The 54,901-nt window shown below is 63.7% G+C and carries 57 protein-coding genes and 1 pseudogene (1 of these 58 cut by a window edge); 33 read left to right on the top strand and 25 right to left on the bottom strand.

The window, feature by feature from the left end; genetic code table 11:
* The 3 genes from AC3CCE_RS26850 to AC3CCE_RS26860 form a co-directional block, all read right to left on the bottom strand.
* Positions 1-29, bottom strand: the beginning of a protein-coding gene (locus AC3CCE_RS26850; RefSeq protein ID WP_352511577.1) for an ABC transporter permease. Its footprint begins 1,000 nt before the window's first position; only the first 29 of its 1,029 coding nucleotides appear in the window; it begins with the start codon at positions 27-29; the stop codon falls past the left edge of the window.
* A complete protein-coding gene (locus AC3CCE_RS26855; protein ID WP_352511578.1) occupies positions 26-1,570 on the bottom strand; it encodes a sugar ABC transporter ATP-binding protein in 1,545 nt (514 codons plus the stop codon). Before AC3CCE_RS26855 ends, AC3CCE_RS26850 begins: the two co-directional genes overlap by 4 nt.
* Positions 1,571-1,708: 138 nt before the next feature.
* Positions 1,709-2,866 carry a fumarylacetoacetate hydrolase family protein gene (locus tag AC3CCE_RS26860; protein ID WP_352444416.1) on the bottom strand — a complete coding sequence of 386 codons (1,158 nt, stop codon included), beginning with the start codon at positions 2,864-2,866 and terminating at the stop codon, positions 1,709-1,711.
* 176 nt (positions 2,867-3,042) lie between these two features.
* On the opposite strand from AC3CCE_RS26860, the gene AC3CCE_RS26865 reads away from it, so the two are divergent.
* From AC3CCE_RS26865 to AC3CCE_RS26890, 6 genes are all read left to right on the top strand, one after another.
* On the top strand, positions 3,043-4,320 hold the full coding sequence (locus AC3CCE_RS26865; RefSeq protein ID WP_023747935.1) for an NAD(P)/FAD-dependent oxidoreductase: 1,278 nt from the start codon (positions 3,043-3,045) through the stop codon (positions 4,318-4,320).
* A gap of 96 nt (positions 4,321-4,416) precedes the next feature.
* Complete coding sequence (locus tag AC3CCE_RS26870; protein WP_023747934.1) at positions 4,417-5,298, top strand: ABC transporter permease; 882 nt, start codon at positions 4,417-4,419, stop codon at positions 5,296-5,298.
* Positions 5,295-6,122, top strand: a complete 828-nt coding sequence (locus tag AC3CCE_RS26875) for an ABC transporter permease (protein ID WP_023709184.1) — start codon at positions 5,295-5,297, stop codon at positions 6,120-6,122. The genes AC3CCE_RS26870 and AC3CCE_RS26875 overlap by 4 nt, the downstream gene beginning before the upstream one ends.
* A gap of 25 nt (positions 6,123-6,147) precedes the next feature.
* Positions 6,148-7,254, top strand: coding sequence for an ABC transporter substrate-binding protein (locus tag AC3CCE_RS26880; RefSeq protein WP_023668506.1), 1,107 nt, complete (start codon positions 6,148-6,150; stop codon positions 7,252-7,254).
* 281 nt (positions 7,255-7,535) lie between these two features.
* Entirely contained in the window at positions 7,536-8,135 is a 600-nt protein-coding gene (locus AC3CCE_RS26885; protein ID WP_023684396.1) for a helix-turn-helix domain-containing protein, read from the top strand.
* Positions 8,125-9,210 (top strand): ABC transporter ATP-binding protein, encoded by a 1,086-nt coding sequence (locus AC3CCE_RS26890; RefSeq protein ID WP_023687090.1) that lies wholly within the window; start codon positions 8,125-8,127, stop codon positions 9,208-9,210. The genes AC3CCE_RS26885 and AC3CCE_RS26890 overlap by 11 nt, the downstream gene beginning before the upstream one ends.
* Before the next feature lie 439 nt (positions 9,211-9,649).
* Here AC3CCE_RS26890 and AC3CCE_RS26895 read toward each other — a convergent pair whose 3' ends face one another.
* On the bottom strand, positions 9,650-10,354 hold the full coding sequence (locus AC3CCE_RS26895; RefSeq protein ID WP_023684394.1) for an SOS response-associated peptidase: 705 nt from the start codon (positions 10,352-10,354) through the stop codon (positions 9,650-9,652).
* 186 nt (positions 10,355-10,540) lie between these two features.
* On the opposite strand from AC3CCE_RS26895, the gene AC3CCE_RS26900 reads away from it, so the two are divergent.
* On the top strand, positions 10,541-10,894 hold the full coding sequence (locus AC3CCE_RS26900) for a nuclear transport factor 2 family protein (RefSeq protein WP_023668502.1): 354 nt from the start codon (positions 10,541-10,543) through the stop codon (positions 10,892-10,894).
* Positions 10,895-10,983: 89 nt separating this feature from the next.
* Here AC3CCE_RS26900 and AC3CCE_RS26905 read toward each other — a convergent pair whose 3' ends face one another.
* Positions 10,984-11,463 carry an SRPBCC family protein gene (locus AC3CCE_RS26905; protein ID WP_023726386.1) on the bottom strand — a complete coding sequence of 160 codons (480 nt, stop codon included), beginning with the start codon at positions 11,461-11,463 and terminating at the stop codon, positions 10,984-10,986.
* The gene (locus AC3CCE_RS26910) at positions 11,460-11,816 is read right to left on the bottom strand and encodes an ArsR/SmtB family transcription factor (RefSeq protein WP_352511581.1); all 357 of its coding nucleotides are present in this window, start codon (positions 11,814-11,816) and stop codon (positions 11,460-11,462) included. The genes AC3CCE_RS26905 and AC3CCE_RS26910 overlap by 4 nt, the downstream gene beginning before the upstream one ends.
* A 165-nt stretch (positions 11,817-11,981) precedes the next feature.
* Between AC3CCE_RS26910 and AC3CCE_RS26915 the strand changes: the two genes are divergently transcribed.
* A complete protein-coding gene (locus AC3CCE_RS26915) occupies positions 11,982-12,329 on the top strand; it encodes an ArsC family reductase (protein WP_023687095.1) in 348 nt (115 codons plus the stop codon).
* A 138-nt stretch (positions 12,330-12,467) separates the two neighbouring features.
* Here AC3CCE_RS26915 and AC3CCE_RS26920 read toward each other — a convergent pair whose 3' ends face one another.
* The 3 genes from AC3CCE_RS26920 to AC3CCE_RS26930 form a co-directional block, all read right to left on the bottom strand.
* Complete coding sequence (locus tag AC3CCE_RS26920; protein WP_352511582.1) at positions 12,468-12,824, bottom strand: DUF488 domain-containing protein; 357 nt, start codon at positions 12,822-12,824, stop codon at positions 12,468-12,470.
* A 15-nt stretch (positions 12,825-12,839) separates the two neighbouring features.
* Complete coding sequence (locus AC3CCE_RS26925; protein WP_023684389.1) at positions 12,840-14,096, bottom strand: aminopeptidase; 1,257 nt, start codon at positions 14,094-14,096, stop codon at positions 12,840-12,842.
* A gap of 86 nt (positions 14,097-14,182) precedes the next feature.
* On the bottom strand, positions 14,183-15,097 hold the full coding sequence (locus AC3CCE_RS26930; RefSeq protein ID WP_352511584.1) for a LysR substrate-binding domain-containing protein: 915 nt from the start codon (positions 15,095-15,097) through the stop codon (positions 14,183-14,185).
* 97 nt (positions 15,098-15,194) lie between these two features.
* On the opposite strand from AC3CCE_RS26930, the gene AC3CCE_RS26935 reads away from it, so the two are divergent.
* A complete protein-coding gene (locus AC3CCE_RS26935; protein ID WP_352511586.1) occupies positions 15,195-15,395 on the top strand; it encodes a hypothetical protein in 201 nt (66 codons plus the stop codon).
* A 221-nt stretch (positions 15,396-15,616) separates the two neighbouring features.
* Here the strand turns inward: AC3CCE_RS26935 and AC3CCE_RS26940 are convergent, their stop codons facing one another.
* Positions 15,617-16,807 carry an integrase core domain-containing protein gene (locus tag AC3CCE_RS26940; protein WP_023826017.1) on the bottom strand — a complete coding sequence of 397 codons (1,191 nt, stop codon included), beginning with the start codon at positions 16,805-16,807 and terminating at the stop codon, positions 15,617-15,619.
* A gap of 291 nt (positions 16,808-17,098) precedes the next feature.
* Between AC3CCE_RS26940 and AC3CCE_RS26945 the strand changes: the two genes are divergently transcribed.
* Positions 17,099-18,214, top strand: coding sequence for a YbfB/YjiJ family MFS transporter (locus AC3CCE_RS26945; protein WP_352626054.1), 1,116 nt, complete (start codon positions 17,099-17,101; stop codon positions 18,212-18,214).
* 115 nt (positions 18,215-18,329) lie between these two features.
* A complete protein-coding gene (gene sbmA / locus AC3CCE_RS26950) occupies positions 18,330-19,598 on the top strand; it encodes a peptide antibiotic transporter SbmA (protein WP_023687099.1) in 1,269 nt (422 codons plus the stop codon).
* 26 nt (positions 19,599-19,624) lie between these two features.
* On the opposite strand, the gene AC3CCE_RS26955 is transcribed toward sbmA, so the two are convergent.
* Complete coding sequence (locus AC3CCE_RS26955; RefSeq protein ID WP_352626055.1) at positions 19,625-20,629, bottom strand: polysaccharide deacetylase family protein; 1,005 nt, start codon at positions 20,627-20,629, stop codon at positions 19,625-19,627.
* Positions 20,630-20,822: 193 nt separating this feature from the next.
* Here AC3CCE_RS26955 and AC3CCE_RS26960 point away from each other — a divergent pair, with 193 nt between their 5' ends.
* Both AC3CCE_RS26960 and der read left to right on the top strand, forming a co-directional pair.
* A complete protein-coding gene (locus tag AC3CCE_RS26960; protein ID WP_023729304.1) occupies positions 20,823-21,485 on the top strand; it encodes a tetratricopeptide repeat protein in 663 nt (220 codons plus the stop codon).
* Between the two features lie 59 nt (positions 21,486-21,544).
* Positions 21,545-22,975 (top strand): ribosome biogenesis GTPase Der, encoded by a 1,431-nt coding sequence (gene der / locus AC3CCE_RS26965; RefSeq protein ID WP_352626056.1) that lies wholly within the window; start codon positions 21,545-21,547, stop codon positions 22,973-22,975.
* A gap of 233 nt (positions 22,976-23,208) precedes the next feature.
* Here the strand turns inward: der and AC3CCE_RS26970 are convergent, their stop codons facing one another.
* Positions 23,209-24,117: a LysR substrate-binding domain-containing protein gene (locus tag AC3CCE_RS26970; RefSeq protein WP_023692115.1), complete on the bottom strand. Its 909-nt coding sequence runs from the start codon at positions 24,115-24,117 to the stop codon at positions 23,209-23,211.
* A 117-nt stretch (positions 24,118-24,234) separates the two neighbouring features.
* On the opposite strand from AC3CCE_RS26970, the gene AC3CCE_RS26975 reads away from it, so the two are divergent.
* The 7 genes from AC3CCE_RS26975 to AC3CCE_RS27005 all read left to right on the top strand — a co-directional run bounded on the left by AC3CCE_RS26975 (position 24,235) and on the right by AC3CCE_RS27005 (position 29,818).
* Complete coding sequence (locus tag AC3CCE_RS26975; protein ID WP_352626057.1) at positions 24,235-25,530, top strand: MFS transporter; 1,296 nt, start codon at positions 24,235-24,237, stop codon at positions 25,528-25,530.
* A gap of 137 nt (positions 25,531-25,667) precedes the next feature.
* Complete coding sequence (locus tag AC3CCE_RS26980) at positions 25,668-26,852, top strand: cell wall hydrolase (RefSeq protein ID WP_352597340.1); 1,185 nt, start codon at positions 25,668-25,670, stop codon at positions 26,850-26,852.
* A gap of 264 nt (positions 26,853-27,116) precedes the next feature.
* Positions 27,117-27,509, top strand: a complete 393-nt coding sequence (locus AC3CCE_RS26985; protein WP_023668486.1) for an AtpZ/AtpI family protein — start codon at positions 27,117-27,119, stop codon at positions 27,507-27,509.
* 65 nt (positions 27,510-27,574) lie between these two features.
* The gene (locus AC3CCE_RS26990; protein WP_023668485.1) at positions 27,575-28,333 is read left to right on the top strand and encodes a F0F1 ATP synthase subunit A; all 759 of its coding nucleotides are present in this window, start codon (positions 27,575-27,577) and stop codon (positions 28,331-28,333) included.
* Positions 28,334-28,399: 66 nt separating this feature from the next.
* Complete coding sequence (locus tag AC3CCE_RS26995; protein ID WP_006206606.1) at positions 28,400-28,624, top strand: F0F1 ATP synthase subunit C; 225 nt, start codon at positions 28,400-28,402, stop codon at positions 28,622-28,624.
* Between the two features lie 92 nt (positions 28,625-28,716).
* Complete coding sequence (locus tag AC3CCE_RS27000; protein WP_023684380.1) at positions 28,717-29,316, top strand: F0F1 ATP synthase subunit B; 600 nt, start codon at positions 28,717-28,719, stop codon at positions 29,314-29,316.
* Between the two features lie 10 nt (positions 29,317-29,326).
* Positions 29,327-29,818, top strand: a complete 492-nt coding sequence (locus AC3CCE_RS27005; protein ID WP_023668483.1) for a F0F1 ATP synthase subunit B — start codon at positions 29,327-29,329, stop codon at positions 29,816-29,818.
* A 217-nt stretch (positions 29,819-30,035) separates the two neighbouring features.
* On the opposite strand, the gene AC3CCE_RS27010 is transcribed toward AC3CCE_RS27005, so the two are convergent.
* From AC3CCE_RS27010 to AC3CCE_RS27020, 3 genes are all read right to left on the bottom strand, one after another.
* A complete protein-coding gene (locus tag AC3CCE_RS27010) occupies positions 30,036-31,010 on the bottom strand; it encodes an IS5 family transposase (protein WP_023743626.1) in 975 nt (324 codons plus the stop codon).
* A gap of 202 nt (positions 31,011-31,212) precedes the next feature.
* A complete protein-coding gene (rnhB, locus tag AC3CCE_RS27015) occupies positions 31,213-31,911 on the bottom strand; it encodes a ribonuclease HII (protein ID WP_023726390.1) in 699 nt (232 codons plus the stop codon).
* Between the two features lie 154 nt (positions 31,912-32,065).
* Complete coding sequence (locus tag AC3CCE_RS27020; RefSeq protein WP_023684378.1) at positions 32,066-33,220, bottom strand: PA0069 family radical SAM protein; 1,155 nt, start codon at positions 33,218-33,220, stop codon at positions 32,066-32,068.
* A gap of 150 nt (positions 33,221-33,370) precedes the next feature.
* Between AC3CCE_RS27020 and AC3CCE_RS27025 the strand changes: the two genes are divergently transcribed.
* Both AC3CCE_RS27025 and AC3CCE_RS27030 read left to right on the top strand, forming a co-directional pair.
* Positions 33,371-33,874: a glycosyltransferase gene (locus tag AC3CCE_RS27025; protein WP_023684377.1), complete on the top strand. Its 504-nt coding sequence runs from the start codon at positions 33,371-33,373 to the stop codon at positions 33,872-33,874.
* Between the two features lie 252 nt (positions 33,875-34,126).
* On the top strand, positions 34,127-35,101 hold the full coding sequence (locus AC3CCE_RS27030) for a hypothetical protein (RefSeq protein ID WP_023709899.1): 975 nt from the start codon (positions 34,127-34,129) through the stop codon (positions 35,099-35,101).
* Here AC3CCE_RS27030 and AC3CCE_RS27035 read toward each other — a convergent pair.
* The 7 genes from AC3CCE_RS27035 to AC3CCE_RS27065 all read right to left on the bottom strand — a co-directional run bounded on the left by AC3CCE_RS27035 (position 35,091) and on the right by AC3CCE_RS27065 (position 39,362).
* The gene (locus tag AC3CCE_RS27035; protein ID WP_023709898.1) at positions 35,091-35,522 is read right to left on the bottom strand and encodes a GFA family protein; all 432 of its coding nucleotides are present in this window, start codon (positions 35,520-35,522) and stop codon (positions 35,091-35,093) included. The two genes, AC3CCE_RS27030 and AC3CCE_RS27035, sit on opposite strands and share 11 nt — an antisense overlap.
* 124 nt (positions 35,523-35,646) lie before the next feature.
* Positions 35,647-36,201, bottom strand: a complete 555-nt coding sequence (moaB, locus tag AC3CCE_RS27040) for a molybdenum cofactor biosynthesis protein B (protein ID WP_023732120.1) — start codon at positions 36,199-36,201, stop codon at positions 35,647-35,649.
* Positions 36,188-37,081, bottom strand: coding sequence for a 4-(cytidine 5'-diphospho)-2-C-methyl-D-erythritol kinase (locus AC3CCE_RS27045; protein ID WP_023747562.1), 894 nt, complete (start codon positions 37,079-37,081; stop codon positions 36,188-36,190). Before AC3CCE_RS27045 ends, moaB begins: the two co-directional genes overlap by 14 nt.
* A 26-nt stretch (positions 37,082-37,107) precedes the next feature.
* A complete protein-coding gene (locus AC3CCE_RS27050) occupies positions 37,108-37,293 on the bottom strand; it encodes a membrane protein (protein ID WP_023668475.1) in 186 nt (61 codons plus the stop codon).
* A gap of 72 nt (positions 37,294-37,365) precedes the next feature.
* Positions 37,366-38,223, bottom strand: coding sequence for a S49 family peptidase (locus AC3CCE_RS27055; RefSeq protein WP_023687110.1), 858 nt, complete (start codon positions 38,221-38,223; stop codon positions 37,366-37,368).
* A 120-nt stretch (positions 38,224-38,343) separates the two neighbouring features.
* Positions 38,344-39,138, bottom strand: a complete 795-nt coding sequence (locus AC3CCE_RS27060) for a tRNA1(Val) (adenine(37)-N6)-methyltransferase (RefSeq protein WP_023806760.1) — start codon at positions 39,136-39,138, stop codon at positions 38,344-38,346.
* Positions 39,138-39,362 carry a putative signal transducing protein gene (locus tag AC3CCE_RS27065; protein WP_023692106.1) on the bottom strand — a complete coding sequence of 75 codons (225 nt, stop codon included), beginning with the start codon at positions 39,360-39,362 and terminating at the stop codon, positions 39,138-39,140. The genes AC3CCE_RS27060 and AC3CCE_RS27065 overlap by 1 nt, the downstream gene beginning before the upstream one ends.
* Positions 39,363-39,583: 221 nt before the next feature.
* Between AC3CCE_RS27065 and AC3CCE_RS27070 the strand changes: the two genes are divergently transcribed.
* From AC3CCE_RS27070 to AC3CCE_RS27090, 5 genes are all read left to right on the top strand, one after another.
* On the top strand, positions 39,584-40,600 hold the full coding sequence (locus AC3CCE_RS27070; RefSeq protein ID WP_023668471.1) for a polyprenyl synthetase family protein: 1,017 nt from the start codon (positions 39,584-39,586) through the stop codon (positions 40,598-40,600).
* A gap of 87 nt (positions 40,601-40,687) precedes the next feature.
* A complete protein-coding gene (locus tag AC3CCE_RS27075; RefSeq protein WP_023732118.1) occupies positions 40,688-41,356 on the top strand; it encodes a GntR family transcriptional regulator in 669 nt (222 codons plus the stop codon).
* 351 nt (positions 41,357-41,707) lie between these two features.
* On the top strand, positions 41,708-42,298 hold the full coding sequence (locus AC3CCE_RS27080) for a biotin transporter BioY (RefSeq protein ID WP_023702054.1): 591 nt from the start codon (positions 41,708-41,710) through the stop codon (positions 42,296-42,298).
* A gap of 109 nt (positions 42,299-42,407) precedes the next feature.
* Entirely contained in the window at positions 42,408-42,824 is a 417-nt protein-coding gene (locus tag AC3CCE_RS27085) for a DUF1284 domain-containing protein (RefSeq protein ID WP_352512924.1), read from the top strand.
* Positions 42,825-43,014: 190 nt separating this feature from the next.
* A complete protein-coding gene (locus AC3CCE_RS27090; protein ID WP_352512931.1) occupies positions 43,015-44,790 on the top strand; it encodes a tetratricopeptide repeat protein in 1,776 nt (591 codons plus the stop codon).
* A 209-nt stretch (positions 44,791-44,999) separates the two neighbouring features.
* Here AC3CCE_RS27090 and AC3CCE_RS27095 read toward each other — a convergent pair.
* A pseudogene (locus tag AC3CCE_RS27095) lies at positions 45,000-45,439 on the bottom strand (GNAT family N-acetyltransferase).
* A 176-nt stretch (positions 45,440-45,615) separates the two neighbouring features.
* Between AC3CCE_RS27095 and AC3CCE_RS27100 the strand changes: the two are divergent.
* From AC3CCE_RS27100 to glyS, 3 genes are all read left to right on the top strand, one after another.
* Entirely contained in the window at positions 45,616-46,560 is a 945-nt protein-coding gene (locus tag AC3CCE_RS27100) for a glycine--tRNA ligase subunit alpha (protein ID WP_352512923.1), read from the top strand.
* Positions 46,561-46,959: 399 nt separating this feature from the next.
* Positions 46,960-47,361 carry an endonuclease domain-containing protein gene (locus AC3CCE_RS27105; RefSeq protein WP_352626058.1) on the top strand — a complete coding sequence of 134 codons (402 nt, stop codon included), beginning with the start codon at positions 46,960-46,962 and terminating at the stop codon, positions 47,359-47,361.
* A gap of 306 nt (positions 47,362-47,667) precedes the next feature.
* On the top strand, positions 47,668-50,019 hold the full coding sequence (gene glyS / locus AC3CCE_RS27110) for a glycine--tRNA ligase subunit beta (protein ID WP_352626060.1): 2,352 nt from the start codon (positions 47,668-47,670) through the stop codon (positions 50,017-50,019).
* A 75-nt stretch (positions 50,020-50,094) separates the two neighbouring features.
* Here glyS and AC3CCE_RS27115 read toward each other — a convergent pair whose 3' ends face one another.
* A complete protein-coding gene (locus AC3CCE_RS27115; RefSeq protein WP_488377229.1) occupies positions 50,095-50,484 on the bottom strand; it encodes a hypothetical protein in 390 nt (129 codons plus the stop codon).
* A gap of 159 nt (positions 50,485-50,643) precedes the next feature.
* On the bottom strand, positions 50,644-51,096 hold the full coding sequence (locus AC3CCE_RS27120) for a hypothetical protein (RefSeq protein WP_352512919.1): 453 nt from the start codon (positions 51,094-51,096) through the stop codon (positions 50,644-50,646).
* Positions 51,097-51,468: 372 nt separating this feature from the next.
* Between AC3CCE_RS27120 and AC3CCE_RS27125 the strand changes: the two genes are divergently transcribed.
* The 3 genes from AC3CCE_RS27125 to AC3CCE_RS27135 all read left to right on the top strand — a co-directional run bounded on the left by AC3CCE_RS27125 (position 51,469) and on the right by AC3CCE_RS27135 (position 54,634).
* On the top strand, positions 51,469-52,434 hold the full coding sequence (locus tag AC3CCE_RS27125; protein ID WP_352626061.1) for an L-threonylcarbamoyladenylate synthase: 966 nt from the start codon (positions 51,469-51,471) through the stop codon (positions 52,432-52,434).
* Between the two features lie 18 nt (positions 52,435-52,452).
* Entirely contained in the window at positions 52,453-53,883 is a 1,431-nt protein-coding gene (locus AC3CCE_RS27130; RefSeq protein ID WP_352626062.1) for an FAD-binding oxidoreductase, read from the top strand.
* A 184-nt stretch (positions 53,884-54,067) separates the two neighbouring features.
* Complete coding sequence (locus AC3CCE_RS27135) at positions 54,068-54,634, top strand: DUF6101 family protein (protein WP_023668457.1); 567 nt, start codon at positions 54,068-54,070, stop codon at positions 54,632-54,634.
* Positions 54,635-54,901: the final 267 nt, after the last annotated feature.

Consider the following 54,901-nt stretch of genomic DNA (forward strand, 5'->3'; position numbering starts at 1 on the left):
AGCCGTAGCATGGGATCCAATCGTGTCATGCAATGGCTCCCACGAGTTTCTTTTTCGACCGCTCCGCCTCCGGCATCTCGCCGGTGGTGGTCAGTTGCAGCATTGTCCTTCGCTTCATCTCGGCGCCGGACAGCTCGCCGGCGACCCGGCCGCGGTGGAAGACAAGGACGCGGTTGCTGAGGTTGGTCAGTTCGGACGGCTCGACCGAACGCAGCAAAACGATACAGCCATTGGCCGCCATCTGCCGGATCAGCGCATAGATCTTGCGCTTGGCAGCCGCCTCGATACCGCCAGCCGGATTGTCGAGGAGCAGCACTTGCGGCGCCGTCTCCAGCCATTTGGCGATTACGATCTTCTGCTGATCGCCGGCCAGCAGCGAATTCACCGGCGCGTCCGGCAGGCCCTTGATGCGCAGCGCATCGATCTGCCTTGCGGCGGCGGCGATCGCGGCCTTGGGCGAGTAGCGGCGCGACCCCCAGTTGCGGGCGCCGGTGGCGATGTTGCCTATGTTGAAGGCCAGCGACCGGTCGGGCATCAGGCCGTTGCACAGGCGGTTGGCCGGCACCAGGCCGATGCCGCGCCGCGCCGCTTCGGTCGGATTTCCAGGCAAGCCGTAGCCGTCGGGGAGCCGCACCCTGCCGCTTTGCGCCTCGCGCAGGCCAAACAGCATCTCGAACAGGTCTTCAACGCCCGACCCCTCAAGCCCGGCCAAGCCGAGGATCTCGCCGGAGCGGGCGGTGAAGCTGACGCCGGAAATCCGGCCGCCGCTCAGACCCTCCACCGTGATCCGCGGCCTTATCGTGCTGGCATTGGCCGGCAGTGCAGGCGGGAACAGGCTGTCGCGCTGCTGGCCGATCATGGCGTCGATCACATCGGCTTCGCTCAACGCCGAGCGCTCACTTGTCAGCACGTCACGGCCGTTGCGCATCACGGTGACCTGGTCTGCAATCGCAAACACGTCCTCCAGCCGGCGCGAGACATAGAGCACGCTCGTGCCCTTGGCCTTGAGGTCACTTAGTACGGTGAACAGGTGCTCGGTCTGGCGCCGGTCGAGCGCAGAATTCGGTTCATCGAGGATCAGCAGCCTCGGGCCTTCCAGAATTGCGCGGCCGAGTTCGACATATTGCCGTTCGCCCATGCCGAGTTGTCCCACAGGAGCGTGGACATCGACGTCGAGCTTGAGTTGCCGAAGCAAGGTGCGGCTGCGTGCCTCCATCTCGCGCCTGGAGACGAAGCCATTGCGCAACGGCTCGCGATTGACGAAAAGATTGGCCAGCACCGAGCGGTCGGCAAACAGGCCGAGCCCCTGGTGGACGACGCCGAAGCTGTGCTTGCGTGCAGCGATCGGGCTGTCGACGGTGACGATCTGGTCGCCGACGCGGATGGTGCCGCTGTCGGGCCGGAGCACGCCGGCAAGCACCTTCACCAGCGTCGACTTGCCGGCGCCGCTTTCACCGACGACAGCATGGATCGTCCCCTGTCCGACAGACAGGTTCATATCCCTGAGCGCGACAACGCCGCCATAACGCATGGCGAGATTGCGCACCGATATCATCGGCAAACCGAGCATGCGATTCGGCCCCCACAGACCGCGCCCCGATCCTGGAGCGAATTTCCGATACAGTCACCCGGATTCCGCTAACAAACGGCTTACAGGGACCGGATACGAACGTTTATCGGCTATCCGTTCGTCCCGGCTGCTCCGAAATCAGATCAGCTCGGCCTTGGCGAGGTCCCGCATGAGATGGCTGGCGCCGTAGGTCCAGTGCGGGCAATCGGGCGACAGAAGCACGCGGTTGACCAGCGCGCCGAATTTCTCCGACGAGATGGTGACGATGTCGCCGATCTTGTGGGTGAATCCCTTGCCCTTCTCGCCGCGATCCTTCGACGGCACGAACATGGTGCCGAGATAAAGCGCCAAGCCGTCGGGATACTGGTGGTGCGGCCCCATGGCGGCCGCGACCAGCTCTTCGGGCGAACGGCTGATCTCGGCCATCGAGCTCGCGCCCTCCAGCGAAAACCCGTCCTCGCCCTCGACCTTCAGCCGCACCGTGGCGCGCTTGACATCGTCGATGGAAAAGCTTGCGTCGAACAACCGGATGAAGGGCCCAAGCGAGGCCGAGGCATTGTTGTCCTTGGCCTTGCCGAGCAGCAGCGCCGAGCGTCCCTCGACGTCGCGAAGATTGACGTCGTTGCCGATGGTGGCGCCGACGATCCTGCCGGTGCTGGCGGCGATCATGGCGATCTCCGGCTCGGGGTTGTTCCAGGTGGAGACAGGATGCAGCCCGACATCGGCGCCGAAGCCGACGGACGCCATCGGCTGGCATTTGGTGAAGATCTCGGCATCGGGGCCGATGCCGACTTCCAGATATTGCGACCAGGCGCCGCGCTGGATGAGCTTGGCCTTGATCTCCACCGCTTCGGGTGAGCCGGGCTTCAGCTTCGACAGATCGTGGCCGATCAGCCGGGCAATGTCGGCGCGGATGGCGTCGGCCTTTTCCGCCGAGCCGCGCGCCTGCTCCTCGATGACGCGTTCGAGCAGGCTGACGACGAAGGTGACGCCCGAAGCCTTCACCGCCTGCAGGTCGATGGGCGAGACCAGATAGGGCTTTGCCGGGTCGCGGGTAGCCTGAAAACTGTTGGCGGCGATCGCATCGAGCGAGCCGATCGGTTTGCCCTTGGCAGAGCGCACGTGTCCGGCCGGATCGGCCATCTCGCAAATGTCGCGCACGGTGGGTGCGGTGGTCGAGGTGATGTCGAAAACGATGCCGTCGCGCACGGTGACCACCAGAGGATGCGAGGCTTCGCCTGCCCTGGCACGGCCGATGAAGAGCCCGTCGGCGGGAAGCTGCGTTGGGTTCGTCATGGCTTACGGTCCTTTGATGATCGAGATGGCAGCTGGGCCGCTGCACTTTCACCGGATTCACGCCAAAGGTCTATCCCGTGGCGCAGGCAATTGTCGGTTCTGACATGAGGCCCGCTCTTTCAAAAAAATGAAACTGGCACTAGAATTTTCATTTTCCGCATACTCCAGGTGAAGCCTTGCCCGCACCGTTTTCCGTTCCGATCTGGCAGAAGCCGCAGACCGCATCCGCCTTCCAGTTGCTCGTCACTGCGCCGGTCGACGTTGCCATCGTCGGCGGCGGCTTCATGGGCCTGTCGACCGCCTTGCACGCAGCCCGGCTCGGTCTCGGTGTACAGGTGCTGGAGGCTGGCGAGATCGGCCAGGGCGCCTCGGGCCTCAATGGCGGCCAGGTCATTCCCGGCCTGAAATATGATCCCGAATGGCTGCTCGAGCATTTCGGCCCCGAGCGTGGCCAAGCGCTGGTCGATTTCGCCGCCTCGGCGGCGGATACGGTGTTCGATCTCATCCGCGACGAAAAGCTGGCGGTGCCGCTCACCCGCAAGGGCTGGATCCAGGCCGCGCATACCGAAACCGCATTGAAAGCGGCGGCGAACAGGGATGGTCAATGGCGGGCGCGTGGCGCCGATGTCCGGCTTCTGAATGAAAGCGAGATCGCCGATATGACCGGCGCGCAAGGCTATCTCGGCGGCTGGCTCGACCGCCGCGCCGGCATCATCGATCCGCTCGCCTATACAGTGGAACTGGCGCGCATCGCCGCCGCCGCCGGCGCCAGCATTGCCGAGCGGCAGAAGGTGGTGAAACTCCGCAAGGAGGCCGGCCTTTGGCGTGTCTCAACCGAAAGCGGCGCCGAGGTGCGGGCGAAAGCGGTTGTCCTGGCGACGAACGCCTATACCGATGGACTGCTTCCGGGCCTCGCGGAAACGATCGTGCCGCTGCATTCCTTCCAGGTCGCGACCGCGCCGCTGTCATCCAACCTTGCGGCGACGATCCTGCCGGAAGGGCAGGCGGTGTCCGACTCCAGGCGCATTCTCGTCTACTACCGCAAAACAGCCGACGGCCATCTGGTGCTTGGCGGCCGCGGCCGCATGGCGCGGCCGAGGAGCGAGGCCGACTGGGCGCATCTGCAGCACGCGCTGGTGCGGCTCTATCCGGCGCTCTCCGATGTCGTCATCGAGAAGCGCTGGTTCGGCCGCGTGGCGATGACACCGGATCACCTGCCGCACATCCATGAGCCGGAAAAGGGCCTGCTCGCCGTGGTTGGTTGCCAGGGCAGGGGCGTCGGCCTGATGACCGCGCTGGGAAAACGCATGGCGGGCTACCTCGCGGGCGGGGATGTCAATCAATTGCCGTTCCCGCTGTCGCCGGTCCGGCCGATCCCGTTCCACGCCTTCCGCCAGGTCGGCGTCGCCGCGACCATCGCCTGGTACCGGATGCTCGACGCCTTCGAGCGCTGATTGGGTGCCGGTCGCCTAGGCCTCGTGGATTCAGCTTGACAGTTTCACAAATATGAAAAAAGCTAAGCCGATTTCATATTTCCGTTGAGCAGTCCGATGTCGAGCATCGTTGCAACAGAAGCGCCGGCAGGGTCGTCCCGAGGCTTCCGCTTCGCCATGTTGCTGCCGGGCGGGCTGGTCACCTTGTTCCTGATCCTGTTTGCCCTTGGCCTTGTGCTCTTCCTCTCACTTCGCGGCAATGACGGTTCGCTGCTCGGCGCCGGCTTCACGGCAGGCAACTTCATCACCGTGGTCTCCGATCCGCTCTACTGGACGGTGACGCTGCGCTCGCTGGTGATCGCCGGCCTGGTGACGCTGGCGACCGTCGTCACCGCCTATCCCGTCGCCTACTATCTCGCTTTCTATGCCGGCCGCCGCCGCAGCCTGCTTTTGTTTCTGGTGACCCTGCCGTTCTGGACCAGCTATCTCCTGCGCGTCTTCGCCTGGAAGATCGTGCTCGCCTACAACGGCGTCTTGAACTCGGCGCTGATCGAAAGCGGCATCTGGTCGGAGCCGACGCTGGCCTTCCTCAACACGCCGGCGGCGGTGGTCGTCACGCTGGCGCATGCCTATGCGCCCTTCGCCATCCTGCCGATCTATGTGGCGCTGGACACCATCCCGAAATCACTGCTCGAAGCCGCCTCCGATCTCGGCGCCAGACCGTTCACGGCGTTTCGCCGCGTCGTCTTGCCCAATTCGATGCCGGGCGTTCTGGCGGCCGCCCTCGTCGTCTTTGTGCCGACGGTCGGCGACTATGTCACCCCGGCCATGGTCGGCGGTCCCGCCAGCACCATGATCGGCACATTGATCCAGTCGCAGTTCGGCAAGGCCAATGACTGGCCGTTCGGGGCGGCACTTTCAGTCTGCGTGATGCTGGTCATCCTCTGCGTGGTGCTGGTCGCACGCGGCGCCGACCGCAAATTCGGCAGCCGCACATGAGCGCGGCGCGGAGAGATGATGGCCGCGGCTGGCTCGGCGTCTATGTGCTTGCCTATCTCGTCTTCCTCTATCTGCCGGTGCTGTTGATCCCGCTGTTTTCCTTCAACAACTCCATCCAGGCCGCGTTTCCGCTGCAGGGCTTCACGCTCGAATGGTATGCCACGCTCTATGGCAATCCGGCGCTGTCCGGCGCGCTTTTGAACAGTCTCGTCATTGGCGTCGTGGCCGCCGCCGGCGCCACGCTCTGCGGCATCACCGTCTCCTATATGGACCTCTACGGTCGTTCGCCGCTCGCCGCCACCATCAGCGCCATCTCCAGGCTGCCGATCCTGATCCCCGGCGTCATCGTCGGCATATCGTTGCTGATCCTCGTCAATCTCATCGGCCTCGGCCCGTCGCGCATCGCCATCGTTCTCGGCCACATACTGGTGGCGCTGCCGACCACCGTGGTGATCATGCGCAGCCGGTTTGCCGCAATTCCGAAAACCATTCGCGAGGCCGCACTCGATCTCGGCGCTTCCGACTGGACGACCTTCCGGCGGGTGATGTTGCCGCTCTCGCTGCCGGCCATCGTCTCGGCCTTCATGCTGGCCTTTCTGATTTCCTTCGACGAGTTCATCGTCGTCTTCTTCCTCGCCGGCACCGAGCCGACGCTGCCGCTCTACATCTGGAGCCAACTGCGTTTTCCTCGCTCGCTGCCGACCGTGATGGCGCTGGGGACAGCTATCCTTGCTGTGTCCGTCATCATCGCCGGCATCGCCGAAATCCTGCGCCATCGCGGGCTGAGCACAGCCCGTCGGACGGCGCCCACCAGTCCAGCCTGACCCATAACAAAAGAGGAGAACCGAAATGGCATTCGACCCGAAATCAATTACTGGGCTGAAATCGATCACTGGCCCGAAATCGATCACTGCAAAGACAGCCCGCACCGGGCTTGCCGCGCTTGCAATCGTCCTGTCGTCGACTGTCGCCTTCGCCGCCGACAAGCTGCAATATTTCACCTGGTCCGGCTATGAACTGCCAGACTTCAACAAGAGCTTCCTGACGGCCCATCCCGATGGCGTCGAGGCCTCGATCTTCGGCGACGACGACGATGCCTTCACCAAGGTCAAGGCCGGCTTCCGCCCCGATATCGCCCATCCCTGCTACGACAAGGTGGCGCGCTGGAACAAGGAAGGCCTGCTGCAGCCGATCGATACCAAGCGCATCAAGAACTGGGATTCGATCTTCCCGGTGTTCAAGAACCTGCCCGACATCCAGGCCGGCGACGGCAAGGTCTGGATGGTGCCGTGGGATTGGGGCAACACCTCGATCCTCTACCGCACCGATCTGGTGAAGAACCCGGAAGCGAGCTGGAACCTTCTGTGGGACAAGCAATATGCCGGCCGCATGGCGACCATCGATGCCGTGCATGACACGCCGATCGTTGCAGCACTTCTGGCCGGCGTAAACCCCTTCGATATGACGCCGGAGCAGATGGACAAGGTGGCGGAAAAATTGCGCGAGCAGCGTCCGCTGCTCTCCAACTACACCACCGACATGACCTCGGTCGAACAGGCGCTGGCCAGCGGCCAGCTGGTCGCCGCCATGACCTGGAACGCGTCGGCAACCTCGCTGAAGAAGCAGGGCGTGCCGGTCGAGTTCATGAAGCCGAAGGAGGGCATGCTGACCTGGGCCTGCGGCTTCGTCATGCTCAAGGACGCCAAAAACGTCGACCTCGCCTATGACTTCATCAACAGCCGGCTCGACGCCGACTCGGGTAAGTACCTGATCCAGGCCTACGGCTATGGCAGCTCGCTGAGCACCGCCTTCGCCGGCGTGGCGAAGGACGAACTGGACAAGCTGCAATTGCCGGCGGACCCGGAGGTGATGCTGAAGACCACCATCTTCACCGGCCCGATGAAGCAGAACGACGATGTGGCGAAGATGTTCGAGAAAGTGAAGGCGGGCGGCTGAGGGATCCATCGCCGACGGTTGCGCTGCCCCTCACCTGCCTGCCGGCATCCTCTCCCCGTATAGTGACGGGGAGAGGGGCGCTGTCACCAGCGATTTCGCAAATCGCAAACGTTGCAGAAATGGCGCCGAGTTTGCGACCAGCCGCTTTCTCCCCGTCACTATACGGGGAGAAATGTCCGGCAGGACAATGAGGGGCAGCGCCGACGGCAGGTAATTGTGACTAATCTCCTGAAGCCCGCGGGTCTTGCCGCCGCGCCAAAGACTGCAACAAGGACCAACTGATGGACATGCTTGAAGCGAAACCAAAGGCCGACGCCGACATTCGCGTCGGCCGGCGCGTGCGGGCGCTGCGGCTGGAGCGCAATTTGTCGTTGGCCGAGCTGGCAGCAAAAGCCGGCGTCTCCATCGGTGCGCTGAGCCAGATCGAGCGCGGCCTGTCTTCGCTGCGCGTCAAGGTGATCTGGCCGCTTGCGGCCGCGCTCGACATCGAGCCTTCGGCGCTGATCACCGACGGCAACGAAGCCGCCAACGATCTCTATTGCGTGCGCGCCGACAAAAGGCGGCAGCTCCCGGTCAAGTCGGAAGGCATCGCCAAGGCGCTGCTGTCGCCGCCGGGCGCGGCGCTGACCGGCCTCTTGGTGACGGTGGAAGCCGATGGCGGCACGGCGGAAGCCTATGCGCATATCGGTCACGAGTTCGGCTATGTCCTGTCGGGCGAGGTCGAACTGGTGGTGGACTCGACAAAATACGTGCTGAAGAGCGGCGACTCCTTTGCCTTCAAGAGCACGCTTCTGCACGCCTTCCGCAATCCCGGCACCGAGCCTTGCCAGATCCTCTGGGTCAACACCACCAAGCCGTCCGAGGTTCGCGATGGCGCCTGATGCGCTGGTACGCCTGGACACGGTCTCGAAGGTTTTCCCCGGCGGCATTGTCGGGCTCGACGCCGTCGATCTCGACATTATCAGCGGCGAGTTCATCACCCTGCTCGGGCCCTCGGGCTGCGGCAAGACCACCAGCCTGCGCGTCATTGCCGGTTTCGAGAGCCCGTCGAGCGGCAAGGTGCTGCTCGATGGTCGCGACATCACCGCGCTCAGGCCGTTCGACCGTCCCGTCAACACCGTGTTCCAGGATTATGCGCTGTTCCCGCATATGAACGTCGCCGAGAATGTCGGCTTCGGCCTGTCGCTGCGCAAACTGTCCGGCGCCGAGCAGGCAAAGCGCGTCCGCGAAGCCCTCGACATGGTCGGCCTCGCCGACAAGCTCGGCGCCCGCGTTTCCGAACTGTCGGGTGGCCAGCGCCAGCGCGTCGCGCTCGCCCGAGCCATAGTCTGCGAGCCGCGCGTTCTGTTGCTCGATGAACCGCTGTCGGCGCTCGATGCGCATCTGCGCGAACAGATGCAGGTCGAACTGAAGCGGCTGCAGTCGCGGCTCGGCACCACCTTCGTCATGGTCACCCACGACCAGACCGAAGCGCTGTCGATCTCCGACCGCATCGTCGTCATGAACAAGGGCCGCATCGAGCAGATCGCTCCGCCGGCCACGCTTTACGACCGGCCGGCGACGAAATTCGTCGCAAGCTTCATCGGCACCATGAACCTCTTGCAATCGCGCTTCATCGGCCGCGACGGCGACCGCCTGCGCTTCGCCGCTGGCGGGCTTTCGCTGGAAGCAACATCTGAAACCGGCGACACACCCGGCGAAGGCACTGAGCGCACCATCGGCGTTCGCCCCGAGGACTTGCTGGCCACCACCGATGCCGCCGCCGGCACCGCGCCGGCGCGCGTCAACTCCATCGTCTTCCACGGCCGCACGCTGCGGCTGCATGCTGAGCTGGGGCAGGGATTGCCGGTGGTGATCGATGCGCCGCGCCAGGCCGAGGGCTTTCAATTCAGCGTCGGCGACGTGGCGCATATCAGCCTGCGCCGTGGTGCCAACTGCCCTATGCTGCCAAGCTGATCCAACCCAATCCCTTCATCGACGGTTGGATTTAACCTGCTGTGAAGATCGCCAAGGTGGAATTAAGTGTGAATTGACTCGCAAAGGAACATATTCCTACTTTGCGGGATGCCCGAACTAAGCACCCGACCGCGCCGAAATGTGCAAACCCTCTGCTTGGCGCATGAAGTCGGGCAGCTAATTCGTGTTCGATGTCGGAACTGCAACATCACTCGACATTATCTGCCTGGCGATCTCGCAAAGCTGGTTGGTGATATCCCCTTTTGGGATGTGGAGCGGCACATGCGGTGCGAGCGCTGCAAAGGTCGTGAGCTCGATGCAGGCATCATTCTGCCAAGCGCTGCTGAACGCCTTAAAATTCGCGTCAGACGTCTTGTCGAAATCCGCATGGTTCGCCGGGTAATCTGGCGAGACGACGATTGAGGAGAGCCGATTCGGGCTAAAACAGAGACCCTTGGGCCGGGGCCTGTGGTGGGAACTTGATCTGTGTGGCTGGCTTCTCAACGATCACCAACGCGTCGTTGGGCGCCGTCCGCTGCAAACGCCGTGCTTCCGACCATGGCGCAGTCAGCCAAGCCTCGGTTTCCTCCGGCGTGGTGAGGATCACGGGCATAGCCTTCTCATGTATCGGCGCAATGAGAGCATTAGGCTTGGTGGTCATGAAAGCGTATAGCTCGAAGTCGCCGGGACCGTCCTTGACCTTTCGCACGCCCTGCCAAGACGTCCAGAAACCAGCGAAGAAGAACAGCGGCCGGCTCTCGCCACGGGCAAACCAGTAATTTCGCTGGATTCCTGTTTCCGGGTCTTTATCGTTCGCCGCAGGGCTGGGCTCGGCAAAGCTGGTCACCGGCACGACACATCTGTGCTCGACGCCCACATATTGCTGCCAGTGCGAATATTGCGGATTGCGAACGTTGGTGGTGCCGTAGTCGGCCTTACCTTTCATGCGCTCGGGCGGCGTTGGCAACCCCCAAAGCAGTTTCGCCAGTTCACGCTCCCCATCCGTCCTGTTGCGAACGACAAGCCCAGGTTGATTGGGATAGACATCAAGCGAAGGTTCGAGGTTGCCGCTGATATCGCGCAATGTGCGGGTCCATTGGCGGACCGCCTCTTGCGTCGTCGTGATGTTGTAGAGGTTGCACATGCACCCAGCATTGCGGAATTGGCTTTTGTCTGCAACCGAAGTCGCTGTCCGACGCCGCCGCAATCGTCGTCACATAGCCGCGCTATATCATCGTCCTGACACACCTTGTCAGCTGTCGTGCGGGTAAAGGTGGCGGGCCGGCAAGCGCTTCCCTACTTCAAACCAGTCTGAACAGGAGGAACACACATGACCATCGCGGATGTTGCCAAGGATTTCACCGAAATGCTCCAGCAGGGGGATCACCTGGGTGCTGGTGAAAAGTACAATGCCGATGATATCGTCAGCCTCGAAGCGATGGAGGGGCCGATGGCCATTGCCCGTGGCAAGGAAGCTCTCAGGCAAAAGGGCGAATGGTGGCAAGCGAACCACGAAGTCCACGGCGGCTCTGTCGAAGGCCCCTATGTCAACGGCGACCAGTTCGCGGTGCGCTTCAAGTTCGACATAACGCCCAAGGCCACCGGCGAACGGGTCACCATGGACGAGGTTGGCCTGTACACGGTCAAGAACGGCAAGATCACCGAAGAGCGCTTCTACTACTGAGCCCGGGTGCCGTAGGGTTCCGGCGCACTTCGCTGCACGACCCAAAAACCAGGCGGCCGGGACAAAGTCCTGGCCGCAGTGGGAAAAGCTCAAATGGTCTTCACATACTGCGCCAACTGATCGGCCACCGTGCCCCAGCCGTCGAAGAACCCCATCTCTTCATGATTGTTGCGGGTAGCCTGGTCGCGATGGATGGCCGTTGCCGTGTAGCGCGTGCCCTTGTCATCCGACTGAAGCGAAATGACTGCGGTGATGAAGGGCTCGCCCGAGGGCCGATAGCCCGGCAGCAGCGCATCGGTCCACACCAGCCGCTCGTTCGGCACGATCTCGAGATAGCAGCAATGGCGGTCGTTGACCTCCTTGCCGTCGGGCGATTGCATGCGCGTCCGGAACAGTCCGCCCGGACGAAGGTCGATCTCGCAATCGGTGATCAGCCAGGGCTTGGGCGTGAACCATTGCTTGACATGCTCCGGCACCGTCATCGCGCTCCACAAGAGTTCGCGCGGCGCGTCGAGCTTGCGCTCCAGCACAAGGTCCAGTCTGGGGTCGGGCTTGAAGGGATAGCTCACTTTTCTTGCTCCTTGAGGCTCATCACATAGGCGTCAAATTGATCGAGTCGGCGCTCCCACAGCGTGCGCTGTTCGGCCAGCCAGTTTTCGGCGAGCTGCAGCGGTTCGGGCGCCAGCTGATAGGTCCTGGTGCGGCCGATTTTTTCCGATCGCACCAGTCCGCAGCCTTCCAGCACTTTCAGATGCTCGATGAAGGAAGGCAGCGCCATCTCGAAAGGCTGCGCCAACTCGCTGACCGAGGCGGGACTGCGGTTCAACCGCTCGACCACGCGCCGCCGCGTCGGGTCAGCCAGCGCGCGGAAGATGCCGTCGATCTGCGGGAGACTTGTAGTTGGGGCGAGGAGGCTTGGCATGGGCGATCCTGAGGTCCGTCGACGGGTATAGAAAGATACTTAGGAAAATTCCTTAGTATTGGCAAGCCCTAAAAATGGGCTGATGTGACCGGGGTGCTGGCAAAGCGGGAAGGACGGTTTTAGGCTGTCCGGCGGATTCGACCACCAGCCCAAGGGAAGTGCGTTTTGACGATCACCATGTACGGCATCACCACCTGCGACACGATCAGGAAGGCGCGCACCTGGCTGGAGGGCCACGATGTGCCTTACCGTTTTCACGACTACCGGGCCGAGGGGATAGAGGTGGGCAGACTGGATGGATGGATCGGCAAGGTTGGCTGGGAAAAGCTGCTCAACAAGGGCAGCACGACCTTCCGCGAACTGCCCGACAAGCACAAGCAAGGGCTCGACGAGAAGAAGGCCAGGAAGCTGATGCTGGCCAACCCGACGATGATCAAGCGCCCGGTGCTCGAGGTCGGGGATGAGATTTTGGTGGGGTTCAAGCCGGAGGCTTATGAAGGGGTGGTCAAGTAGCGTAGCCCTGCCTCGTCAGCCTATGGTGTAGCAAGGAGCGAAGCGACGCAGCGCAGACACGAGGATGACGAACGCGTGGAGGGCGATCGCTAATTGTGAAGGCTTTCGCTTGCGGCGTATGCAGCGGTTCGCTGTCTCTCAACCCGTCCAGCGCAAATACCCCGCCAACGCCACCGCATTGTTATGCGCCTCGTCATGTGCGCCATAAAGCAGCGTCACCTTGGCCTTTCCGAGCAAGCCACGCAGTTTCGCCACCGCTTCTCTATTCCCATCCAGCTCGACCGAATACCGCACCTGAAACTCCGCCCATCGCGCCGGCTCATGTCCGAACCACCTCCGCAATTCATTGCTCGGCGCGATCTCCTTCAGCCACAGCGTCAGCGCGGCATCCTCCTTGCTGATGCCGCGCGGCCAGATGCGATCGACCAGCACCCGCTGCCCGTCATCGGGCGCGGGTGCTTCGTAAATTCGCTTGACCGTCAGGTCGAAACCCATCCGCCCTCCGCGAGCTTACGCCCACTCACCCTTGCGCATCACCGGCACCTTGCGGCCATCCTTGTGCACGCCGTCTATGTCGATCTTGTCGGAGCCGATCATCCAGTCGATGTGGATAAAACTCTTGTTGCCGCCGCGCTGGGCGATTTCGTCCTGGGTGAGCGAGGCGCCGTCGACGAAGCATTTTGAATAGCACTGCCCGAGCGCGATGTGGCAGGCGGCGTTCTCGTCGAACAGCGTGTTGAAGAACAGCAGGCCGCTGGCCGAGATCGGCGAGGAATGCGGCACCAGCGCCACCTCGCCGAGCCGGCGCGAACCCTCGTCGGTGTCGAGCACTTTCTTCAGCACGTCCTCGCCCTTCGAAGCCTTGGCCTCGACGATCCTGCCCTCTTCGAAACGCACCGAGATATCGTCGATCAGCGTGCCCTGGTAGGACAGCGGCTTGGTCGAGGATACACGGCCGGAGACGCGCCGTGCATGCGGCGTGGTGAAGACCTCCTCGGTCGGGATGTTCGGGTTGCAGGTGACGCCGTTCTTGGCAGTCGAGGCGCCGCCCATCCATTCATGGCCGTCGGCCAGCCCGACGGTGAGGTCGGTGCCCGGGCCGCTGAAATGCAGATCATGGAAATTGTGCTCGTTCAGCCACTTTGTGCGGCCGCGCAGCGCTGCATTGTGCGCCGTCCAGTTTGCGATCGGGTCTTCCACATCGACCCGTGATGCCGAAAAGATCGCATCGGCAAGCTTGACCACGGCGACATCGTCGGCATCGCCGGGGAAGACCTGTTTTGCCCAGGCGAGATCCGGGTAGGCGACGATGTTCCAGTTGATGTCGAAGCCGGTGATCTTTTCCAGCGCCGGCTGGTACGCCATCGAGTTCGCCTTGTTGGCGCGCGCCACTTTCGCCGGGTCCTGCGCCGACAACAGCGACGGGTCCTCGCCGCGCACGGCAAGCCGCGCCGCATTGTTGGAAAAGGCCTTCGCCATGCCTTCATACATCCAGCCGGCGGCGCGGTCGAAGCCGGCATCCGCCCCGTAGCGGAAGCGCGCCAGCGTGATCTCGTCATCGTTGAAGATCGGCGTTACCAGCCCGGCGCCCGCCTTGTAAGCGTGCTCGACGATGCGCCTGGTCAGCGGCAGGGCTGCGATCGACGAGGTCAGCACCAGATCCTGCCCCGGCTGCAATTGCAGCCCGACCTTGATGGCGACTTCCGCCAGCCTGTCAAGCTTCACCGGGTCGATCGTTGCGGAAACGCCGCGCGAATGTGTGGTCATGATCCTGCCTGTCTTGGTCTTGGGGGTGAAGCTTCCAACATAGATCGGCGCGGCTGTGCTTTCCAGCACCGTCGCGACGGACAGCCCTAGGCAGCGCTTTCCAGCGCGCTGAACTGCGCCACGGTCGCCGCGATCTCTTCGCTGATCCAGATCTTGAAATCGCGCACCTTGCGGCTTTCGGTCTTGGTGGCCGAGGTCACCAGCCAGTAGCCGAGGCCGCTCTGCGCCCGCACGCCGAAAGGCGCGACGAGGCGGCCGTCGGCCAGCGCATCGGCGGCCAGCAATTGCCAGCCGAGCATGACGCCGTGGCCGGCGATTGCCGATTCCAGGCACAACATCGGGTCGGTGAAGCGCGCGCCCTTGCGAAAAGTGACCGGCTCGGCCCCGGCAGCCTTGAACCAGCTCTCCCAGTTGATCATCGCCCGCTCGTCGGTGATGGCGCAGGTCTGCGCCAGGTCTTCGATCGACTTCAGTTTCTTGGCGATCACCGGCGCGCAGACCGGAAAGACTTCCTGCGCCAACAAAAGTTCCGCCCGGCCGCCCGGCCATTTGCCGTCGCCAAGCCGGATGGCGATGTCGATGTCGGAGCGCTCGAGATCGGCGAGGCGCACCGAGGCGTCGATGCGCAGCAGCACGTTGGGATGGCGGTCGAAATGCCGCGACAATCGCGGCAGCAGCCATTTCGAGGCGAAGGCCGGCGCCACCGAAACCACCAGCGTGCATTGGCTTGCCTCGTCGGCCAGCGCCACCGCCTGCGCCAGCTCGCGAAAACCGGCGCCCAGCCGGGCGGAAAAAACCGTGCCGAACTCGGTCAGCACCAGCCCGCTCGCCGTTCGTTCGAACAGCGCCTGTCCAAGCTGCTTTTCGGTGCGGTTGATCTGCTGGCTGACGGCGCTGACGGATACGTTGAGCTCGCCGGCAGCGGCCGCCAGCGAGCCGAGGCGGGCGACGGTTTCGACGGCGCGCAGGCCGTTGAGATGGACGCGGTTCAGCATAGCCATTCCAGTTTTTCTAAACCGGGGCGGCCGAAATCTCAATTGAAAGACGGCGAGACAGGGCAGATTCTAGCGGGACAGTCAGACCGAGGAGGCGAGGATAGTGACGATCGTATCATTGCTCAAAGTCTTTGCCGCCGGCTACACGCGGCGGCGCCATGACGGGGATGTCCTCAATTGGGTGACCGATCCGCTGTCGCATCCCGTGCTCGACACCATGTCGGAGCGCGAACTCGGCGACATGCCGTTTCGCCTGACGGCGCGCCGCACTGCATACGAGACGGCGCAAGCAGGCTGCCGCTGAAATCGCGGACGCGGTAACTGGGAAGGCGATACTGTCGGCGCCAGCGCTGCCGCTCATTGGCCTGCCGGGCATTTCTCCCCGTAAGGGAGAAAGGTTGCCGGCGCCGAAGGTTTCGCCAATCACCAGCCCTGCAGGCAAGGGCGCCGAGGCACACGGTTAACTGTCCAGCCGATAGATGGGTAACACTTTGAACCGGATACATAGGTGACACTTCTCTCCCCCTATGCGTCCGCCGCAGCGCCAAGCGGATTGGTTGGCGCGGCGCTGCGGCGGACAAGCTTCATGTGCCGTGTGTCGATGATGCCGAGCGGGTGGGCATGGAATGAGAGTGTCCATTGTCCGTCTTCGGTCTCCAACGCAGCGACCGGTTCGCCCGCCAGCGCTTGCGAGACATATATGAAGCCGCCATTCCATCGGATCTCGCCATTGTGGCGCACGCGGCGGACCGAGGCCTCGGCCGGATAGACGGGCTCGGGTGGTGTCCTGGGCATGGCGCGCTGTGAGGACCGGTAGTGCTGGGCGGGCGTATCCATGCCCAGCGCCTCATGGGGACGTTCCTCATTGTAGCTGTGGCGGAAGGTCTCGAAGGCCTGGCCCTGTGCCGTTCGGTCGGCTTCCGGTGCCTCGGCCATCGGCAGCATGGTCAGGTGAAAGCGCTCGTGACGTCCGTTCTGCTGTGGCCTGCCGGGTGCGATCCGCTCCAAGGTGATGCCGAGCTTGATGAAGCGCACGACAAGCGGCGTCAGCCCGGTGACGCCGGCCGATGCGAAGGGCGGGCCATTGTCGCTTCTGAAGCGATCCGGCAGGCCATGCTCTTCAAACAGCCGTTCGAACACCGGCCAGGCTTCGCTATCGGCCGTCGACCCCGTCGCTTCGAGCGCCAGAAGATAGCGGCTCGACGCATCCATCACCGTCAAGGGTTCGCAACGCCAGCCGTCGCGGGTCCGGAACCAGCCCTTGTGATCGCCAGTCCACACCGCGTTCGGTTCTTGCGGCTGTGGCCAGGGTCCATTGCCGCAGGCCCGCAGGCGGGGTCGCTTGCGGGCGCGGACAAGCCCATGCCGCGCAAGGATCGCGCCGACCGTCGAGGCTGAAGGCCACATGAACTCGGGAGCCGTGCGCCTGAGCCGTGCCACGATCTTCTTTGGACCCCAGAGCGGATGCAGCTCCTTGGCCGCCACAATCCGCTCAACCAGATCCTGAGCTGTCGCCCGGCCATGATTGAGCGGGGCTCGCGGCAGGTCGTGCAAACCCTCAGGCCCAAACGTCCGATAGCGTCCTAGCCATTTGTAGCCGTTCTTGCGTGAGATCCCGTAGGCCGCACAAAGCGCAACCATCGTCTCATCCCCAGAAAGACACTCCACAACAAACCGTAGCCGCTCGTCCATGATGCCAGTCTCTCGCCAAACCATCGCCGGTCCTCCGGCGGACAAGAAAACTGTCACCCATGCTATCGGTCCATTCTGTTACCTATCTATCCGGTTCGGACATAACCCCCTTCTCCCCGTCACTATATGGGGAGAAGGTGCCGGCAGGCGGGGCGGCGCGACGCCAAGTGGCCCTCGCGCCTCGGCACAGTCACGCCAACGGCCACTGTCGCCGCCGCCAAGTCTGGCCCAACGCAAGTGGATTGGTCTGATCGGTCCGCACCCTTATTGTGCGACGCAATGAACGCCGCGCCCTTACGCCTTTCTCTCGCTGGCATGATCGCTATGGCCGTCGCCATGGGCATTGGCCGTTTCGTCTACACGCCGATCCTGCCCGGAATGATGGAAGAACTGCATCTGTCGCCGGCCGATGCCGGCTGGATCGCGTCGGCCAACTACCTCGGCTACCTCGTCGGCGCGCTTGCGGCGGCCGGCGGCTGGGCGCATGGGCGCGAGCGGCTGCTGATGTTTGGCGGCCTTGCCGCCAGTGCTGCGCTCGCCGCCCTGATGGGACTGACCGAAACGATGACGGCCTTCATCCTCATCCGCTTCCTTGCCGGTCTCGCCAGCGCCTTCGTCATGGTGTTCATGGCCTCGATCGTCTTCGGTCACCTGGCAGCCGCCAACAGAAGCGACCTGCAGGCGCTGCATTTCGGCGGCGTCGGCCTCGGCATCGCGGCATCCTCAGCGCTGATGGCGGTTCTGGTCACCGAACATGCCGGCTGGGCTTCGGGCTGGCTGTGGTCGGCAGCGATTTCCGCCGCCGGCCTTGCGCTCGTCGCCTTGCTCGCCGGCGGCACCGCACCTGGCAGCGACGTGGCCGACCGCGAACCGGCACTGCCGAGGGACCGGTCGTTGGCAAAAGTCATCGTTGCCTACGGCCTGTTCGGCTTCGGCTATGTGGTGACGGCGACCTTCCTGGTCGCCATCGTGCGCCAGGGCGGCGGCGGCCGCGTCTTCGAGGCAAGCGTCTGGATGGTCACCGGCCTTTCCGGCTTTCCCTCGGTCTGGCTGTGGCAGAAGGTAGCGGCACGGATCGGGCTTTATACCGCCTATGCCGTGGGCTGCCTGGTCGAGGTGGTCGGCGTCACCGCCAGCGTCGCCATCGGCGGCACCGCCGGGCCGCTGCTGGCGGGCGTCCTGCTCGGCGGCACCTTCATCGCCATCACCGCGCTCGGCCTGCAGACGGCAAGGCAGCTCGTGCCGGAGGCGCCGCGCCGGATTTTTGCGCTGATGACCGCTTCCTTCGGCATCGGCCAGATCGTCGGCCCGATCGTCGCCGGACTGCTGGCGCAAGCCTCGGGCAACTTCTTCCTGGCCTCGATCGTCGCTGCTGGCGTATTGCTGGTATCTGCTGGGATCACCTGGTCGGCCGCGCCAAAATCGCCATGATTGTGGTCTTGCTCGATGCCGGGCATCGGGTACGGGCATTTGCTTTCCACCTAATGTGTGACTTTATGCCCGCCGAACCCCGCTGATTTGCGCACCGACCGAGGATTTCACCACAGTGTTCGTATCCTTCTTCCCGCAGCCGAAGCTGTTTTTCATCTCGGCCGTCGTCTGGACTGCGGTTCTCGTGGCAGCCTGGTTCCTCGGTGCTGACCAGCTTGGCGCGTTTCTCGGCTTGCCTCCGGCTCTTGCCGACGCGCCGCCCATCATAGGCGTCTCGGTGTTCTGGTCGCCTCCGTTCCTCTGGTTCTACATCTACTATGCGCTTGGCGTTTTGATATTCTATGGCTTCTGGCACTGGTATTCTCCGCACCCGTGGGACCAATGGTCTATCCTCGGCAGTTCGCTGCTCCTGTTCACGACCTACTTTCAGGTGCAGGTAAGCGTGGCGATCAACGCATGGTATGGACCATTCTGGGACCTCATTCAGGGCATCGTTAGCAAAACGGTCAAGGCAACCGAGGCTGATCTTTACGCTCAAATAATCACTTTCCTCGGTATCGCTCTTGTCGCGGTTACCGTGTTCGTTTTGACAAACTTCTTCGTCAGCCACTGGGTGTTTCGCTGGCGCACTGCGATGAACAATTACTACATGTCCTATTGGCCGAAGCTGCGCCATATTGAGGGCGCTGCACAGCGTGTGCAGGAAGACACGATGCGGTTTTCCAAGATAATGGAAGACCTTGGCACTAGCTTCGTCGATTCCATCATGACGCTTATCGCTTTCATGCCGATCCTGCTCAGTTATTCTAAGCATGTCACAGAGTTGCCATTGATCGGTCATGTTCCTCAGCCGCTGGTTTTGGCTGCGATCTTCTGGGCAGTCTTCGGTACAGTCATCATTGCGACCGCAGGCATCAAGCTTCCTGGCTTGCAGTTTCGTAACCAGCGCGTCGAGGCAGCATATCGCAAGGAACTCGTCTACGGTGAGGACGATCCGGCCCGGGCGCAGCCGCAGACCGTCGCGGAGCTGTTTGCGAGTGTGCGGCAAAACTACTTTCGCCTGTATTTCCACTATGTGTATTTCAACGTGGTCCGCTATCTTTATCTTCAGACCAACAACGTCTTCTCCTACTTCCTGATGGTGCCTTCCATGATCGCTGGAACGCTGACGCTGGGTCTCATCAACCAGGTCAGTTCAGCCTTCAGTCAGGTAACCAACTCATTCCAGTATCTCGTCAATTCTTGGTCGACGATTGTCGAGCTTCTGTCAGTTCACAAGCGCCTTCGCGCCTTCGAGGCGACGATTCGCGGCGAGCCGCTGCCCGACATTGACCGCCACTTCATGGAGCGTCAGGAACAGGCAAAGGAACCCGACCCGGCTTGATCCTATTTGCACAGACGGTTGGCGGCTCAGCCGCCCACCGCCGCCTGCCTCTCGCTACCACGTTGCCGCTGCACATAATCGCGAAAACTGATGCATTCGACGTCGGCTTTCACGCACGTCTCGTCGGCAAAGCGCTCCAGCGCGTTCCAGTAGGCGCCGTCATTCATCAGCGTGAAATGGAAGCTCAGCACCAGCGGGATGCGCTTGCCCTGATATTGCTTGTCGAAGGCGGCGCGGAACGCCTGGTAGGTCCGATCGCTGAACTCGGCTGCCTGGCTCGGCCGCTCGAAGCCGCCGGAATGCCGGACATAGAGATTGTAGTCCATGGCGATCACCGGCCTTGAATTCGGGCCTTCCGGGATCTGTGGCAGCGAAAAGCGGGTCAGGCCGCCGCCGGTCGGCGGCTCGACCGGGCCATTCGAAACGCCGCTGGCGTCATAGTGGTAGTCGGCTTCAGCCAGGGCCTCGTAGAGCCCTTTGCCGGTCGAGAGGTAGGGTGCGCGAAAGCCGACAACGGCATGGGCGATAGCGCGCCAGCCTGCCGGCTCGGGCGCTATGCCGTTGATCGCATAGGCGTTCTCCAGAATGTGCCCGAACGAGGCGAATTCCTTCAGCCAGTCGGCCTTGCTCCAGTCCTTGCCGTCGAAATGGCCGCAGCCATGGCTGGCGATGTCATGGCCTTCCGAAGCGGCGAGCCCGATCTGATCGAGCCGATCGGCGACGTCCTGCTTCGAAGCGGCAAAGCCGATGTTGGATTTGCCCGCGGACTTGGCCGGAGCTGTGTAGTCGGCCCGCGTCTGCGGCGACAGCAGGAAGACGCAGGACAAAAAGTAGGTGAAATGCGCGCCGGTGCGCTTGGCCAGCGCCCGGCTGCGCTGCCATTGCGAGATCTCCCGGGCGCTATCGAACGAGATGATGACGATTTGCTTCGGCTTTGCCGGGGCAGGCGGCGCCGGCGGGTCGGCGAAAGCCGCACCAGCCATGGCAAGCACGGCTGAGGAAAACGCAACAACGCGGGACAAACGTGGCATCGGCAATCTGGGCTTGATCTGGAGGCAGTCCAAGCCGGCTATCGGCAAAATGTGGCGTGGGTGCGATCAACGTCGGCAGCTATGCGCCCGGCGATTAGCCGATTTTCCTGCCGAGCCCCTTCCATGCCCGCGAAATTTCGCTAAAACGCGGGCTCAAGAAGCGCCCCTGTTAGGGCAGCAATGGTTTTGATTGATGTCCGACGACAGTTTTATCCGCGAAGTCAACGACGAGATCCGTCGCGAGCAGGCGCAGGCGCTATGGGACCGCTTTGGTCCGGCGATCCTTGGCCTCGCCATCCTGGTGGTGCTTGGCACCGCCGCCTTCGTCGGCTACCGCTATTGGGACGAGACGCGCGCCAACCGCTCCGGCGATGCCTTCTCGCAGGCGCTGAAGCTTGCCAATGACGGCAAGAGCGACGAGGCGCTGACCGCCCTCGAACAGCTGGAAAAGGACGGCTACGGCGCCTATCCGCTGCTCGCCCGCATGCGCGCGGCGACCGTCAAGGCCGACAAGGGCGACTTTGCCGCCGCCGTCGCCGATTTCGATGGCGTCGCCGCCGACAACGCCATTCCCCAGGGCATTCGCGACATGGCGCGCCTGCGGGCCGCCCTGCTGCTCGTCGATCACGGCTCCTTCGCCGACGTCTCCAGCCGCGTCGAGGCGCTGACCGCCGACAACAACACGCTGCGCCACACAGCGCGCGAAGCGCTCGGCCTTGCCGCCTGGAAGGAAGGCAAGACCCAGGATGCGCTGAAACTGTTCGACCAGATCGCCGCCGATGACGGCGCCCCGCGCAACGCGCGCCAGCGGGCGACGCTGATGTCGGAATTGATCCGCGGCTCGGGCGCGTCATGATACGCATCGCCCAAAATGCGCTGCGGTTTTGGGCGATGGATGACGGATTGTAGGGCCGGATGAGCTTCAAAGTCGCCATTATCGGCCGTCCCAACGTCGGCAAATCGACGCTTTTCAACCGGCTGGTGGGACGGAAGCTGGCGCTTGTCGACGACACGCCGGGCGTCACCCGCGACCGTCGCGTCCACGCGGCAAAACTCTACGATTTGCATTTCGATGTCATCGACACCGCCGGCTTCGAGGACGCCGCCGCTTCGACGCTGCCCGGCCGCATGCGCGCGCAGACCGAGATCGCCATCCGCGAGGCCGACCTGATCTTCTTCACCATCGACGCCAAGTCCGGCCTGCTGCCCGACGACCGGACCTTTGCCGAAATCGTGCGCAAGTCCGGCAAGCCGGTCGTGCTGGTCGCCAACAAGGCCGAGGCCAAGGGCGCCCAGGGCGGCATGCTTGAAGCCTGGGAACTGGGCTTGGGCGAGCCGATCCCGGTCTCGGCCGAGCATGGCCAGGGCATGCCCGATCTGCGCGACGCGGTGATCAAGGCGCTGGGCAAAGACCGCGCCTTCGGCGAGGAAGAAGACGAGGCCGAGGACGTCGCCGCCAGCGAGGTGCTGATCGGCGAGGACATCACCGATCCCGACGCCGAACCCGCCTATGACGACACCAAGCCGATGCGCATTGCCGTCGTCGGCCGGCCCAATGCCGGCAAGTCGACGCTGATCAACGCGCTGATCGGCGAGGAGCGGCTGTTGACCGGCCCGGAAGCCGGCATCACCCGCGATTCCATCTCCGTCGACTGGGACTGGCATGGCCGCCGGCTAAAACTGTTCGACACTGCCGGCATGCGGCGCAAGGCCAGGATCCACGAGAAGCTGGAAGTGATGTCGGTGCAGGACGGCTTGCGCGCCATCCGCTTTGCCGAGATCGTCATCATCGTGCTCGACGCTACCATCCCTTTCGAGAAGCAGGATTTGCAGATCGCCGACCTAATCATCCGCGAGGGCAGGGCGCCGGTCATCGCCTTCAACAAATGGGACCTGATCGACAATCCGCAGGAACTGCTGGCCGAGTTGCGCGAAAAGACCACACGGCTTTTGCCGCAGGTGCGCGGCATCCAGGCGGTGACCGTTTCGGCCGAGACCGGGCGCGGCCTCGACAAGCTGATGGATGCCGTCATCAAGACGCACAAGGTGTGGAACAGCCGCGTTTCCACCGGCAAGCTCAACCGCTGGCTGGAAAGCATTCTGGCGCATCACCCGCCGCCCGCTGTCGCCGGCCGCCGGCTCAAGGTCAAATATGTCACCCAGGCCAAGACCCGGCCGCCGGGTTTCGTCGTCCAGTGCTCGCGGCCCGACGCGATGCCGCAATCCTATGTCCGCTACCTCTCCAACAGCCTGCGCGAAGCCTTCGACATGCCCGGCGTGCCGATCAGGATAGCGCTGCGGACTTCGGACAACCCGTTCGCGGGGAGAGCGAACAAGCGCAAGTGAGCGGTGACGGTTGCGAAATTCTCCGCAAGATTGGAGGGACAGCACCCCCCTCTGCCCTGCCGGGCATCTCCCCCGCAAGGGGGGAGATCAGTCGTTTCATCTTTGGAGCCTCTCTTGCAACGTTGAAAATTGGCGAAAGCATTCGCGAGATCCAATCTCCCCCCTTGCGGGGGAGATGTCCGGCAGGACAGAGGGGGGTGTGACGGAACGCTACGCTGGACAGCCGCTTCCGTCTAAGCGACCTCTCTCAACCGCTCGTCCTGCGGCAGTGCCGCCACCGCCGCGTGCCACAATATATCCGCCAGCCGCGCCGCCACCGGGTCCAGTTCGGCGTCTTTCTGGTGCAGCACCAGCGCCATGGTCGGCAGCGCGGGTAAGCCCAGCGTTTGCGGCGCCATCGCCCTGACATTGGCCGGCAGGCCGATATCCGTGCGGATGGTCAGGCCGAGGCCGGCGGCGACCGCCGCCCAGATGCCGCCAAGGCTGGGGCTGGAGAAGGCCATCCGCCATGGCAGGCCGGCGCGGTCGAGTGTTTCCGTCGTCACCGTGCGCAGCAGGCACGGCGCTTCCAGCGCCACCAGCGGCAGCGCCTCGCCCTCGCGCAGCCTGGTCTCGATCAGCTTGGCCGGCCCGATCCAGCGCAATTGCGCGTCGCCGACATGCCGGCTGTAAGGCAGCGCCTGGCCGCTGTCCCAGGCCAACGCAATGTCGAGATTGCCTGATGTGATCCGCTCGGCGAGTTCATAGCTGCGCCCGATCCGCGCCTCGATCTTGACCTTGGGGTGCGCGCGGGCGAAGCGTCCGAGCACCTCCGGCAGCACCGCCTCGCCGAAATCCTCCTGCAGGCCGAGCCTGACCCAGCCTTCCAGTTCCACGTCGTGGATGGCCGAGGCAGCCTCGTCGTTCAACTCGAGCAGCCGCCTGGCGTAGCCGAGCATGGTTTCGCCGGCTTCGGTCAACGCCAGTCCGCGGCCCGACTTGCGGAAGATCGGCGTCGCCGCCTGGTCCTCCAGCTTCTTCAGTTGCGCGCTCACCGCCGAGGTCGAGCGTCCAAGCCGGTCGGCGGCCTTGGCGAAGCTGCCGAGTTCCATGCCGGTGACGAAGCTTCGGAGGACTTCGAGGTCGAAGGTTACGCGGCGCATCATAACGATCCTGTTTTTCGGGAACAATTGTCAAAAACTTCCCGATATTCGGGATGAAGTTATGGCGGTAAAGACGAGGCGTCAAGGTCCCGAAAGGGCATCAACAGGAGTCCCGCCATGTCGATTGCCGACGCAAATTGTGAGCCAGGCCGGGTTGGCCGAGCCGCCGCCGTCACGTCGAAGGCTGAACGATTTCGCGCCAATCATCGCTGGAAGGTGCTTGGCATCGGCGTTGCCGCCAATGCCAGTTTCTCCGCAACCTTCGCCGGCATACCGGCGGCGGCGGTGTTTCTGCGGTCGGGCTATCACTTGAGCAATGGCAATCTCGGCCTGGTCGTCGGCCTTCTCGGACTGGGCGTCGCCTTGAGCGAACTGCCCTGGGGTCTGCTCACCGACCGCTGGGGCGATCGCGGCGTGCTATTGACCGGCCTTGGTGCGACCGCGGCGTGGCTCGCCCTGATGGCGTTGTTCATCGTGCCCTCAGTGACCTATGTGCCTGGCGTCGCAATGCTGGCCGCATGCCTTCTGGTCGCCGGCCTGCTCGGCGGCAGCGTCAACGGTTCCAGCGGCCGCGCCATCATGGCCTGGTTCCATGAAGGCGAACGTGGCTTTGCCATGAGCATCAGGCAGACCGCGGTGCCGCTCGGCGGCGGGCTCGGCGCGCTGGTCCTGCCGTCGCTGGCATCGGTGCACGGTTTCGCGGCGGTCTTCGGGCTGCTGGCCGCCATGAACGCCGTCTCTGCGCTGTTTGCCTGGCGATGGCTGCACCAGCCGCCGGAACTGGACAATGCCGGCAGCATGGCCATGGCAAAGTCGGGCGGTCCGGCGCCGCTGCGCAATGTCGAGGTCTGGCGCATCGCCACCGCCATCGGCCTGCTCTGCTTTCCGCAAGTGGCGGTGCTCACCTTCGCCTCCGTTTTCCTGCACGATTTCGCCGGCATGGCCACGCTCACGATCAGCGCCAGCCTTGCCGCGGTGCAGACCGGCGCGATGGTGATGCGCGTCTGGAGCGGCCGCTTCACCGACCGCCATGGCAACCGCCGCTGGTTCCTGCGCCTCTGCAGCATGACGAGCGCGCTTGGCTTCGCGGCCGTCGGCCTGCTGGTCCTGGCGGCAGGAGCCACGCCAGACGCCCATGCCGCGTTGATCCCGGCGATTGCCGTGCTGCTGGTCGTTGCCGGCATTTCGGTCTCCGCCTGGCATGGCGTCGCCTACACCGAACTCGCCACGCTTGCCGGCGCCAGCCGCGCCGGAACCGCGCTCGGTCTTGCCAACAGCTTCGTCTTCATCGCCTTCTTCGTGGTGCCGACCGCCATTCCGGCTTTGCTGCTTGTCTGGTCGTGGCCTGGCGTCTGGCTGGTGGGCGCGCTCTGCGCCTTGATTGCATGGCCAATTTTCCTGCGGCCGAACTGACGGGTTGGCCGGTCGGCAAACGGCGTCCCATTTCGGGCCGCTTCGGAAAAACACGATCAACCGCGTTAACCCCGCATCAAGGTTAATGCTTCACTTTGGCTCTCCAGTGGCTCAGTGGCGTTTCTGGAGAGTTCCCCGTGCATCGACGTGTCCTGAAGCGGCTGGCCGCCGCCGCCGGTGAGAAAAAACGTTCCTTCCTATCGCCATTGGTCATCGGGCTCGGCATCTGGATCGGCTTTCCGACCGTCGTCGCCTACCAGGACATGGGCAGCCTGATTTCCGGCCTCGAAGCCTCGGGCACCCGCTGGAACTCTTATGTCGAGCGCTCCGTCGCCGGCTCGGTTCATGCCGCCGAAATGCCTTTCATCGATTCCGTCACCACCGGTTCGCTCTCGGGCTCGGGCGTACGCCTGCCCGGCGTCGGCAAGGTCTCGTTTCGCGGCAAGGGCAATGTCGCCGGCGTCACGCCCGACGAAGACCGCGTGATGCGCGCCGACAAGAAGGGCCGCATCATCCAGGTCTCGCCGGTGGCGCCGCCGAAGAACTTCAATGCCGGCTCAATCTTTCAGCGCACGTCCTCCCTGCTGCGGCCGAGCATGGACAGCGGCCTGAAGCTCGCCTTCGCCAAGCCCGGCATCAAAGGCAAGGAAATCCAGATCGCCCAGGCCTTCCACACCAATGTGGACAAGAAGCCCGATCCCGGCGTGCCGGCCATGCTTGCCGCCCTCGTCAACAATGACAGACCGGACGTGCTGGCCACCGCCTATGCCCAGGCCGAACCCGATTACGCCAAGGCCTCGCCCTTCGAAGCGCTGCTGCAGGACGAGGAGCCGAGCAGCGGGCGCTTCATTCCGCCGATGGCCAAGGGCGATCATTCGTGGATCCAGAACCCGCTGCCGGCCAGCGTCTTCTCCACGAAGGAGCAGGCCTGCCTCGCCAACGGCATCTATTTCGAGGCGCGGGGAGAATCTATGCGCGGCCAGGCCGCCGTCGCCCAGGTCATTCTCAACCGCGTCCGCAATCCGGCCTATCCGAACTCGATTTGCGGCGTCGTCTACCAGAACGACAACTGGCTGAACCGCTGCCAGTTCTCCTTCGCCTGCGACGGCCGCAAGAAGCGCATCGAGAGCCCCGCCCATTACAAGACCGCGCAGGACGTCGCGATGGCGGTCACCGCCGGCAAGATATTCATTCCCGAAGTCGGCTCATCAACCCACTACTACGCCAACTACGTCCATCCGGGCTGGGCGCGCACGATGCAGAAGATGACCAAGATCGGCCTGCATATCTTCTACCGCACCTATGGCGGCGGCTGGAGCTGAGCCCTTCGGCTTGCCTGTCGCAAACGAACCGCAAGGCCCTGGAAGCCGAAATCGGACAGCGGTCGCCGGACGGATTCGGGGCATGTGCCGACCCGATAGTGCCGGGCACGATGTCGCACCTCGCCAAGTAATTGATTCCAACAGAAAAAATACATGGCTTTGAAGTCCCGCCCGTGGCTTGACGGGCGCAAACCCTCTAACTATGTTGCCGGCGACTTTAGAAGCGGACGGACGGTGACGGTCTGACCGGGCAGGGGGGTTACGATGGCCGACAAGAACGGGCCAGACGGAACCGGAGAAACCGGCCGCGGCAGCAAGCACGAGGCCGACATCCGCGACGAAGATCTCGAACGCCGCCGGCGTGAGCTTGGAGCATCGCTTGCGACAAGACGGCCGGATCAGCTCGAGGGGAATGACGGCGCGAAAGCGACGGCCGGATATGGCCAGGCGCTCAAGCTGTCCAGCGAGTTCATCGCCGGGATAGTGGTGGGTGTGGGCCTTGGCTGGTTTCTGGATCGCGTGGCGGGAACCTCGCCATGGGGTCTGGTCGTCGGCTTGTTGCTGGGCTTTGGCGCCGGCGTGCTCAATGTCCTGCGTTCGTCAGGTGTTGTGGCGGAATTCGGAAAAAGCGAGAAGTCGCACGATCCGAAAGAATGAAATGGCGCGCCGCCAATGGCGCACAAGGACACTTAAGGCCGCTCGCGGTTTTGACGGGGATGTAAATGGCTGCTGACAAGGTCGATCCGATCCACCAGTTCCATATCGTCAAGCTGATTCCGATCAATATCGGCGGCTATGACCTGTCCTTCACCAATTCGTCCCTGTTCATGGTCGCGACCGTGCTCGTCGCATCGGCGTTTCTGTACCTCTCGACCTCCAGCCGCAGCCTTGTTCCCGGGCGCCTGCAGTCGGTTTCGGAAATGGGCTACGAGTTCGTCTCCAACATGCTGCGCGACGCCGCCGGAACGCAGGGCATGAAGTTCTTCCCATTCGTGTTCTCGCTGTTCATGTTCGTGCTGGTCGCCAACCTGCTTGGCCTTTTCCCCTACTTCTTCACCGTCACCAGCCACATCATCGTCACCTTCGGCCTCGCAGCCCTGGTGATCGGAACCGTCGTTGTCTACGGCTTCACGAAGCACGGTCTGGGCTTCCTCAAGCTCTTCGTGCCGCACGGCGTTCCGGTGTTCCTGTTACCGCTGGTGGTGCTGATCGAGGTGATCTCCTTCGTGTCGCGCCCGGTCAGCCTCTCGGTTCGTCTGTTCGCCAACATGCTGGCCGGCCACATCACCCTGAAGGTGTTTTCGGGCTTCGTCGTCAGCCTGAGCGCGCTCGGCGCCGTCGGCGTTGCCGGTTCGGTGTTGCCGCTGGCCATGGCAGTCGCGCTGACCGCGCTGGAATTGCTGGTCGCTTTCCTGCAGGCCTACGTCTTTGCGGTGCTGACCTGCATGTATCTGAACGACGCCCTGCATCCCGGGCACTGACCTAGAATTTCCGGCATCTTTCGCCGGATGGAATTGCAACGAATTACAGATCCAAAGGAGTTTAAAATGGACGCAGAAGCAGCAAAGTACATCGGCGCCGGTATCGCTTGCCTGGGCATGGGCGGCGCGGGCATTGGCCTCGGCAACATCTTCGGCAGCTACCTGGCGGGCGCCCTGCGCAATCCGTCGGCCGCCGATGGCCAGTTCGGCCGCCTGATTTTCGGCTTCGCCGTGACCGAAGCTCTGGGCATTTTCTCGCTTCTCATCGCGCTTCTCGCCCTGTTCGGCTGAGCCCCTGTTCGGCCAATTATTGGTCGGACGAGCATTGGGAAGAATTGGCTGGCCGCATTCCTGCGGCCATGCCTGATATCAGGGGATAGTCCATGTTCGTGACATCTGCGTTTGCGCAAGAGTCCGCACCCGCCGCTGAAGGCGCCCATACCGGTACGGAAGGCGACACGCATTCCGGCACCGGCGTGCCTGCCGAGGCGCACGGCACGTTCCCGCCATTCGATCCGGCGACGTTTCCGTCCCAGCTTCTGTGGCTGGCGATCACGTTCGGGCTGTTCTATTTGTTCCTGAAGAAGGTGGTGATGCCGCGCCTTGGCGGCATCATCGACGTCCGCAGCGATCGCATCACGCAGGACCTCGACCAGGCCGCCAAGCTGAAGGGCGAGGCCGACGCCGCCGTTGCCGCTTACGAGCAGGAACTGGCGGAAGCCAAGGCCAAGGCCAACGCGATCGGCCAGCAGGCCAACGACGCTGCCAAGGCTGAAGCCGAGGCTGCCCGCAAGAAGGTCGAGGCCGCCCTCGACAAGAAGCTCGGCGAGGCGGAGGCCAGCATTGCTTCCATCAAGGCCAACGCCATGAAGGAAGTCGGCACGATTGCCGAGGACACCGCTTCAGCCATCGTCGATGCGCTTGTCGGCGGCAAGACCAGCAAGGCCGAGATCTCGGCTGCGGTCAAATCCGTGGCCCGGTGAGGAGCACATTATGGACGCCACATCTCTCGCAACGCTCTGGGCAACGGTTGCCCTCGTCATTTTCCTCGGCGTTGCCGTTTACATCAAGGTGCCGGGCCTGATCGCCAAGTCGCTCGACGCCCGCGCGACCAAGATCAGCGACGAGCTTGCGGAAGCCCGCCGGTTGCGCGAAGAGGCCCAGCAACTGCTCGGCCAATACCAGAAGAAGCGCAAGGAAGCCGAGCAGGAGGCCGCAGCCATCGTCGCTGCCGCCAAGCGCGAAGCCGACATGCTTGCCGCCGAGGCGCACAAGAAGACCGAAGACTATGTCACCCGCCGCACCGCGCTTGCCGAGCAGAAGATCGGCCAGGCCGAGCGCGAAGCCGTCGCCGAAGTGCGCGCCAGCGCCGTCGACATCGCCGTCGAGGCGGCCCGCACGCTGCTCGCCGGCAAGATCGACGCCAAGGCCGGCGCGGATCTTTTCAAGTCCGCGCTGCAGGACGTGAAGGCCAGGCTGAACTGAGCGGGGTTAACTCGCTGACATCAAGCCGCCCGGGCAACCTGGCGGCTTTTTTGTTGAGCGCGGACAATCTCCCCCCTTGAGGGCCTGTTGCGTTATAGGTTTTGGGCGTGGAGAGAGACGGCAACGGCAATACGAGGTGGTTTCCGGCGCTGGTTTGTGGCCAGATGGGGTAGGCGTTGGCGTATTCGGCGGATTTCGGGCGCAGTGCGACCCTAGATCAGGTCGCCAGCGTCACCCAGCGACGCATGTTGAAGGCCATGGCGGCGATGAGAACCTGTCCTGCCGCCTTGGCCAGACCGCGATAGCGGATGGCGCAAAGTCGCATGCGGTTCTTCAAGGTGGCGAAGGTCGTCTCGACGGCAAAACGTTGCCGGGCGATCAGTTGGTTGAACTGCTTCAGGCGCGCCGGCAGGCGCGGATGATGCTTGTTGGCCCGCCGCATCAGCCGCGGCTTGATCCCGCGCTGCCTCAGCGACAGCTCGCGCGCCTTGGTGTGATAGGCCGCATCCGCCAGCACCGCGCCTTCGTCGCCACAGATCAGATGATCCGCCTCGACCGTGTCGTTGACGTTGGCTGCTGTCGTCCTCACCCGGCGGATCAGACCAGAACCCTGGTCGACGCCGACATGGGCCTTGTAGCCGTAGGAGGAGCCAGGCTTGCCCTGCCGGCGTGTAAAGCCGGCATCGGGATCGCCGGCATCGCCCGCTTCGTGCGCGGCCCCACTGGGCGGCCGTGCCGCCGCCGTCTCGATCACCGTGGCATCGAGCATCGTGCCGCGCCGCAGGATCAGCCCGGCCTTGTCCAGTTGATGGTCCAGTTCGCCAAACAGCTTCTCCAGAAGCCCGGCCTCCACGAGAAGATTGCGAAAGCGGTTGAGCGTGGTGTGGTCGGGCACCGTCTCCTCGAGCGTCAGTCCAACGAAGCGGCGGAACGACAGCCGATCGGCGAGCGCCTCCTCCAGTTCGTTGTCCGACAGCCCATACAAGGATTGCAGCAGAAGCGCCTTGAACATCACCAGCGAATTGTACGCAGGCCGCCCCGGCCCAGTTGGCGAGCGCAGCCGCGCCAGGATCTTCTCGAAGCGATACCACTTCACCAGCGACGACAGCCGGTCCAGTCGTCCGCTCCGACCAAGACCCTGCGGCAGCAGAGCTTCTACAAAACTGAACTGACCGCTCGGCTTTGTCGTCATCGCAAAATCCCCGTTTCAAAAACAGCGAATCACATCCACCCAATTTTGCAACAGTCCCCTTGAGGGGGAGATGTCGCCAAAGGCGGCAGACGGGGTCGGTTCGACCGGGCGCGACGCTCTTTCTGCGGCCAAGAAGGGCTAGCGCTTGACGCGCGGCGACCCCCCTCTGGCCTGCCGGCCATCTCCCCCTCAAGGGGGGAGATTAGCTGTCCAACCCGACAAACCCTTCTTCTTCCACCACCTCAACCCCACCCAGCCTGAACGGCGCGAATGATGCCCGGTGCAGCCTTGCCACCGGCCCATGCGCTTCGATCGCGGTGCGGTGCCGCACGGTGGCGTAGCCCATATGGACCTCGAACCCGTAGCGCTCGTGATGGCTGCCGCAGCCGCACATCATGCGGTCGCGCATCACCTTGGCGACGATCGAGGCGGCGGCGATCGATTGCGAGCGCTGGTCGCCCTTGATCAGCGCGCGGCCTTCGCAGAGGAGGCCCGGCGGTACATCGCGGCCATCGGCCAGCGCCAGCTTCGCCTGGATCGGCAGGCCGGCAAGGGCGCGGCGCATGGCTTCCAGGCTGGCCTTGAGGATGTTGCTGCCGTCAATGCCTTCGGCGCTGACCGAGGCCATCGACACGCCGAGCGCTGACCCCAGGATTTTCAGGAACAGCGCCTCGCGTTGCAAATGGTTGAGCCGTTTGGAATCGTCGAGCCCGTCGGGAATGTTGGCGGGATCGAGGATCACCGCCGCCGCCACCACCGGCCCGGCCAGCGGACCGCGGCCGGCCTCGTCCATGCCTGCCACCGGCCACAGGCCTTCCGCCATCGCCTTCGTCTCGAAGGAGAAGTCGGGCTTTTCGACGATTTCGAAAAGAAGCGGAGAATCGGAACGTGCGCGAGCCATGTTGCGGCGAGGTTCGCATCGGCTCCGATTCTCCGCAAGTCCCTCCAGGGTCGAGTGGGGCAAGACCGGGAGGGCACCGTCTGCAGGCCGGGGGACAGGCCGGACGGGATTCTTGGGTCGCCTGCCAACCACGAGGGCAGGGCAGGCGCTACTCTCAGAGCAGCATCAGCTGCTCGGTCGCCTTGGCGGCGGCGACAAACTGGTCGGTTCGGAGCGTGCGCCGCTCGGCGTTGAGGCCGAGCCGCTTGGCCGTGATCTCGAAGCGCCGGCCGATCTGCCAGGCATAGGGGCCGGCGCCTTTCATCCGCTTGCCCCATTCCGAATCATAGTCCTTGCCGTCGCGCATCGAACGGATCAGCGACATCACGTGCCGGTAGCGGTCGGGATAATGGCGCAACAGCCAGTCCTTGAAGATCGGCGCCACCTCGAGCGGCAGGCGCAGGATGACATAGCCGGCCTCGCGGGCGCCTGCGGCGCGTGCCGAATCGAGGATGCGCTCCATCTCCTGGTCGGTCAGGCCGGGAATGATCGGCGCCACCATGACAGAGGCCGGGATGCCGGCATCGGAAAGCTGCCGGATCGCCTCAAGCCGCTTGGTCGGCGTCGACGCGCGTGGCTCCATGGTGCGCGCCAGCATGCGGTCCATCGTCGTCACCGACAGCGCCACCTTGGCCAAGCCCCGTTCGGCCATGCGCGACAAGATGTCGATGTCGCGCGTCACGAGATGGGATTTGGTGACGATGCCGACCGGATGGCCGCGCGCCTCCAGCACTTCGAGGATCTCGCGCATGATCCGGTATTGTTTCTCGATCGGCTGGTAGGGATCGGTGTTGGTGCCGATCGCGATGGTGCGCGGCTGATAGCCATCCTTCGACAGTTCCTTGTCGAGCAGCCGCGCCGCATCCGGCTTGGCAAACAGCTTCGCTTCGAAATCCAGCCCCGGCGACAGGCCCATGAAGGAATGCGTCGGCCGGGCGAAGCAATAGACGCAGCCATGCTCGCAGCCGCGATAGGGGTTGATCGAGCGGTCGAAGGAAATGTCGGGCGATTCGTTGCGGGTGATGATGGTGCGCGGCTTCTCGACCTGCACTTCGGTCTTGAACGGCGGCAATTCCTCCAGCGAATTCCAGCCGTCGTCGAACACATGCCGGCTGACCGGCTCGAACCGGCCGGACGGGTTGATGCCCGCGGAACGGCCGCGGTTGCGATCCGGACGGACGCGCATGCCGCTCTGTTCGATCATCGCATTGGCCATCTCGGCTCGCCCTGCTCCGAAAGCAGCAATGTCCGCACGCACGATATGTTCCATTTTGGCCCTTTCCCAAGGACTGTCGGCTGGCTGTCGAATCGCTCTGTTCATGAAAATAATCCTATTTCGCTGATGAGAACAAAGCAAGAACTTTTTCGTTGGGCCATGCACAACTGGCGCTGCGCCGGGCTTTCCGCTATTCGGCTAAAAATGCTCAGCGTTCTCATCGAAACCCGGGATGACGAAGAAGGCCTTGCCCGCACGCTCGCCTCGTTGATCGGCGGCGCGGTCGAGGGCGTGGTGCGCGATGTCATCGTCTGCGACACCGGCTCGACCGACCAGACGCATCGGGTTGCCGATCATGCCGGCTGCCACTTCGTGGCCGGCGGCATTGCCGCGGGAATCAGGCAGGCGAAGGGTGACTGGCTGCTGTTTCTGGAACCCGGCGCAAGGCTGGCGGAGGGCTGGATCGACGACGTTGTCGCTCACACGGCCCGGCAAACCATGCCGGCGCGCTTTTCCCGTGCGCGCGGCAGCCGCACGCCGTTCCTGTCACGGGTGTTTTCGGGCAACCGGGCGCTGGCCGAAGGGCTGGTCATCAGCAAGCGCCAGGCCGCTGCCCTGTCGAAGAACGCGCACAGCGCCGAAGCCCTTGCGCGCGGTCTCGCCACCAGGCGGCTCGACGCCGAAATCTGGCTGGCGCCGAAGAAGTGATGTTTCTCCCTTTTCCCGTTCCCAGGGAGAAGGGTGCCCGAAGGGCGGATGAGGGGCAGCGTCGGCGTCTCATCCGCATTGGCACGGTCGCAGCACCATCCCTCTTTTTCGCCGCAAAAACCTATTGTGCATTGCACAAAAGCTGACGCGGGATTAGCATTCCGTTGATGCGGGATATCGGGGTTTGGGTAGTGCCGGAGCGGTAAGCAAGCGCCGCGTCGTCGTTGCTGCCGTTCATATCTGAGGACCCCGATGAACCTTTCGTCCCCTGACAAATCCGGCGCCCCCAGTCTGGAAGCCATTGCCCGCAACGGCAGCCTGCTCCGCCGCATTGCGGTGCGTATCCCGACCTATCTGTCCGACCTGCGCGAAAATCCCGCATGGCTGCCGATGTTCGTGCTTGCCCGCACCATGCCGGCGCGCAAACTGCACTGGCTTGGCGCCAAAGCCGCGCGCCCCGCGCAGAGTGCCGGAGCGACGATGTTCAGGGGCGTCGACCTCAAGTCGATCGTCGCGGCGCTGCGCGCCGATGGCCTGTTCTCCGGACTGGTCCTTCCGCAGGCAATCCACGAAGAGATCGCCAGCTTTGCTCAGAGCACGCCGTGCTTCGGCAATTTCGACCGCCGGCTCGAATTCATGCCCGGAGAACACGCAGAAGCCGAGAAGCGGTTCGGCCGCTCTTTGCTCAGCGGACACTATTTCGAGCGCATCCTCGGCTGCAAGGCGGCACTCGCCATCCAGAACGACCCGCTGCTGCTCGACATCGCCCAGCACTATCTGGGCGGGCAGGCAAAGCTGATCACCACGCGTGTCTGGTGGAGCTTTCCGACCGGCGAGGCTTCCGACGCCGACAAGAACCTTGCCTCGCTCGGCAAATATCATTTCGATCTCGACGACTGGCGGATGCTGAAATTCTTCTTCTATCTCAAGCCCTGCGATGCCGGCACCGGCCCGCATGTCTATGTCAAAGCCAGCCACAACAGGCGCAGCCTCAAGCACCAGCTGACGCTGCTGGTCGGCCATCCGGCGCAAGACGTGCTCAAGGTCTATGGCGACGACAGCCCGGTCACGCTGACCGGCGAGGCCGGCCTCGGCTTCGTCGAGGACCCGTTCGGCTTCCACATGGGCACCGTGCCGTCCACCACGCCACGGCTGATGATGGAGGTCGGCTTCGGCGTCTCGCCGCCCTCGCGCCGCCGCTTCCACGGCGAGCCGGTCATCCGCTGACGCCGGAGCGGATCTCGACCGGCATCCAGCGCGCTTGCCGCCGGGCAATGCGACCCTCTTTGTTCTCGGCATCATAGTCCATTGGGACCGGCTCGCGGTTGAACCGCGGCCGGTCATCCAGCGCATTGACGATGACGATCGCTCTCGGTTCGCCGTCGGTGGTCACAGCAGCGACATAGACGCCGCAGTCCCGGCAGATGAGATAATCGGCGGTGCGCAATCCGAACCGGTATCGGTGCAGCCGCGCCTCGTCCTCGACCGAGACGATCAATCGGCCCTGCGGATCGGCAGCGGCGCGCGAACCATGCCGGACACAGAACGCGCACTGGCAGGCGCGGATCTCCACCTCGGCCGGCTCGATTCCCGTTTCGAACGTCAGGTGGATGTTGCCGCAATGGCAGCCGCCGCGGTGCGCGCTCATTGGATCTCTTCCGTCTTGACTTGGCGACAGACTATCCGCCCGACGACCCGGAGGAAATGACCTCTCGAAGGCGCAGCCGCCATTCTGCCTGACAAAGGCAGCACTTGGCCGGCTTTGCCTTGGTTTACGAGGCGGCCTTGCCGCGCCGCAAATGCTCGTCCAGGCGCGGCATGATCTCGACGAAGTTGCAGGGCATGTGGCGGTAGTCGAGCTGCGGTTTCAGGATGCCGTCCCAGGCGTCCCTGCAGGCGCCGGGCGAGCCCGGCAGCACGAAGACGAAGGTGGCGTTGACGACGCCGCCCGTCGCCCGACTCTGCACTGTCGAGGTGCCGATCTTGTCGTAGGAAATGCGGTGGAACACTTCGGAAAAGCCATCCATGCGCTTCTCGAAGATCGGCTCCAGCGCCTCCGGCGTCACGTCGCGGCCGGTAAAACCGGTGCCGCCGGTGGTGATGACGACATCGATGTCTTCGTCGCGCGACCAGCCCAGCACCTTGTCGCGGATTTTCTCCCGGTCGTCGGTGACGATGTCGCGCGCGGCCAGGACATGGCCGGCCTCGACGATGCGATCGGCCAGCGTCCGCCCTGATTTGTCGTCGGCAAGGCTGCGCGTATCGGACACCGTCAGCACCGCGATGCGCACCGGGATGAAGGGGCGGCTTTCGTCAATTTTGGTCATCGGCCCCCTCTGAAGCGATGCTTCGTGTCGCGGCGACAAACCACTCCGGTTCGCGGCTGCGGATCTCGGCGGCGGCGCGCTTGGCGACATTGCCGGTCTCGAACAGTCCGAAGCATGTCGCGCCGGAGCCCGACATGCGCGAGAATCCAGATCCGGCCCTGTTCAGCAGGGAAAGCGCTCGGCCGATGGGCGGCTGGATCGCCTGCGCCGCCGGTTCGAGATCGTTGCGGGTGATCTCCAGCCAGTTGCGGACACTGTGGAAGTCAAATGCACGCGGCAGCGGCGGCAATCCCTCATTGTCGCGTTTCTCAAGTGCGTTGAACACATCAGGCGTCGAGACGGCGACGCCGGGATTGACCAGCACCAAAGCGAGCGCCGGAAAATCCGGCACCAGCGACAGCTCGTCGCCGACGCCACGCGCAACCAGCGGTTTTGCCGCAAGACACATCGGCACGTCGGCGCCGAGCGTGAGACCGATCCGGCTCAGTTCGGCCTCGCCGATGTCGAGCCCCCAGGTCCGGACAAGACCCTGCAATACCGCCGCCGCGTCGCTTGAGCCGCCGCCGACGCCGGATGCGATCGGCAGGTTCTTTTCCAGCCGGATGGCAACCGGCGGCGTGCTCTGCTGGCCGGCCTGCCTGCGCAGCGCCTCGCGCGCCTTCACCACCAGATTGCTGTCGTCGATCGGCACGGAAGTCGCGTAACGGCCCGATACGGAGAACCGGTCGGCGTCGGCAGGCTCGATCTCGACCCTGTCGCCGAAGCGGGTGAAAACGACCAGGCTCTCGAGCAGATGGTAGCCGTCGGCGCGCTTGCCGGTGACGTGCAGCGCCAGATTTATCTTGGCGGGCGCAAGCCACGTCCGGGCTGCGGCATCCAAACTGTCGGCTGCTGACGGGATGATGCTCAGTCCTTGGCCAGGCGGTATTCGCCGGTCTTGGGATCCTGGACCAGCGTGCCGTTGGTGCCGTTGGCTGCCTGCTTTTCGGTGCGCCGCACCTTGGCGGTCACACGTTCGGCCTCGCGGACGAAGGTGCGGTAGCCGAAATAAGCGGCGGCGCCGACAACTGCGAAGAAAATGATCTGTGGCATTTCAAAGCTCCTCCCTCGCAAGACGGCAAGGCAGACTGTCAAGCGCTCATGCTAGACGCTTTCCCCGCTTTTTCAAAGCCCGAAGCGCGCCCACAATGCGCGCTCTTCCGCCGCATCGATCACGCCCCTTGCGGCGGCGGCGGCAATATCGGGCGCTGAAAAGTTCGAGCCGAACAGGCCGATGCGGCCAAACAGGCCACGCGGCGCGGTGACCAGCCTGAGCTGGGTTTTCGCGCCGAAGCGGGTTTTCAGTACCGTGCGCATGTCGCTCAACGCATCGACGAGGCCAAGCTCCAGCCCTTTCTTGCCGGTCCAGAACAGGCCGGTGAACAGGTCCGGATCGTCCTTCAGCTTGGTGCCACGGCGTTCCCTGACCAGGTCGATGAAGGTCTCGTGCACTTCCAGCTGCAGCGCCTTCAGGCGCTCGACGTCTTCCCTCTTCTCCGGCTTGAACGGGTCGAGCACCGCCTTGTTCTGGCCGGCGGTGTGGACACGGCGCTCGACACCGATCTTCTTCATCAACTCGGGAAAGCCGAACGAGGCCGAGACGACACCAATCGAACCGACGATGGAGGACGGATCGGCAAAGATCTCGTCGCCGGCGACCGCGATCATGTAGCCGCCCGAGGCCGCCACATCCTCGACAAAGACCAGCACCTTTTTGTTCTTCTCGACCGCGAGGTCGCGGATGCGCTTGAAGATCAGCCGCGACTGCACCGGCGAGCCGCCAGGCGAATTGATTGAAATGGCGACGGCGGGCGCATCGAACAGGAACGCCTTTTCGATGAGGGCGGCGGTGGACGCCAAGGACAGGCTCGGCCGGAACGGGCCGCCGCCGGCCATGATGGTGCCATGCAGCCTGATGACGGGAATGGTGACGACGCTGGATCGCCAGGATTTCGGCAGCAGGCGGTTGAAAAGGCGTTTCACGAGGTGGCTGTCTCCAAATGGCTTCAACGCATGTAGGGATTTGCCGGTCAACGGCAATGCTGCAATCCATCTCAGCCAACTGTGTGCCGGTTTTGCGGCAACGACACTGACGGGCCTAAATCAATCGCCAAACAGCGACGCCAGTCCGTTGTTGATCATCTCGGTTCGTTCCGACGGGCCGTCGCCCGTTTGCCCATGCAGCATCAAAGGCGGGCGGATCGACAGCTTGCCGCGCGCGCCGAGCGCTGCCCTGACCACAATGCGGATTGCGGCTGCTTCCGGGCGCGGATGCACGGCCAGCATCTCGGCGTCGCCGAAGCGGCCCGACAGCGCATCGAGGAGGTCGCCAAGCTGTTCCGGCCGCGCAATGACGGCCAGGCCCCCGCGCGGCTTGGCGACGGCAGCCGCACTTCGGATCCAGCTCTCGAACAGCCCGTCGTCCATGACATGCGCTTGCCGCCGCAGCGGATCTGGCGTGGCGCGGTCCTGCGCCGCGTTGAAGGGCGGGTTCATGATGACGAAATCGAAGGAATTGTCGGCAAGGCCGGCTTGCGTCCGCGCCCGGCCCGACAGCGTGACGTCGGCGGTCAGCACCGAGGCGCGATTGCCGAGATGCGCATTGCCGGGATGGGCGAGCGTGGTTGTGGCGAAGCCTGCCATCTCGGTCGACCGTTCGACGAGCACGACCTGCGCCTCTGGGCAGCGCGACAGCACGGCAAGACCCGCCGCACCGGCGCCGGCGCCGAAATCGGCGAGGCGTCCAGCAAAGCCGGATGGAACTGCTGCCGCCAGCATCATGGCATCCATCCCGGCGCGATGCCCTGTCCTGGGCTGGACCAGCCAGAAGCGGCCGCGATGGAAGGCATCGACCGTATGGGCCGGCGTATCGCTGGTAAGCGCGCTCGCTTCAGCCATTATGTCTGGCGGATTTCGTTCTCGATGCCGGCGTCTTTCAAGATGCGCCGCGCCTGATCGGCCTGGTCGGCATCGACCATGACGCGCTTCTGCAAAAGACCGATCGACCCTTCGAGAATGCTCATGTTCTGGTCGGCGACGAAGCAGGCAATCCCGGCATCGCGCATCAGCGATTCGACAAAGGAGATGATCACGGCATCGTTGGTGCGCACGAGTTCTATCATCGGACGAAGTTCGCAGGTTGCAGCGTTGATGTAAACGCTGGAGCATGGCGCCGAAAAGTGTGGAGCGGTTTTCGGGCAACGGCATGCGGTCGCTAAGGTTGACACGCCGTCACCGCAGCCGCGCCAATTCGCCTCTTGCCGTGCCCGTATGTGCCGCCCTAGAGTCCCAGGCGGGACCAGGGTGCCGTCGCACGCGTGATCAAAGACGGGAGTGTTTGTTGGTGGGTGTCGTTCTCAACATCGAAAACGGGAAGCGGGAACCCGCCTCCATCAAGGATCTCATCGACCTGACAGCAGCCGATATGGGGCGCGTCAACAAACTGATCCTGTCCAAGGCCGGCTCCGACGTCGAGATGATCCCGGAGGTCGCCAATCATCTGATCTCGTCGGGCGGCAAAAGGCTGCGTCCCATGCTGACGCTCGCGGCGGCCCAGATGTTCGGCTATTCCGGCGAGGGCCACGTCAAGCTCGCCACCGCGGTCGAGTTCATGCACACCGCCACGCTGCTCCATGACGACGTCGTCGACGAGAGCGGCATGCGGCGCGGCAAAAAGACTGCCCGCATGATCTGGGGCAACCAGGCGAGCGTGCTGGTCGGCGATTTCCTGCTCGGCCAGGCTTTTCGCATGATGGTCGATGTCGGTTCGCTGGAAGCGCTCGACATCCTGTCCAGCGCCGCCTCGATCATCGCCGAGGGCGAGGTGATGCAGCTGGCGGCCGCCAAGAACCTCGATACCACCGAGGACGAGCATTTCGCCGTCATCAAGGCCAAGACCGCGGCGCTGTTCTCGGCTGCCGCCGAGGTCGGTCCGGTCATCGCATCGGCGACGCGCAACGATCGCGCCGCATTGCGCTCCTACGGCATGAATCTCGGCCTTGCCTTCCAGCTCATCGACGATGCGCTGGATTATGGCGGCTCCAGCCAGGAGCTGGGCAAGAATGTCGGCGACGATTTCCGCGAAGGCAAGGTTACGCTGCCGGTCATCCTCGCCTACCGGCGCGGCACCAAGGCCGAGCGCACCTTCTGGAAGCGCGCCATCGAGGACAATGTCACCGACGATGCCGGACTGGAAAAGGCCATCGGCCTGATGACCCGCCATGGCGCCATTGCCGACACCATCGGACGGGCCCGCCATTTCGGCGAGATCGCCCGTGACGCGCTGGCGCCGCTGGAGGCGACGCCGCAGAAATCGGCGCTGATCGACGTCATCGACTTCTGCATCAGCCGGGTGAACTGATCCGCGCCTGGCGCCAAAGAAAGTTTGCATGCAAAATCGGGCAATCACCGCTCGACAATCGGCAGCAGTGCAAATTATCTATAAAACATGGCAAAGACCGCAGACGACACCATCGCCATGCGCATCAGCAAGGTGCTGGCGGATCGCATCATATCGGGTGCGATCGAACCCGGCGCCCGGCTGCGGCAGGATCACATCGCCGAGGAATTCCAGACCAGCCATGTCCCGGTGCGCGAGGCCTTTCGGCGCCTAGAGGCGCAAGGGCTGGCGGCCAGTGAGCCCAGGCGGGGCGTACGCGTCGCCGCCTTCGACCTCGGCGAAGTCAGGGAAGTCGCCGAAATGCGCGCAGCCCTCGAAGTGCTGGCGCTGCGCCATGCCGCGCCGCATCTGACGGCTTCCATTCTCAATCTTGCCGAAGAAGCCACAAAGGCCGGCGACAAATCCCGCGATGTCCGCTCTTGGGAGGAGGCCAACCGCACCTTCCACCGGCTGATCCTGGCGCCCTGCGGCATGCCGCGGCTCATCGCCACCATCGACGATTTGCACGCCGCAAGCGCCCGCTTCCTGTTCGCCGCATGGCGCTCGGAATGGGAAATCCGCACCGACCAGGATCATCGCGCGATCCTGAGCGCGCTGCGGCAAGGCAACACCGAATCGGCCGCGGCCACGCTTGGCCGGCACGTCCAGTGGATCGGCCAGAAACCGGTCAAGACCGCGTCGGGCAAGATGCGCGAAGCGTTTGCCATCGTCGGGTAGGGACGAAGGGACAAGTCGTCGGATTCCGCGCGTAGCGATCCTTCACACCCCCCTCTGTCCTGCCGGACATCTCCCCCGCAAGGGGGGAGCTCAACAGCTTTGCCGTTGCGTTAGTCCTGCAACGTCGGCCATTGGCGAAAGCAAAGGCGACATCCGATCTCCCCACTTGCGGGGGAGATGGCCGGCAGGACAGAGGGGGGTGCTGTCCCGCCAGCCTTTCCAAATGTCCTTTATTCGACACGCAAGCCCAAGCCTTTAGGGGTGAGGGTTGCCATTCCCGCGCAAATATGGATTCGATGATAGATCGAACAATAAAATTATCTATAATTTCAAACCAGCTAGGAAGCAACCATGACCGACATCGCCTTTTCGCCGTCCAAGCCGTCCTTCAGCCCGTTGCGCCTGCAAACCCGCTCGCATAGCTGGCAGGCCGCGGCCGTCGTCCTCGGTACGCTGTTTCTGGCGCTGTTGTCCCAGATCGAGGTGCCGATGGTGCCGGTGCCGGTCACCATGCAGACCTTCGCCGTGACGCTGGTCGGCGCACTTTATGGCTGGCGGCTTGGCGCCATGACCATCATCGCCTGGCTCGCCGAGGGCGCCGTGGGCTTTCCTGTCCTGTCCGGAGGGGCAGCGGGCGCGTCGTATTTCGTCGGGGCAACGGGCGGTTATCTCTTCGCCTTCCCGCTCGTCGGCGCGCTTGTCGGCTGGCTGGCCGAGCGCGGCTGGAACGGCAACCGCGTGCTGCTCGCCTTCGCCGGCATGGTCCTCGGCAACCTCGCCTGCCTGGTTCTCGGAACGGCCTGGCTCGCCGTCATGATCGGCCTCGAACAGGCCATCGCCTTCGGTTTCCTGCCGTTCCTCGTCGGCGGCCTGCTGAAATCGGCGCTCGGCGCCGCGACGCTCAAGCTGTTTTCCGGTAAGGCGGACCCGGCAGGAGCATGATCCCGAAAAATGAGTCCGGTTTTCGGAAGAGATCATGCTCAAACAAAAAGATGGAGCCCCATCCCGATACCATCGGGATGGAACAGGCTCCGCTGGCGCGTCCTGACCGATGACCGTCCGGCTGCGCTCCCACCATCTGCTTTGCCTGCTGACCTATATCGGCGAAGGGTACAGCGCAGCCTTCGTCGCCAACTATGACGTGATCGCGAAACGTCTGGGCCGGGGCGAGGATATTCTGATCGTCTCCGGCCCCGACGACATCTGTCGGCCGCTGCTCGGCGAGGCCGAGCCCCACTGCTTGCGCGAAAGCGCCGCAGGCCGCGACGAGCTGGCAGCACGCGATGTCGGCAAGCTGCTGGCCCGGCCGATCCGGGCCGGCGTCCGCTTCAGCCTCGACGCGGCAACGCTTGCCGCCTTGCGCGCGGCCTTTTCAGCCGGCGTGACGCGTGAGGCCTGCCAGGGTTGCGAGTGGGCCGGCCTGTGCAGCACGATAGCGGCAGGCGGATATCGCGATGTCAGGCTGTAGCTCCCAACCCCGATCTGCTATTATCTCGAACCGACAGTGTGTGTCGCCATGGTTTGTTAATCGGGTGACCCGATTGTGAATTCGGCCCGGATTGAAGCCTGACCCCAAAAAGGCCATGCTTTGTCAGGAAACATCGAGTCTATGGCTTCTCCGCGCCGACGCGGGATGGCGCTTGGCTGAAAGGGATACGATGCGGCAAGGACGTGCGCGCTGGCTCGCGGGGCTGGCAATTGTGGCAGGGATGGCGATTTCTCCGCTGCCTGCCTACGCCAAGGAATCGACCGACCCGGTCAAGATCACCTCCTTCTCGGGCGCCTATCTCGCCGCCCGCATCGCCGAAGGCGACAACGACCTCGACAATGCCATCGCTTATTACAAGCAGGCGCTCGCCTTCAATCCCGGCGACACCTCGCTGCAGCAAAGCCTGATGCTGTCGCTGATCGCGCAAGGCCGCTTCGAGGAATCGCTGGTCTATGCCGACAAGCTCAAGGCAGTTCCCGACGTCGAGCGCTTCTCGCGTCTGGCTCTGGCGGTCGATTCCTTCCACAAGAAGGATTTCACCAAGGCGCAGTACTGGCTCAAGCTGTCGCTCGAATCCGATCTCGACCGGCTGATTTCCGGCGTCATGTCCGGCTGGGCACAAGAGGGCGCCGGCGACCCCACCGGGGCGATGGCCTCGATCGACAAACTGCAGGGGCCTGACTGGTTCGGCCTGTTCAAGTCCTTCCACCGCGCGCTGATCGCCGATGCCGCAGGCCTGTCGGACAAGGCCGACGCGCTTTATGACGCGACCCTGACCGACGTCACGGCCGGCGGTGCCGCGCCCGAGACATGGATGCGCAACGCCCAGGCCTACGCGTCTTTCCTGGCGCGCAAGGGCAACAAGAACAAGGCGCTCTACGTGCTCGACAAGGCCGAGGCGTTCGCGCCCGGCAAGCTCGACATCCAGGCGCTTCGCGACAGGATCAGCAAGGGCGACAAGATCGAGCCCTTCGTCGCCAGTCCCTCCGAAGGCGCCGCTGAAATCCTGCTCGACCTCGCCATCGCGCTCAATCGCGGCGGCGGCGAGCCGTTCGTGCGCCTCTATCTGCAATATGCGCTCGCGCTCAAGCCCGACAGCGACGCCGCTTTGGTGCAGCTTGCCGCCGTTGCGGAGCAGTTGAAGGACGGCGAAGGCGCCATTGCCCTCTATAGCCGCATTCCAGCCTCTTCGCCTCTGAAAGAGCTTTCCGACCTGCAGCTCGGCCTCAACCTTGCCGATCTCAACCGTCACGACGAGGCGATCGCCCATCTGAAGACATTCGTCGAAGCTCACCCCGATGACATGCGCGCCTATCTGGCGCTCGGCGGGGTCTATGCCTCGAAGGAGGATTTCCGCTCCGCCGCCACTCTCTATGACAAGGCGGTCGCGGTGCTGAAGACGCCGACCAATGCCAACTGGAACATCTACTATCAGCGCGGCATCGCCTATGAGCGGCTGAAGGAATGGCCCAAGGCCGAACCGAACTTCCTCAAGGCGCTGGAACTGTTCCCCGACCAGCCGCAGGTGCTGAACTATCTCGGCTATTCCTGGGTCGACATGAACATGAACCTCAAGGAAGGCCTGGCGATGATCCAAAAGGCCGTCGACCTCAGGCCGAGCGACGGCTACATAGTCGATTCGCTGGGCTGGGCCTATTTCCGCATGGGCCGGTTCGACGACGCCGTGCGCGAAATGGAGCGCGCCGTGTCGCTCAAGCCGGAAGATCCGGTGCTCAACGACCATCTCGGCGATGCCTATTGGCGCGTCGGCCGCAAGCTCGAAGCCACTTTCCAGTGGAACCAGGCGCGCGACCTGAAGCCGGATCCCGATGTGCTTGCCATTTTGCAGCAGAAGCTGATGAAGGGCCTGCCGCCGATCGAATCCAACACGGCGCAGGAAACCCCGAAGGTCAAGCCGGCCACCCCGCCAGCGCCGAAGGGGTGATCGGGCCATACTTCTGATGAAACGGGGCTCGCTGAGCCCCGTTTTTGTTTCGGCTTGGCGTCTTAGAGCAATTCCAGGAAAAGTGTGCGCGGTTTTCCGCTCGGAATTGCGACAGAAACAAAGAGATAGAGACGCCCTATCGCGATCGTCATTCTATGGCGGAGCAAGGAGCGAAGCGACGGGGCGCAGACCCAGCGTTGGCGCTCATTCTAGAACAGCTTTCGGTAGACGACGAAGCCCGAGAGATCGCCGATCTTGTCGTAGAGCTTCATCGCCGTGTGGTTGGTTTCGTGTGTCAGCCAGTAGACGCGGCTGGAGCCTGCGGTTTGCGCCCTGGTATAGACGTCTTCGATCAGTGCCCGGCCGACGCCCTTGCCGCGCGACGCCTCATTGGTGAAGAGGTCCTGCAGATAGCAGTGCGGTGATAGAGATAGTGGACAAGACCGAGAAGCTTGCCTTCGCTCTCCGCGACCAGCGCATGCATAGGCTCATAGGCATCGAAGAAGCGCGACCATGTCATTGCAGTGATGTCACCGGGCAGGGCGGTCTCGCCCGAGCGGCCGTAAAACGCATTGTAGCCGTCCCACAGCGGCAGCCATTGCTCGTAATCCTCTCGGGTGACGGGGCGTACGGTGAGCTGGCCTTGCATGGCTGAACCTCTGTCGTTGAAGCTGGGCGAGCAAACGGCCACCGGCACCGTCCGGCAATGGGCCAGTCCGAAGCAAAGCGTTCAACCTCTCATCAAGGCGGCGATAGGCGCTGCCTTGACGCTAGCCGGCCCGGCAACTAGGGAATGGCATCATTTCAGCGCTTTCCGAGGCCGCCGTGACGTCAGACAGTCCAGCCCATATACATCCCAGCCGCTCGTTCCAGGGGCTGATCCTGACCCTGCACAATTACTGGGCCGCCTATGGCTGCGTCATCCTGCAGCCTTACGACATGGAAGTCGGCGCCGGCACCTTCCATCCGGCCACCACGCTGCGCGCGCTCGGGCCCAAGGGCTGGAACGCCGCCTATGTCCAGCCCTCGCGCCGGCCCAAGGACGGCCGCTACGGCGAAAACCCCAACCGGCTGCAGCATTATTACCAGTACCAGGTGATCCTGAAGCCCAACCCGCCGAACCTGCAGGAGCTCTATCTCGGCTCGCTCAAGGCGATCGGCGTCGATCCGTTGCTGCACGACATTCGCTTCGTCGAGGACGACTGGGCAAGCCCGACGCTTGGCGCCTGGGGGCTCGGCTGGGAGTGCTGGTGCGACGGCATGGAAGTGTCGCAGTTCACCTATTTCCAGCAGGTCTGCGGCATCGAATGCGCGCCGGTGGCGGGAGAACTGACCTACGGCCTGGAGCGGCTGGCCATGTATGTGCAGGGCGTCGACAATGTCTACGACCTCAACTTCAACGGGCGCGAAGGTGCTGAAAAAGTCACCTATGGCGAGGTCTTCCTCCAGGCCGAGCAGGAATATTCCAGGCACAATTTCGAATATGCCAACACCGCCATGCTGCTCAGGCATTTCGAGGACGCCGAAGCCGAATGCAAGGCGCTGCTCGCGGCCGGCGCCCCGGCCTTGAACGACAATCTGCCGATGCACCGCATGGTCTTCCCGGCCTATGACCAGTGCATCAAGGCCAGCCACGTCTTCAACCTGCTCGATGCGCGCGGCGTGATTTCGGTGACCGAGCGGCAGAGCTACATCCTGCGGGTGCGCAATCTGGCGAAAGCCTGCGGCGAGGCATTTTTGCAGACCCGTGCCGGCGGGCTCGCCGCCTGAGGCTCACTTCATCATTTCGAGGGAAATGTTGATTGGGGCCAACATCGGGCCAGTCGACCCCGCCATGGTCCGCATAGCCTGCCGTACGCCCGGCATTGAGAAGGCGCCATGCACTTGCGCGGCGAAACAGGCGCTGAGCGCGATGATCTGGAGGAGTCTCGATGCCGTTTTCATGGTCGTTCAGCCAATAAGTTCCCTGCCTGAGCGTTGGTCGCTTCAGCGCTGCGTTTGGTTCATGGAAATCTTTGATCCAAGGACGGGCGGGCTGGTTGCGGCCCGACAGGGGCGGTCAAAATTTCTGGAAACAGCGGTCAGCCGAGTTGCTATGCCCTCTTACCTCCCCCTAGATGGGGGAGGTCGCCGCGAAGCGGCGGGTGGGGGTGACAGCGCGACGTTTCCATGCCAAAACTCGATCGATTCAAGCTGCAGTCTGCGCAAAGGCTTCGCGCGGCGATGACCGACGAGGAACGCATCCTGTGGCGGCATCTGTGGCGCATTCCAGTAGAAGGCACTCATTTTCGCAGGCAGGCGTCGGTAGGCGTTTACTTCCCTGATTTCACCTCCCACCGGCTGAAGCTGATCATTGAGGTGGACGGTGTCCATCACAGCTTCGATGGCCAACAGCACCATGACGAACGTCGAACGAAATGGTTTGAGAGCCAGGGTTATCGAGTCATCCGCTTCTGGAACCATGAAATCAAAAACGAACTGGATTCCGTGCTCGATAGGATCTATGCGGCGGTGGAAGAACGAAAATCACACCTGCGTTTGCGCGATGGTGCCGAAGGTATCGGCGGCTGAGAGGTCGCCACCCCACCCCGGCGCTGCGCGCCGACCCTCCCCATCGAGGGGAGGGTGGGAGCCTGACCATGCCTGACCTGCTTCTAGAACTCCGCTCGGAAGAGATTCCCGCCCAGCCGCGCAACCGCAGCGCCGGAGGCGCGAGGACGCGCAAACGGGAAGAAGGCATGCGGGTGGAGAAACTCTGATGCCGGATTTGTTGCTGGAATTTCGCTCCGAGGAAATACCGGCCCGGCTGCGCGCCCGCAGCGCCGGAGGCGCGAGGACGCGCAATCAGGGAGAAGGCATGCGGGTGGAGAAACTCTGATGCCGGATTTGTTGCTGGAACTCCGCTCCGAGGAAATCCCCGCCCGCATGCAGCGCAAGGCGGCGGGCGATCTCAGGAAGATGCTGACCGACGGTCTGGTCGAGGCGGGTCTGACCTATGACGCCGCGCGCGAATACTGGACGCCGCGGCGCCTGGCGCTCGATGTCAGGGGCCTGACCGCGCGCTCGAAGGATATCCACGAGGAGATCAAGGGGCCGTCGACGACGGCGCCGGAACAGGCGGTGCAGGGCTTTCTGCGCAAGGCAGGTCTTGCCTCGGCTGCCGAGGCGCATGTCCATTCCGATCCGAAGAAGGGCGACTTCTACGTCGCCCATATTTCGAAGCCGGGCAGGGCGGCGGAAGAAATCATCGCCGAACTGGTGCCGGCCATCATTCGCGGCTTCCCCTGGCCGACATCGATGCGATGGGGGCCGGCTTCGGCGAAGCCCGGTTCGCTGCGCTGGGTGCGGCCGCTGCAGACGATCCTGTGCACCTTCGGCCCGGAGACCGAGGAGCCGGTGGTGGTCGATTTCGAGATCGATGGCATCCGCTCGGGCAATATCACCTATGGCCATCGTTTCATGGCGCCGGGTGAAATCACCGTGCGCCGCTTCGACGATTACGTGACCAAGCTGGAAGCGGCCAAGGTCGTGCTCGATGGCGACCGCCGCAAGGAGATCATCCTTGCCGACGCCCGCAACCTCGCCTTCGCCAACGGGCTCGATCTGGTCGAGGACGAAGGGTTGTTGGAAGAAGTGTCGGGCCTGGTCGAATGGCCGGTGGTGCTGATGGGCGAATACGAGGAGGCCTTTCTCGCCATTCCGCCCGAGGTGGTCCGGCTGACCATCCGCGCCAATCAGAAATGCTTTGTCACCCGGCCGCAAGGCGACGGCGAAAACCTCTCCAACCGCTTCATCCTCACCGCCAACATCGAGGCCAAGGACGGCGGCAAGGAGATCGCGCACGGCAACGGCAAGGTGGTGCGTGCCCGCCTGTCGGACGCGCTGTATTTCTGGAAGACCGACCAGGGCGATCTGCCCGATCTGGGAGAGCTCGAGGCATCGGCAAAAAAGTTCGGCCTCGATCTGAAGAAACCGCTCGACCAGCGCATGGCCCGCCTCGACCATCTCAACGTCACCTTCCACGCCAAGCTCGGCACGCAAGGCGAGCGGGTGCAGCGGATCAAGCGGCTGGCGGAGGAACTGGCGCCAACAGTGGCGCAGTCAATCTCCCCCCTTGAGGGGGAGATGGCCGGCAGGCCAGAGGGGGTCGCTTCGGCTGCCGCGACGCCGCCCGGTCTCTCGAAGAAAGAGGGAGTTGGCGCTCCACGCGAGACGACCCCCTCTGTCGCCTTCGGCGACATCTCCCCCTCAAGGGGGGAGATTACCGCGCTCGCCGGCCGAGCCTCCGTGCTGGCCAAGGCCGATCTCACGACCGAAGCAGTGGGTGAGTTTCCCGAACTGCAAGGCGCCATGGGGCGCAGATATGCGCTGCTGCAGGGCGAGCATCCGTCGGTCGCATCCGCCATTGAGGAGCACTACAAGCCGCAAGGTCCGTCTGATCGCGTGCCGACCGATCCGGTGTCGATTGCCGTCGCGCTGGCCGACAAGCTCGACACGCTGGTCGGCTTCTGGGCAATAGATGAAAAGCCGACGGGATCAAAAGACCCCTATGCGCTGCGCCGGGCGGCGTTGGGCGTGGTTAGAATATTGATTGAGAATCGTATCCGGTTGGCGCTGACACCCATCTTTGGGAGCGCTTACGAGTGGGCGAACTATCTCGATAAGAATGCTGCTTCAACGCTGGAAGTGAGGGCGGAGCAGATTTATCGCTCCGACCTCATCGCCTTCTTCCACGACCGCCTGAAAGTCTATCTCCGCGACCAGGGCGCCCGCCACGATCTCATCGATGCGGTCATCACGCCGCAGTCGGATGACCTCCTGCAGATCGTGCGCCGCGTCGAAGCGCTCGGCTACTTCCTCGACACCGAGGACGGCAAGAACCTGCTCGCCGGCACCAAGCGCGCGGCCAACATTCTGGCTGCCGAGGAGAAGAAGAAAACGCGTGTCGCCGCGACTGTTGAGCCGGCGCTGTTTCGCGAGGAGGCCGAGAAATCGCTGTTTGCGGCGGTGAATCAGGCGGAGAGAGAAGCCGGCGAAGCGATTCAAAACGAAGACTTTTCCGCCGCCATGCTGGCGCTTAGCGTGTTGCGTGAACCGGTTGATTCATTCTTTGAACGCGTTCTCGTGAATGATGAGGACCAGGCCGTGCGCGCCAACCGCCTGGCGCTGCTGGCTCGCATCCGCACGGCCACCGATCAGGTCGCGGATTTTTCCAGAATAGCTGGCTAAGCGACGGACAAGCCCGAACACGGGCGGCGTTCACACGCCGCCCGTCTTGTTTTCAGTCCTCCCGAGGCTGACCCGTCAGTCCTCCAAAATGCTGACATGCACGCTGTCTGAATAGACGTCGACCTGGATCAGCGGCTCGCCATTGACGATGGCGTTCCGTGTCGAGGAGCTCATCGCGCCACCGCGCTTCAGCATGCGTTCCAGATACGCGCGATCATCGTTGCTGCGGAACCAGTCATCGCCCTGGTCGTCGGCATCGCGCCGGTGGAACTTGTGCCAGTTGGCACGGTCCTGCCGCACCATCTGTGCTGCGCTGCTCAGCCCATAGCCGTCGCTGGCATGGTGGTCGCGATCGGAAATGCGCGCGACGTAGGACCCTAGCTCGTCACCGGCCTGCGCGCCGCCGACAGCTATAGGTGACGCCAGCAACAGGCCGGCAATAGTCAAAGATTTCGTCATGTTCATGATAACCCCTCGCTCTCCTAGAACCCGGCGCGCTCATGCCAAACCCGATTGGCGAAATTGGGGCCGCCGCCGCCAAGCCGATCGTGCGCCGGGGCGTCGATCCGCGTCAAGCGGCATGGATCGGCCGACTGTCTTGGCCGACTGTTTTGGCTGAATGGCCTACTCGGCTTTGCCGACGCCCTCGATCAGCTGCTGCGGTGTTGCTGCCGGCTGCGGCGCTGCCGGTTGCGACTCGGGCTTGCCGTTCGATGCCGTTGCAGTTCCGGCTGGTGCGGTCTCTGCCGTCGGCTCAGTTGCCGGCGCCGCGGCGCTCGCCCTGGCCGGAGCCGGCGCGGCGAAGGCGCCGCCGACGATGCCGCCGCGAATGATCATCGGGTCCTGCCTAGGCTTTTCGGGGATCGCCGCGACCTTTTCATAAGTCACATCGGGCTGGGCATCGCCGAGTGCGACGATCGATGGCGACGAGGCGATCCTGACCGGTTCGGATCCGCCAACCTTGATGACCGATGGCGTCGAGGTCGAGACGCCGAGAAAGACGATCGACGAGGCGTGCGCCCCACCAGTCATCGCCGCCAGGGTGAAACCAAGCGCTCCAAGCACACGCATCGACATCGAAACCGTCCCCTTGCCCGACAAGCCGCCAGCCCTAACCGCAAATAGCCTTAACCCCAGTGGATTGATGCCGGCTTGCAGGGAAACGTAGCATTTTAGGCATTGATAATTCGCCAACGCCGGCTTGCCCGAAAACCACTGCCGTATTAGAGCAATTCCAGGAAAAGTGAGTAGCGGTTTTCCGTCCGGAATTGCGCAAAAACAAATACTTAGAGCGTTTCAGCGAACCGCTGAACCGCTCTAATGCATGTCGTTCAAAAGTGGCCCCGGTTTTGAGAGAACGACATGCATCAAAACAAAGACCTAAAGCGCGTCGCATGAATCCGGTTCAGCGCGACGCGCTTTAGGTCCGGCGCCTGTGAGGTGAAGCGAGTGGCTGAGATACTATCCGTCGGCGAAGCGATGGAGCGGGCGTTGGCGCTGCTCGAGGGCGGCGAAGTTGTCGCCATCCCGACGGAAACCGTCTACGGACTGGCCGGCGATGCCACCAATGGCGTTGGCGTCGCCCGCATCTTCGAAGCCAAGGGCCGGCCGCGCTTCAATCCGCTGATCGCCCATGTCGCCGATCTGGCGATGGCCGAGCGCATTGCGATCTTCGACCCGCTGTCGAAGCGGCTGGCCGAGGCATTCTGGCCGGGGCCGCTGACGCTGGTGCTGCCGCTCCGACCCGGCAACGGCATCCATCCGCTGGTCACCGCCGGGCTCGATACGATCGCGCTCCGCATGCCGAGGGGCTTCGGCGGCGAGCTGATCGCCAGGCTCGGCCGGCCGCTGGCTGCGCCCAGCGCGAACTCTTCGGGCAAGATAAGCGCCACGACGGCGCAAGCCGTGGCGGCCGATCTCGGCGCCAAAATCCGGCTGGTGGTCGATGGCGGCGCCACCCCGGTCGGGCTGGAATCGACCATCGTCAAGGTCGAAGGCAACGGCGTGCGGCTGCTGAGGCCAGGCGGCATCGCTGCCGCCGATATCGAGGCCGTCACCGGCATCAAGCTGCAGCGCGGCGCGACAGCCGGCATCGAGGCACCCGGCATGCTGGCGTCGCATTATGCGCCGAGCGCATCGGTGCGGCTCGATGCACAGAGTGTGGCTGAAGGCGAGGCCTTGCTGGCCTTTGGTGGCGACCGCGCCGAAGGCTGGCAAGCGGCGGCCGCCTTGCGCAACCTGTCCGCGTCAGGCGATTTGCGCGAAGCCGCAAGCAATCTGTTCGCGTATTTGCAGGAACTCGACCGCAGCGGTGCGGCGACGATCGCCGTCGAGCCGATCCCGTTCGATGGGCTCGGCGAGGCGATCAACGATCGGCTGTTTCGTGCCGCTGCCCCCCGTGACAAGCTCGACTGAGCGCCATAGTTTGCGCCGATGAACGACTTCCCCTTCGACCTCGATCCCGCTCTCATCGACCGCTTCACTGCCATTGTCGGCGAAAAATATGCACTGCGCGACCAAGCCGATATTGCGCCGTATCTTACCGAGCGGCGCGGTCTGTGGCACGGCAGGACCGCCTTGGTGCTGCGTCCCGGCAGCGTCGACGAGGTCAGCCGGAGCATGCGGCTGGCGAGCGAAACGGGAACGCCGGTCGTGCCGCAGAGCGGCAACACCGGGCTGGTCGGCGCCCAGGTGCCTGACGCATCCGGCCGCGAGATCGTGCTGTCGCTGTCGCGACTGAACCGCATTCGCGAGATCGACGTGTTCTCCAATACGGTGACCGTCGAGGCCGGCGTCATCCTGCAGACGCTGCAGGAAGCGGCCGATGCCGCCGACCGGCTGTTTCCGCTGTCGCTTGCCGCGCAAGGGTCCTGCCAGATCGGCGGCAATCTCTCGTCCAATGCCGGCGGCACCGGCGTGCTTGCCTATGGCAATGCGCGCGAACTCTGCCTCGGCGTCGAAGTGGTGCTGCCGACCGGCGAGGTCTTCGACGATCTGCGCAAATTGAAGAAGGACAACACCGGCTACGATCTGAAGAACCTGTTCGTCGGCGCCGAAGGCACGCTCGGCATCATCACCGCGGCGGTGCTGAAACTGTTTCCCAAGCCCAAGGGGCGCGAAGTGGCCTTTGCCGGCCTGTCGTCGCCGGAAGCAGCCCTTTCGCTGTTCAGCCTGGCGATGGACCGGGCAGGGGCGGCACTCACCGCCTTCGAGCTGATCGGCCAGCGTCCTTATGATTTCACGCTGCGCCATGCGCAGGGCGTCACGCGGCCGCTGGTGCAGCGTTGGCCATGGTATGTGCTGATGCAGGTGTCGTCGGGCCGTTCGGCCGAGGACGCCAGGGCGCTGATCGAGGAGGTGCTGTCGGAAGGCCTCGAGCAAGGCATCGTCGGCGACGCGGTGATCGCGGCCAGCCTGGCGCAGGGCGACGCCTTCTGGAATTTCCGCGAGGTGCTGCCGGATTCGCAAAAGCCCGAAGGCGCGTCGATCAAGCATGATATTTCGGTGCCGGTGGCATCCATCCCGGCGTTTATCGAAAAGGCTGCCGTCGCCGTCGCCTCGGTCAGCCCGCAGGCACGCGTGGTCTGCTTCGGCCATATGGGCGACGGCAATCTCCACTACAACATCTCCCGGCCGGAGGGCGGTGACGATGAAGCGTATCTCGGCCTCTACCACGCCATGAACCATGCCGTGCACGATGTTGTGCGCTCCTTCCAGGGTTCGATCTCGGCCGAGCATGGCATCGGCCAGTTGAAGCGCGACGAGCTGATCGCCACCGCGCCGCCCATGGCGATCGAGCTGATGCGCCGGGTGAAGGCGGCCTTTGACCCGGCCGGCATCATGAATCCCGGTAAGGTTATCTGATCCTTTCAAAATTTTGTGGCTGGTCTCATTCCGATAACCATCGCCTGAGATCAGCAAAATTTAACTGACTTTCTTAAGCCGGGCGGCAGAAGCTCGCGCTAATGTTTCAGACAACGAGGCCGGGAAAACTGGCCCGGTGGGATCCGTGAAAGCGGCTCTCAGGAGAAACACAGGAAGGCAGCAGATGAACAGTGTATTGAAGCCCGTCTGGGCTGGGCGCAACATGCGCCTCGACCCATTCCGCCTGCCGCAAGTGGTGAGCTATGCCACGCGCGACGACTATGGCGACGTTACCTTCACCATCGACCAGCGCGGCGCCGTCATCCGCCGCACGCTCGAGATGAGCGGCGTGCCGGCGATCATCGCGCTGCCCGCCAACGCGTTTCGCGGCGTCGCCGCCCGCGCGATGGAGGATGCGCAAGGCAACGTCACGGTAACCCTCGAACTCCTGCACAACGACCCGATGCTGTCGGTGCCGCTGCTGGTGGCCGACGATCTCGACGACGTCGCCGCCGACTGGCGCGCCTGGGCCGATGCTTACCGGCTGCAGATGCTGCTGATCGAATCCGACGGCATTGCCCGCACGCTGGAGGAATCGCTCGGCGCCGCCATCAAGGCGCTGCCGGCCAAGGATCGCCGCAAGGGCCGGGTCTCCACCACGCGCCGCCCGCGCTTCCTCGCCCGCCGCAGGGCCGGCAATCTCGGGCTGAGGCTGGTGATCGATGGCCAGGAGATTATTTCGCGGGAGTAGCTTGGCCGGCGATTGGCGAAACCGCCGATGACAGCCTTCTTCTCCCCGTCACTATACGGGGGGGTGAGGAGCGGTCCGCGTAGCGGACGAAAGCCAATTGCTTGGCTTTTCGAGTGACGAACGCCCGGCAGGGCGATGAGGGGCGGCGCTGACCGAGGCATTTCTCGCAATATCGCCGCTGTGCATCTCACCTCAACTGCAAAGATTGGCGCTGCCCCTCATCCGGCTGCCGCCACCTTCTCCCCGTGTAGTGACGGGGAGAAGGAG

The organism is Mesorhizobium sp. P160187 (assembly GCF_057766425.1).

What these genes read in the sequence shown, in the direction of transcription:
- AC3CCE_RS26855 (WP_352511578.1), bottom strand. Translation starts at nt 1,570, where the DNA reads ATGCTCGGTTTGCCGATGATATCGGTGCGCAATCTCGCCATGCGTTAT.
- AC3CCE_RS26860 (WP_352444416.1), bottom strand. Translation starts at nt 2,866, where the DNA reads ATGACGAACCCAACGCAGCTTCCCGCCGACGGGCTCTTCATCGGCCGT.
- AC3CCE_RS26870 (WP_023747934.1), top strand. Translation starts at nt 4,417, where the DNA reads ATGTCGAGCATCGTTGCAACAGAAGCGCCGGCAGGGTCGTCCCGAGGC.
- AC3CCE_RS26875 (WP_023709184.1), top strand. Translation starts at nt 5,295, where the DNA reads ATGAGCGCGGCGCGGAGAGATGATGGCCGCGGCTGGCTCGGCGTCTAT.
- AC3CCE_RS26880 (WP_023668506.1), top strand. Translation starts at nt 6,148, where the DNA reads ATGGCATTCGACCCGAAATCAATTACTGGGCTGAAATCGATCACTGGC.
- AC3CCE_RS26885 (WP_023684396.1), top strand. Translation starts at nt 7,536, where the DNA reads ATGGACATGCTTGAAGCGAAACCAAAGGCCGACGCCGACATTCGCGTC.
- AC3CCE_RS26890 (WP_023687090.1), top strand. Translation starts at nt 8,125, where the DNA reads ATGGCGCCTGATGCGCTGGTACGCCTGGACACGGTCTCGAAGGTTTTC.
- AC3CCE_RS26895 (WP_023684394.1), bottom strand. Translation starts at nt 10,354, where the DNA reads ATGTGCAACCTCTACAACATCACGACGACGCAAGAGGCGGTCCGCCAA.
- AC3CCE_RS26900 (WP_023668502.1), top strand. Translation starts at nt 10,541, where the DNA reads ATGACCATCGCGGATGTTGCCAAGGATTTCACCGAAATGCTCCAGCAG.
- AC3CCE_RS26910 (WP_352511581.1), bottom strand. Translation starts at nt 11,816, where the DNA reads ATGCCAAGCCTCCTCGCCCCAACTACAAGTCTCCCGCAGATCGACGGC.
- AC3CCE_RS26920 (WP_352511582.1), bottom strand. Translation starts at nt 12,824, where the DNA reads ATGGGTTTCGACCTGACGGTCAAGCGAATTTACGAAGCACCCGCGCCC.
- AC3CCE_RS26925 (WP_023684389.1), bottom strand. Translation starts at nt 14,096, where the DNA reads ATGACCACACATTCGCGCGGCGTTTCCGCAACGATCGACCCGGTGAAG.
- AC3CCE_RS26930 (WP_352511584.1), bottom strand. Translation starts at nt 15,097, where the DNA reads ATGGCTATGCTGAACCGCGTCCATCTCAACGGCCTGCGCGCCGTCGAA.
- AC3CCE_RS26940 (WP_023826017.1), bottom strand. Translation starts at nt 16,807, where the DNA reads ATGGTTTGGCGAGAGACTGGCATCATGGACGAGCGGCTACGGTTTGTT.
- AC3CCE_RS26945 (WP_352626054.1), top strand. Translation starts at nt 17,099, where the DNA reads ATGATCGCTATGGCCGTCGCCATGGGCATTGGCCGTTTCGTCTACACG.
- AC3CCE_RS26955 (WP_352626055.1), bottom strand. Translation starts at nt 20,629, where the DNA reads ATGCCACGTTTGTCCCGCGTTGTTGCGTTTTCCTCAGCCGTGCTTGCC.
- AC3CCE_RS26960 (WP_023729304.1), top strand. Translation starts at nt 20,823, where the DNA reads ATGTCCGACGACAGTTTTATCCGCGAAGTCAACGACGAGATCCGTCGC.
- der (WP_352626056.1), top strand. Translation starts at nt 21,545, where the DNA reads ATGAGCTTCAAAGTCGCCATTATCGGCCGTCCCAACGTCGGCAAATCG.
- AC3CCE_RS26970 (WP_023692115.1), bottom strand. Translation starts at nt 24,117, where the DNA reads ATGCGCCGCGTAACCTTCGACCTCGAAGTCCTCCGAAGCTTCGTCACC.
- AC3CCE_RS26975 (WP_352626057.1), top strand. Translation starts at nt 24,235, where the DNA reads ATGTCGATTGCCGACGCAAATTGTGAGCCAGGCCGGGTTGGCCGAGCC.
- AC3CCE_RS26985 (WP_023668486.1), top strand. Translation starts at nt 27,117, where the DNA reads ATGGCCGACAAGAACGGGCCAGACGGAACCGGAGAAACCGGCCGCGGC.
- AC3CCE_RS26990 (WP_023668485.1), top strand. Translation starts at nt 27,575, where the DNA reads ATGGCTGCTGACAAGGTCGATCCGATCCACCAGTTCCATATCGTCAAG.
- AC3CCE_RS26995 (WP_006206606.1), top strand. Translation starts at nt 28,400, where the DNA reads ATGGACGCAGAAGCAGCAAAGTACATCGGCGCCGGTATCGCTTGCCTG.
- AC3CCE_RS27000 (WP_023684380.1), top strand. Translation starts at nt 28,717, where the DNA reads ATGTTCGTGACATCTGCGTTTGCGCAAGAGTCCGCACCCGCCGCTGAA.
- AC3CCE_RS27005 (WP_023668483.1), top strand. Translation starts at nt 29,327, where the DNA reads ATGGACGCCACATCTCTCGCAACGCTCTGGGCAACGGTTGCCCTCGTC.
- AC3CCE_RS27010 (WP_023743626.1), bottom strand. Translation starts at nt 31,010, where the DNA reads ATGACGACAAAGCCGAGCGGTCAGTTCAGTTTTGTAGAAGCTCTGCTG.
- rnhB (WP_023726390.1), bottom strand. Translation starts at nt 31,911, where the DNA reads ATGGCTCGCGCACGTTCCGATTCTCCGCTTCTTTTCGAAATCGTCGAA.
- AC3CCE_RS27020 (WP_023684378.1), bottom strand. Translation starts at nt 33,220, where the DNA reads ATGGAACATATCGTGCGTGCGGACATTGCTGCTTTCGGAGCAGGGCGA.
- AC3CCE_RS27025 (WP_023684377.1), top strand. Translation starts at nt 33,371, where the DNA reads ATGCTCAGCGTTCTCATCGAAACCCGGGATGACGAAGAAGGCCTTGCC.
- AC3CCE_RS27030 (WP_023709899.1), top strand. Translation starts at nt 34,127, where the DNA reads ATGAACCTTTCGTCCCCTGACAAATCCGGCGCCCCCAGTCTGGAAGCC.
- AC3CCE_RS27035 (WP_023709898.1), bottom strand. Translation starts at nt 35,522, where the DNA reads ATGAGCGCGCACCGCGGCGGCTGCCATTGCGGCAACATCCACCTGACG.
- moaB (WP_023732120.1), bottom strand. Translation starts at nt 36,201, where the DNA reads ATGACCAAAATTGACGAAAGCCGCCCCTTCATCCCGGTGCGCATCGCG.
- AC3CCE_RS27050 (WP_023668475.1), bottom strand. Translation starts at nt 37,293, where the DNA reads ATGCCACAGATCATTTTCTTCGCAGTTGTCGGCGCCGCCGCTTATTTC.
- AC3CCE_RS27060 (WP_023806760.1), bottom strand. Translation starts at nt 39,138, where the DNA reads ATGGCTGAAGCGAGCGCGCTTACCAGCGATACGCCGGCCCATACGGTC.
- AC3CCE_RS27065 (WP_023692106.1), bottom strand. Translation starts at nt 39,362, where the DNA reads ATGATAGAACTCGTGCGCACCAACGATGCCGTGATCATCTCCTTTGTC.
- AC3CCE_RS27075 (WP_023732118.1), top strand. Translation starts at nt 40,688, where the DNA reads ATGGCAAAGACCGCAGACGACACCATCGCCATGCGCATCAGCAAGGTG.
- AC3CCE_RS27080 (WP_023702054.1), top strand. Translation starts at nt 41,708, where the DNA reads ATGACCGACATCGCCTTTTCGCCGTCCAAGCCGTCCTTCAGCCCGTTG.
- AC3CCE_RS27085 (WP_352512924.1), top strand. Translation starts at nt 42,408, where the DNA reads ATGACCGTCCGGCTGCGCTCCCACCATCTGCTTTGCCTGCTGACCTAT.
- AC3CCE_RS27090 (WP_352512931.1), top strand. Translation starts at nt 43,015, where the DNA reads ATGCGGCAAGGACGTGCGCGCTGGCTCGCGGGGCTGGCAATTGTGGCA.
- AC3CCE_RS27105 (WP_352626058.1), top strand. Translation starts at nt 46,960, where the DNA reads ATGCCAAAACTCGATCGATTCAAGCTGCAGTCTGCGCAAAGGCTTCGC.
- glyS (WP_352626060.1), top strand. Translation starts at nt 47,668, where the DNA reads ATGCCGGATTTGTTGCTGGAACTCCGCTCCGAGGAAATCCCCGCCCGC.
- AC3CCE_RS27115 (WP_488377229.1), bottom strand. Translation starts at nt 50,484, where the DNA reads ATGAACATGACGAAATCTTTGACTATTGCCGGCCTGTTGCTGGCGTCA.
- AC3CCE_RS27120 (WP_352512919.1), bottom strand. Translation starts at nt 51,096, where the DNA reads ATGTCGATGCGTGTGCTTGGAGCGCTTGGTTTCACCCTGGCGGCGATG.
- AC3CCE_RS27130 (WP_352626062.1), top strand. Translation starts at nt 52,453, where the DNA reads ATGAACGACTTCCCCTTCGACCTCGATCCCGCTCTCATCGACCGCTTC.
- AC3CCE_RS27135 (WP_023668457.1), top strand. Translation starts at nt 54,068, where the DNA reads ATGAACAGTGTATTGAAGCCCGTCTGGGCTGGGCGCAACATGCGCCTC.